The sequence below is a fragment of the Rhizobium sp. CG5 genome, from assembly GCF_023701945.1.
Taxonomy (GTDB): domain Bacteria; phylum Pseudomonadota; class Alphaproteobacteria; order Rhizobiales; family Rhizobiaceae; genus Allorhizobium.
Map to the genome: position 1 here is coordinate 113,845 of NZ_JABAEF010000001.1, position 57,671 is coordinate 171,515.

The following is a 57,671-nucleotide window of genomic DNA, read 5'->3' on the forward strand; positions in this document are numbered from 1 at the left end:
CACGCCGAAGACATTGACGGCGAACTGCTGCATCAGCCTGTCCTTCGGGATCGATTCGAAGATTCCGTACAGGCCGTAGCCGGCATTGTTGATCAGCACGTCGATCTTGCCGAAGCGTTGGATGCCGGTGGCAATGGCGGCTTCGATGCTCGTTTCGTCCTCCAGGTCGAGACGGGTGACATGGACATTTGGCAATTCATTGAGTTCGCCCGCCGCCCGTGGATCGCGCATGGTTGCGATGACGTTGAACCCTTCGGACTGGAAGAGCCTGGCGCTGGCGCGACCTATGCCTGACGAGGCGCCGGTAATGAGAACAGTCTTGGTCATGTCGATCCTCTTTGTCGAATGGGACTGGTCCCTATCTATTGTATCGGATAGCGTGGCATAACCGTTGCTATGGCGTACAAGCTGATGAAGAAAATCGCACAATGAAAAAGGCCGGATTTGCCGAACTGAATGCGGTGGCCATCGTGGCCGAAACGCGCAATTTCCGCGCTGCCGCCCGCGAGCTGGGCATGTCGGCCTCGGCGGTCAGCCATGCGATTTCGGTCCTGGAGACCCGGCTCGGTGTCCGGCTGTTCAATCGCACGACCCGCAGCGTTTCGTTGACAGAGGCCGGCGAGCAGTTCCTCGGCAAGGTCGCCCCGGCGCTCAAGGCGATCGGCGATGCGATGGACAGCGCATCGGAAGCTGCCGATAATCCGCGCGGGCGGCTACGGATCAATACCTCGCCGGAGGGCATGCGCGGCCTGTTGATGCCGATCCTTGCGGAATATCACAGCCGCTGCCCGGATGTGCATATCGATGTCGTCAGCGAAGGGCGCGCCGTGGACATTGTCGCAGAGGGTTTTGACGTGGGCATCAGGTTGCGCGAGTTGATACCCCAGGACATGGTCGCCATTCCGCTGACCCTCCAGGAACGTTTTTTCGTGTTCGGCGCGCCGTCCTATTTCGAGCGGCATGGCGTGCCGGCGGTGCCCGCCGATCTGCTGCGCCATGCCTGCCTACGGTTGCGGCTGCCCAGCGGAACCGTCTACCGCTGGGAATTCGAGCGCCACGGTGAGGCGTTCCGCATCGATGTGAATGGGCCCATGACATTGCAGGACATGGGCATGATGCTGGAGGCGGCGGTGGCCGGCATCGGTCTTGCCTACATGACGGAACGGCAGGCGCAAGCGGATCTCGCCGCCGGGCGGCTGGTGGCCGTGCTCGATGAGTGGACACCGCCATTTGCCGGGCTTTGCCTGTATTTTCCGGGCCGGCGCCATCTGCCGCCGGCCGTGCGGGTCTTTCTCGATGTTGCGCGTGACATGGCCCGCGCGGCGCCCTATCAGGCGTGATCGCGAATCTGAGTCAAGGTTCTGGTCGGGGTGATGGCTTCCGGGTCGAGCTTGATCTCGATGATCGACGGCTTGCCGCTCAAGCGGGCGCGGGCAAAGGCGCCGGCGAAATCCTCGGTTTTTTCCACCGTCTCGCCATGGCCGCCATAGGCTTTTGCAAAAGCCGCAAAATCCGGATTGGTCAGGCCCGTGGCGCTGACGCGGCCGGGATATTCGCGCTCCTGGTGCATGCGGATCGTGCCGTAGATGCCGTTGTTGACGATCACCGTGATGATCGGCAGCTGGTAGCGCACCGCGGTTGCAAATTCCTGGCCATGCATCATGAAACAGCCGTCGCCGGCAAAGCAGATCACTTCGCGGCCCGGAAACAGCTGCTTGGCGGCAACGGCGGCCGGCAGGCCGTAGCCCATCGAGCCGGAGCAGGGGGCGGCCTGGGTATTGTAGGCGCGGAACCTGTGGAAGCGATGCACCCAGGTGGCGTAATTGCCGGCGCCATTGGTGAAGATGGTGTCGTCGGCGGTATTGGCCTCGATCCAGTCCATGATCGGCCCCATCTGAACCGGGCCCGGGCCGGTCTGCGGCGGTGTCGACCATTCGCGGTAGGCGACATGCATGGCGGCGGTCCGGCTGGCCCAGACGGGAACCTCGGGCGCTACCATGCCCTTCAGGGCCTCGACGAAATCGGTCGGTGCGGCACAGATCGCCAGATCCGGCCGGTAGACGCGGCCGATTTCGGACGGGTCCGGATGCACATGCACCAGGGTCTGCGAGGGGTAGGGGATATCCATCAGCGAATAGCCGGAGGACGGCATTTCGGAGAACCGGCCGCCGATCAGCAGCACCAGGTCGGCCTGCTTGATTTCTTGGGCCAGCGCCGGGTTGATGCCGATGCCGACATCGCCGGCATAGCAGGAATGGGTGTGGTCGAACAGCATCTGGCGGCGGAACGAGCAGCCGACCGGCAGCTGAAAACGGGCGGCGAAATTCTGGAAGTCGGCGACCGCTTGCTCGCTCCAGCGGGTGCCGCCGAGAATGGCGATCGGCCGCTTGGCGCCGGTCAGCAGAACGCGCAGGCGCTCGATCTGGCTTGGGCCGGGATGGCTTTCGACCGGCAGATAGGGTTTGGCCTCCGGCGCCTCGACCTCGTCGACCAGCATGTCCTCCGGCAGGGTGAGGACAACCGGGCCGGGACGGCCGGAGGTGGCGATGGCAAAGGCGCGGGTGACGAATTCGGGGATGCGGCGCGCGTCGTCGATCTCGCCGACCCATTTGGCGAATTCGGTAAAGGCGCGGCGATATTCCACTTCCTGGAAGGCTTCGCGCTCGCGCGCCTCGCGCTGCACCTGGCCGATGAACAGGATCATCGGCACGGAATCCTGCCGGGCGATATGCAGGCCGGCCGAGGCATTGGTGGCGCCGGGACCGCGGGTCACCATGCAGATGCCCGGTTCGCCGGTCAGGCGTCCCCAGCAATCGGCCATCATCGCAGCGCCGCCTTCCTGGCGGCAGACGAGGGTTTCGATATCGCTGTCGTGCAGGGCATCGAGCACTGCAAGATAGCTTTCGCCGGGAACGCAGGCGATGCGTTTCACGCCATTGGCCTGCAGCGCCTCGACAATCAGTTGTCCGCCGGTTCTCTTCATTTCGAAGCCTTTCTTTCGATCTCCGCCAGTTCGGCGAGTATGTCTTGCTGGTCCTGTCCAAGCCGCGGGCTCGGGCGTTCGTAACGCAGCGGCGTTTGCGACAGTACGATGGGGCTGCGCACGCCGGGGATTATCGTGCCGTCGATATCGGGCAAATCGATGCGCAGTTCGCGGGCCTTGACCTGCGGATCGTCGAACATTTCGGCAATCGAATTGATCGGTCCGGCCGGCACGGCATTCTGCTCGCAGGCAGTCAGGAGGTCGCGCTTTGGCCACTTTTCCGTCTCCACGGTCACCAGCTGGCGCAGGTCGATGCGGTTGGCGACGCGCGCCTTGTTGGTGGCAAACCGTTGGTCGTCGGCCACAGCCTCGATGCCGAGAATGCGGCAGAGGCGGCGGAACTGGCCGTCATTGCCGATGGCTAGAATCAGGTAGCCGTCGGCGGTGGGTACGACCTCATAGGGCGAGATATTGGGATGGGCATTGCCGAGCCGCGACGGGGCGGTGCCGGAGACCAGATAGTTCATGTTCTGGTTGGCCAGCACGGCCGACTGCACATCGAGCAGCGCCATGTCGATATGCTGGCCCTCACCGGTGCGCAACACATGGATCAGGGCGGCCTGGATGGCGGTGACGGCATAAATGCCGGTGAAGATGTCGGCAATCGCCACGCCGGCCTTCATCGGCTGGCCGTCCGGCTCGCCGGTGATCGACATGAAGCCGGACATGCCCTGGACGATATAGTCGTAGCCGGCAAAATTGGCATAAGGCCCGGTCTGGCCGAAGCCGGTGATCGAGCAATAGATCAGTTTGGGATTGACGGCCTTCAGGCTGTCGTAGTCGAGGCCGTATTTGGTCAGGCCGCCGAGCTTGAAGTTCTCGATGACGATATCGGCGCTGGCGACCAGCCGGCGGACGATGTCCTGGCCGGCCTCGTCCTTCAGGTCGACGGCGATCGACCGCTTGCCGCGGTTGGTGGCGTGGTAATAGGCGGCCGACAGGTTTTCGCCGTTGGCGCCTTCGACGAAGGGCGGCCCCCAGGCGCGGGTGTCGTCGCCGCCATCGGGATTTTCGACCTTGATGACATCGGCGCCCATGTCGGCCAGCATCTGGCCCGCCCAGGGGCCGGCCAAAACGCGCGCCAGTTCGATGACGCGAATGCCGTTAAGAGGGGCCGGTTTCCTGTCTGTCTCTTGCATATCCGTGTTCCTCAAGGCGCAATGGCGGTGCCGGCAGCATCCGAGACCGGCTTGCTGGCAAAGCGGCGCTCGCGCCAGATGATGTAAAGCCCGGAGCCGATGATGATGGCAATGCCGAGCCATTTGATGGGATCGGGGAAGTCGCCGAACACCAGCCAGCCCAGCAGCGTTGCCGTGACGATTTCCAGATATTGCAGCGGCGCCAGCGTCGAGGCCGGGGCGGCGCGATAGGCATAGACGCCGAGGATGCCGGACACGGCGGCGCTGAAGCCGACGCAGAGAAGCCAGAGCAGGGCTTGGGCGTCGGGCAGGACCGGGTCGAAGACAGCCGAGCCGGTGCCGCTGCCGAGCGTCAGCAGCACCACGCAGAAGGCCAGGCCCCAGAGGCCGGTCTCCACCTGCATCGACCAGGGATCCTGGGTGTGGGCCATGACCCGCGTCAGGATGGCCGATATGGCGATGCAGAAGGCGGTGACAACCGGCAGCAGGGCGATGTAGCCGACTTCCTGGAAACTCGGCTGAATGACCAGCATGGCGCCGAGGAAACCGACGGCGCAGGCGGTGTAGCGTCGCCAGCCGATGATTTCTTTGAGAAAGATGCTGCTGAGAATGGTGAGGATGATCGGCTCGACGAAGAAAATGGCGATGGCGTCCGCCACTTCCATGACCTTGAGCGTCATGACGAAGCAGACCATGGACATGGTGATGACGCCGCCGCGCAGGGCATGGAAGCCGCTGCTGCGCAGGGTAAAGCGTGGCCAGGCGCCGCGCCAGACGAAGATCGGCAGCATGAACAGGATCTGCAGCAGGAAACGGGCCGCGGTGATTTCAGCGGCGGGTACGCTCGAGGTGGCAAGCTTGGAAAAAATGTCGATGAGCGGCGCCATCAGCACGGTCAGGACCATGAGGATCATGCCGGTCATCACATCCGGTGCGGCGGCAGTCCTGCTCCGGGCGGGCGGATTGGCTCCGGGGGAAATGCTCATGTCGGCCTGTTCTCGCTTGCGGTGTTCGACAGCCAGCCGCGGGGCCGCGCGGGGTCCTGTGCAACTGTTCTTCCTATAGCGGCCGTCAAGCGCTTGCGCACTTGAATTTCTGTCATGGGTTCATTCCGTTTCGGTCGCCTTTTCGGCCTTGATGCCACCGATTGCCAGGGCTGAAGGGCTTTGGTCATGAAAACGCGGGAGGGCCTACGGCGCGCCCGGCGGCGATCTGCGGGCCGGAAGACAAGCGTCAGGCGGCCAAAAGGCTTTTGTCGCACCAGGCCGAGAAATCCTCGACGGCCTGTTCCCAGCCGATTTCGTTCAGGGTCTCGTGGCGCATCTCGTCGTAGATCCGCGTCGTGACATGGCGAAGGCCGTGGCGCTTCAGACGGTCGGAGAGCCAGAGGATCTCGCGGCCGCCGCGGGTGGCGGGGTCCTGGCCGCCGCCGACCAGATGGATCGGCAAATTTTTCGGCAGGCGCGAAAGCATGCCAGAGGTGGGGGCGCGAAAGGTCAGGTCCAGCACGTCGATCCACATGGACACGCTGGCATCGAAACGGCACAGCGGATCGCTTGCATATTTGTCGACCTCGCCCGGATCGCGCGACAGCCAGTCGAATTCGGTGCGGCGGTTGGCAATCGATTTGCCCCAGGCTTCGAAGGTCGCCTTGGGCATGAGGCTGCTCGGCACATCGGAGCCTTTCAGCATGCGCTCGACGGCGAGCAGGCCGCGTGCCGCATGGCCGGCGAGGCCCGGATTGAAATTGGAATTCCAGATGGCCAGCGCCTGGAAGGCCTGGGGATGGGTGACCGCGGCATTGAGCGCGATCAGGCCGCCCATGGAATGGCCGAACAGGATGACCGGCAGGCCGGGATTTTCTTGCCGCACCATGTCACGCATGGCCTTCACATCGGCAATCACCTTGTCGACCCCGTCCTCGCGGGCAAACCGCCCGAGCGGAGCCTCGTCCGATTCGGTCTCGCCATGGCCGCGATGGTCATGGGCAAAGACCTGGAAACCACGCCCGGCCATGGCAGTTGCAAAGCGCTCATAGCGGGCGGAATGCTCGATCAGGCCATGGCAAATCAGGAGCGTGGCGCGCGGAGGACCAAGGGGCAGAGCACAGTGATAGGCGAGCAAGGCCCCGGTGGGGCTCGAGAACCGCCGAATTTCGGAAAACATGCCATCCTCCAGAATAATGAAAATTAGAAAATGTGATTTTGTTCTATGACGCAATGGCAATAGCGCATTTGCGGGCCCATCAACCCGTTCTGTCCCCAGTTGTACGACCGGCGACCACCTGCGATGGACAAACGCTGACGGTTTCCCCTGTGTTCCCGAGGTGGGGTGGGTTGCGGATTGGCGGTGTTAGCGATCGAGAGTGGCGGATAAATGTACGAATTGCGGCATCTGCGATTGCCCCGGTCGTGGGTTTCGCCTACATAGCGGGCAAATCCCCTTATCCCTTGCGGAGCAGTTTAGCGATGGCACGTCAGTTCATCTATCATATGTCGGGACTGAACAAGTCCTACGGCGCCAAGAAAATTCTCGAAAATGTCAACCTGTCCTTCTATCCCGATGCCAAGATCGGTATTCTGGGCCCGAACGGCGCCGGCAAGTCGACCGTGCTGCGCATCATTGCCGGCCAGGACAAGGAATTCACCGGGGAAGCCTGGCTCGCCGAAGGGGCAACCGTCGGCTACCTGGAGCAGGAACCGCATCTCGATCCGAGCAAGACCGCCTTCGAGAACGTCATGGAAGGCGTGGCCGACAAGACGGCCGTTCTCGAGCGCTACAACGAACTGATGATGAACTATTCCGACGAGACCGCCGACGAAGGCGCCAAGCTCCAGGACATCATCGACAGCCAGAACCTCTGGGACCTGGAACAGCAGGTCGAGATGGCGATGGAAGCGCTGCGCTGCCCGCCGAAGGAATCCGACGTCACCCTGCTGTCGGGTGGTGAACGCCGCCGCATCGCGCTCTGCCGCCTGCTCCTGTCGCAGCCGGACCTGCTGCTGCTCGACGAACCGACCAACCATCTCGACGCCGAAACCATTGCATGGCTGGAAAAGCACCTGCGCGCCTATCCCGGCGCCGTGATGATGATCACCCACGATCGCTACTTCCTCGACAATGTCACCGGCTGGATCCTTGAGCTCGACCGCGGCCGCGGCATTCCTTACGAAGGCAATTATTCGGCCTACCTGACCGCCAAGGCCAAGCGCATGCAGCAGGAAGCCCGCGAAGATGCCGGCCGCCAGAAGGCGATCAGTCGCGAACAGGAATGGATCGCCTCCAGCCCGAAGGCGCGCCAGGCCAAGTCGAAGGCGCGTATCAAGTCCTACGAACAGCTGGTGGATGCGGCCGAGAAGCAGCGTCCCGGCGATGCGCAGATCATCATTCCCGTGTCCGAACGTCTCGGCCAGGTGGTCATCGAGATGGACGGCATCACCAAGGGCTTCGAAGGCCGCACGCTGATCAGCGACCTGTCGATCAAGCTGCCGCCGGGCGGCATCGTCGGCATTATCGGCCCGAACGGCGCCGGCAAGACGACGCTGTTCAAGATGATCACCGGCCAGGAAAAGCCCGATAGCGGGTCCGTGCGGATCGGCGACACCGTGCATCTGGGCTATGTCGACCAGAGCCGCGATGCGCTGGATGGCTCCAAGACCGTCTGGGAAGAAATTTCCGGCGGCGCCGAGATCATCAAGCTCGGCAAGTTCGACATGAACTCCCGTGCCTATTGCGGCGCCTTCAACTTCAAGGGTGGCGACCAGCAGCAGAAGGTCGGCAATCTCTCGGGCGGCCAGCGCAACCGCGTGCATCTGGCCAAGATGCTGAAGGCCGGCGGCAACGTGCTGCTGCTCGACGAACCGACCAACGACCTCGATACCGAAACGCTTGGTGCGCTAGAGACGGCGCTCGAAAACTTCGCCGGCTGCGCGATCATCATCAGCCATGATCGCATGTTCCTCGACCGGTTGGCCACGCATATCCTGGCCTTCGAAGGCGACGGCCATGTGGAATGGTTCGAAGGCAACTTCGAAGACTACGAGCAGGACAAGGTCCGCCGTCTGGGTGCCGATGCGCTCAACCCCGGCAGCCAGGCCTATAAGCGCCTGACCAGATAAACCATCCCGTCATCGAGACTTGGGATGAACAGAGTGAAGTTCGATCGGGCCGTGCATTGGCAAATGCACGGCCCTTTTCTGTTTCGGCGGTGGCTGAAAGCGGAGTATCGGCGCGCGACTACCCTTGCCTAATTCCTTTGTCCTGTTGGTGCGAACCTTGCCTTTCAAGACCTCGTCGCATCAAATTACGGTCAGCTACATTACCGTTTTAATTAATTATCAAATAATAAGAAACATTCTGACCTTTGAAGGACAATGGATCGTTTGACTGCTCGTCTGTAGAGCAGTCCGATCCTTGTTGCGGCTTGGGGGAATACATCATGCGTCTCATCTCTGCTTTATCGTTTAAGACCCTTTTAACCAGCCTGGCCGTGGTGCCGTTGCTGGCGGCCGTTGGGCTCGGGGCGATCATGAGCTCGGATGCTCTTGAAAATTACAGAAAAATGTCGAATGCGGTGACCCTCGATCGACTGGCCCGGGCCGGTGGCAGCCTGCTGCTGACCATGCCTGTCGAAGGAGCGGCGACACTTGCCAATCGAACGGAGAAGCGGCAGGCGACCGACGCTGCCTATCAAGAAGCGATCGATGCCTATGATGCCGTCGTGGCGGCTGGCTATAACGATCCGATCATGAATGGATTCAAGACCCGACTGGTCGATTATTATGGCAAGATCGGGGAATTCCGGGCGGCCGTCGACGCAGACAAGGTCGATCCGATCATGCCGTTGAAATATCTTCAGCCGATTTCGGCCATGGGAATGGAAATGACCGGCCGGGCCGCCGGCTTGGTCGATGACCGGGGGCTGTCCCAGGCCATCCAGGGCTATTTCTCCCTGCTGGAAGTCAACGATTCCTATCTGATCATGAACCGTATTGGCCAGGTCTACAACAAGGTTGGGGCGTTGAACGCGAATGAAGCGGCGCGGTTTCATGCCGGCTATAACCAGTCCCTGATCTATGCAAAGCCAATGCGGGAATTTCTCCCCAAGGCGCTGATGGATCAATATGACGGTTTCTGGCAGACCGGCGAGGGGGCGGCGATTCAGAAAAAGATCGAGGCCATGGCGAACAATCAGACCTATACGCCGGCCGCGGGCGATCTGGACGCCTGGAATGCCGCGATGGTCAAGCGGCGTGATTTCGTCGCCGGATTGGCCAAGGCCACGGCGGAGGATCTTGGCGCGCTTGCGGCCCGCGAGCTTGCCGAAGCGCAAAACTCGCTGGTCCTCATGCTGACGCTGCTGGGCGTGCTGGTCACCGTGACCATGGTGTTCAGCGTGTCGGTGCTGCGGACTCTGTCGGGCGCGATCCACCGCATTTCGGCGCGGATGCACGCGCTGGCCGAAGGCGACAAATCCAGCGTGATCCCCTATCTCGATCGTCGCGACGAGATTGGCGGCATTGCCCAGTCCGTGGAATTCTTCCGGCAGGCCGCGCTGCGCAACGACGAACTGGAACTGGCCGCTGAGGAAAACCGCAAGCTCGCCGAGCGGGATCGTATCGAGACGCAGCGCCGTATCGAGGCGGAGGCCGAAGAACGGCTGACGCGGGCGACCGGGGCGCTGGCGAGCGGCTTGCAGAAGCTGGCCGCCGGCGATCTGCTGTGTGAGATCGCGGAAGAGTTCGCGCCGCAGTTCGAAGCGCTGCGCCACGATTTCAATACGTCCGTCAGCCAGTTGCGCGCCACGCTGGTGGCGGTTGGCGGCTCGGCCTCGGTGGTGTCGGGCGGCAGCAGCGAAATCTCGCATGCCTCGGACAATCTGGCCAAGCGCACCGAGCAGCAGGCCGCTTCGCTGGAAGAGACGGCCGCTGCGCTCGAGCAGATCACCGCCAATGTGACGGCTACCTCGAAGCGGACCGGCGAGGCGCGCGATCTGGTGCGCGATACCCGAAGCCGTGCCGAACACTCCGGCGTCGTGGTCAACAATGCGGTGTCGGCCATGGAGCGCATCGAACACTCGTCGCGCCAGATCGGCCAGATCATCGGGGTGATCGACGAGATCGCCTTCCAGACCAACCTGCTGGCGCTGAATGCCGGTGTTGAGGCCGCGCGAGCCGGCGATGCCGGCAAGGGTTTTGCCGTGGTGGCACAGGAAGTGCGCGAATTGGCACAGCGTTCGGCCAATGCCGCCAAGGAGATCAAGTCGCTGATCTCCAATTCGGAAGTGGCCGTCAGCGAAGGGGTCAAGCTGGTCAACGATACGGGCGAGGGGCTGACGGCGATCGCTGGTCTCGTGCAGTCGATCAATGCGCATATGGATGCGATTGCCACGGCAGCGCAGGAACAGTCGGTCGGGCTTGGCGAAGTCAATACCGCCGTCAACCACATGGACCATGCGACGCAGCAGAATGCGGCGATGGTCGAGGAGATGAACGCGGCCGGCGCCGGTCTGGCGCAGGAAAGCGGCAAGCTGGCAGACCTGCTTGGCCAGTTCCGCACCGGAGACGACCGCCAGCGCCAGACCCAGACCCGCCAGCAAGCCTATGCGCCTGCCGCCCGTGCCCCCGCTGCTCCGGTGAGATCCGCAGCACGGCCGGCCGCATCGTCCCGGCAGACCTATGCCACGCAGGGCAATGCCGCGCTGAAGGGCGAGAGCTGGGAAGAGTTCTGAGTTAGCCTGCGTTCAGGCGTAGACATGATACAAGCGGCCGTCATCGACGGCCGCTTTTGCGTTTAGAGGGTGGCAAAGGTCTCTTGCGGTCAGAAAACGCTTGCGCATCGAGCGCTTACGACATAAAGATATCTTTATGTCTTGATTGGATCGAAAGCTGCAAACTGCATGACCTTTGGTGTGGATGAACTCGTCGAATTGCTGAAGGCTGCCGGAGAGCCGACGCGGTTGCGGCTGCTCGCCCTTCTGGCGGCGGGCGATCTCACCGTGTCCGATCTGACCGAAATTCTCGGCCAATCGCAACCCCGCATTTCGCGGCACCTGAAACTCCTGACCGAGGCCGATCTGATCGACCGCTATCAGGAGGGCGCCTGGGCCTATTTCCGTCTTAAGCAGGACGGGCGGGCCGCCAACCTGGTTCAGATGCTGCTGATGTCGGCCTCCTCCGCAGATCCGGTGCTGTTGCGGGACGGGGAGAGGCTGACCACGGTCAAGAAGGCGCGCGCCGAGCGGGCCCAGGAGTATTTCAGCCGCAACGCTGCCGAATGGGACGAATTGCGCCGCCTGCATGTCGATGATCGCGATGTCGAGGCGGCCTTGATGCGGCTGATCGGCTCGGAGCCGGTCGAGGCCCTGCTCGACCTTGGCACCGGGACCGGCCGGATCCTGCAATTGCTGGAGGGGGTCTATCGTCGCGCCGTTGGCATCGATGCCAGCCGCGACATGCTGGCCGTCGCGCGGGCCAATCTCGACAAAGCCGGGATTCTGAAGGCATCGGTTCGCCAGGGCGACATTCTCAACCTGCCGCTCGACGGCGCGGAATTCGATGTGGTGGTCATTCACCAGGTCCTGCATTTCCTGCTGCAGCCGGAACTGGCCCTGCATGAGGCCTCGCGCATGCTGCGGCCCGGTGGCCGTCTTGTCATCATCGATCTGGCGCCGCATCGGCTGGACTACCTGCGCGACGACCACGCCCATGTCCGTCTCGGCTTTTCCCATCAGACCATGGGGGAGTGGCTGGCCAAGGCCGGTCTCAAGGTCGAACAGGCCGTCGATCTCACGCCGAACAGCAATGGCGCGCAGGCCCTGACCGCGACGATCTGGGTGGCCCGGCAGGGTCGCGCAGCCTCGCTTGCGCCGGCCGATGCCGATGTACTACCAGCCTCAGTGGGGGGGAATTGAATGCTACGCGATCTCAAGAGCCCGGCCAAGGCGCCGCATCTGCGGCTGTCCTTCGAGTTTTTTCCGCCGAAGTCGGAGGACATGGAAGGGCAGCTCTGGGCTACCGTTGGCGACCTGGCCGGCTGGCAGCCTGACTTCGTGTCGGTCACCTATGGCGCCGGCGGCTCGACCAGGGCGCCGACCCTGTCGACAGTGCGGCGGCTGATTGCCGAGACCACCCTGCCGACGGCGGCGCACCTGACCTGCGTGAATGCCACGAAGGAGGATGTGGCCCATGTGGTCGAGGAGTTCCGGGCAGCCGGTGTCCGGCATTTCGTGGCGCTGCGCGGCGATCCCGCGGGTGGCGTGGGAACGGCCTACCAGCCGCATCCCGGCGGTTATGAGAATGCGGCCGCCCTGGTGGGGGGCCTGCGTGACATCGACGATTTCGAAATCTCCGTGTCTGCCTATCCGGAAAAGCACCCGGAAAGCCCGGATGAGGCCGCCGATATCGACATGCTGAAACGCAAGGTCGACAATGGCGCGACGCGGGCGCTGACACAGTTCTTTTTCGACAACGATATTTTCGAGCGTTACCTCAACCGCGTGCGGGCGGCGGGCATCACCATTCCGATCGTGCCCGGCATCATGCCGATCCAGAACTTGACCCAGTTGAAGCGCTTTGCGTCGATGTGCGGCACCACCGTGCCGGCGCGGCTCGATCCGCGCTTTGCCGGACTGGATGACAAGCCGGAAGAGCGAACCAGGGTTGCCGCCGAGGTGGCCGCCGAGCAGATCGAGGATCTGGTGGCGCGCGGCGTTGGCGAATTCCATCTCTACACCATGAACCGGGCGCCGCTGGTCAATGCGACGCTTTCGCAACTGGGATTGGTTCGTGGCGATACGGCGCGCCGTTCGTCGGCCGGCGATTCGGCGGGAGCCGCTGCCTGATCGGCAAGCTGTCCGGAGATCAAACGGGAACGGGCGCATGCAATGCCTGCATGCGCCCGTTTTCTTTACTTAAACTGCTGTGTCAGTTCTGCCCGAGACGGACCACTTTCTATCGGCCTCCCGGCTTTCGTTCATGCGTATGTCTCAGATGAAGAGCATCGTTGCAATGAATACAAACGCCGCACCGACGATCAGGACGTTGAGAGAATGTGTAAGTCCCATCTCTGCCTCCTTGCGTTGACCGTTAAATAATATGTCTGTTTTGTGTCGTTTGAAAAGGAAATTCTGTGCTGCGATGCAGCGCCCGGCAGTGGATAACTCCTGATAACGGCGCCTAACGCAGTGAAATATTTCGAGAAAGACCGAATTTAAAATGCGGGCTTATCCGTTAACAAATTCGGCACCGTGGGGCTGGTCGGGCCGCCGATTGTCCTGATGCGATGCGGTTGTGTGCCGGGCTGGCCTTACGCTCCGGCTGGTCTTGCGCGCCGCAGCAGCCGCCCGTCCAGCACGAGAAGACCGGTGCCGATCAGCAGCATGCCACCGATATCGAGCAGTTGCAGCCGTTCGCCAAGGAACAGTGCACCCAGCAGGATGGCGCTCGGTGGCACCAGCAGCGTCACCAGCGAGGTATTGGTGGCGCCGGCCAGCGCCATGATGCGGAAGAACAGGATATAGGCAAAGGCGGTGGACACCAGGGCCAGCGCCAGGATCGACAGAACGGCCGACAGCGGCGGCATGGCGAGGTGGAAGGGCTGGTCGACGATCAGCGACACCGGCAGCATCATCAGGGCCGATGCCGTCAACTGGCCCGTTGCCGTCACGGGTGCGGGTATGCCTTTGAAACGCTTACCGAAAATTCCGGCGAAGCCGTAACTGATGGCGGCCAGCAGCGGCAGGCTGACGGCCCAGAGCGGTACCGACGAGGCATCGAGTACGCTTGGGCCGATTAGCAGGACCGTTCCCGCCAGACCCAGCAGGCAGCCGGCGATCTTGGCCGGCGTCAGCTTCTCGTCCGTCGTCAGGCTATTGGCGATCAGCACGGTCCAGATCGGCGTGGTGGCGTTGAGAATCGAGGCGAGGCCGGCGCCGATCTGTGTCTGGCCCAGGAAGATCAGGGTATGGGGAATGGCATTGTTGATCAGGCCGAGCAGCAGAAAGGACCGCCAACGGCTCTTCAGGAGGTCGTAGAGGCCGAACCGGCCGCGCAGATAGAGATGCAGGGCGAGCGCTGCCAGCGACAGGCGCAGGAAGACCAGGGTAAACGGCGGCACATGGGCAACCGCAATGCGCGCGAAAAAGAACGAGCCGCCCCATAACAGGCCGAGCAGCATGAGCAGCGCCCATGTCTTGGAATTCAACTGGTTGGCAGCAGCAGCGGGCATGAGACTCTCCTTCGATCACGCCGCAGATTAGGAATAGGCTGACCCATTTGCCACCCGAAACCTGCCGTGCATGATGCTGCGGACAAAAGAATCGCTGAAAGGAACAGGATACTGGACGCAACAGTGACGGAAAGCGTAACGCATGCCGCCGGCCATGGCACGGCCATGCTCGGCATTGCCATCGTGGTGGCGGTTGCGACGCTGCTCGGCTTGGTGTTTCTGTGGCTCCGGCAACCGCCGCTGGTTGGCTTCATCGTGGCCGGCGTGGCGCTCGGACCGACCGGGGCGGGGCTGATCTCCAATTCCGACAATGTGGCGCTGCTCGCCGAAATGGGCGTGGTCGTGCTTTTGTTCTTCATCGGCATGGAACTGTCGGTCAAGGCCTTCGTGCTCAGCCTGCGGCAGGCGCTGCTGGTCACCGGCGGGCAATTGCTGGCGGCCATGGCGCTGGCCGTGGTGATCGGGCAGGTGATCCATGCCTCGGTGTCCGAGACCATCATTCTAGGCTTCGTCATCGGCATTTCATCGACCGTGGTGGCGATGAAAATGCTGGAAGAGATGGGCGTGCTGCGGGCCAATGCCGGACGGGTGGCGGTCGGCGTGCTGATCGCCCAGGACATTGCCGTCGTGCCGATGCTGATCTTCGTCGCCGGCATGGGCCGCGGCGAGGCGGATTATGTCGGTATCGCCATCAAGGTCGCCGTGGCGCTGTCGCTGCTCGGCGGCTTGCTGTGGTGGTTCGGCCGCCATGGCAAGATCCGGGTGCCGTTTGCCGAGCGGGTCGAGGACAAGATCGAGATCCTGGCGCTCGGCTCGCTGGGGCTCTGCTTCAGCGCCGCGTCGCTCTCGGGCGTTGCCGGCCTGTCGCCGGCCTATGGCGCCTTCCTGGCCGGGTTGCTGGTCGGCAATTCGACGCTTCGAAGCCGTGTCATCCCGGTCATCGAGCCGATCCAGAGCGTGTTGCTGGTGGTGTTCTTCCTGTCGATCGGCCTGCTGATCGACCTCAACTTCATCTGGGCCAATCTCTGGCGGGTGCTGCTGGTGTCGCTGCTGGTGATTTCCGCCAAGACCGTGCTCAACATCTTCCTGTTGCGCCGCACTGGGTCGGATGCGCAGACGGCGCTGATCGCCGGCCTGTCGATGGCGCAGGTCGGCGAGTTCTCCTTCGTGCTGCTGGCGGCCGGCTTTTCGGCGCAGGCGATCAACAGCGAGCTGTTCCGCCTGTCGATTGCCGTAACCGCGGTGTCACTGCTGTTCTCGCCGCTCTGGGTCAGCGTCATGCACCGGCTGGAGAATATCGCCAGCGGCGGATTGAAGGACTATCGCCATGCGCTGGCGGTGGCCTATGCCCACGAGCTACACGAGATGAGCCGCGGCCGCGCAGCGCTGGCGGGCGGCCTGCACTGGCTCAACGTGCGCTACCGGGCGATCCGGCTGGCGCTCTATCACCGCCGCGCGGCAGATCGGCGCGACCGCGGCGAGAGATGATCCCGCCGCGGCCGATGTGCAGATGGGATCGGCTCAGAGAGCGCTCAGAAGGGCAGGGGTCGGCCAGCCGTCGGCCGGAATGCCGAGCCGCTGCTGTTCCTTCTGGATGGCGGTGCGGGTGCCGGCACCGAGGATGCCGTCGATCTTGCCGACATCGTAGCCGAGGCCCTGCAGCTTGGTCTGCAGCGCCTTCATCTCCTCGTCGGACAGACCCTGTTCCGGATTGCCCTTGAGATAGGGTTCGGCCCCCATCAGGCGGGTGGCGAAATAGGCCGCCGAGGTGGTGTAGATGAACGACTGGTTCCATTCGAGATAGATGCCGAAGTTCGGATAGGTCAGGAAGGCCGGACCCTTGCGGCCCTGCGGCAGGACGATCGAGGCATGCAGGGCGCCGAACCGGGTATTGCCGTCGCGCGGCGTGACGCCGAGCGCGAACCAGTCGGCCGCCGTCAGGCCGCTGTCGAAGCCGGTCTTTTCCCAGGGCAGGTTGTCGGGAACGGTGATTTCCTGGATCCACGGTTCGCCGCGCGTGAAGCCGAGATGTTCGATGAACTTGGCGGCGGTCAGGATGGCGTCGGGCGAGCTTTTCTTGACGTTGACATGGCCGTCACCATCGCCATCGATACCGAAGGCGACGATGTCCTTTGGCAGCATCTGCACCTGACCGATTTCGCCGGCCCAGGCGCCGGTATTGCTCGCCGGATCGACATCACCATGTTCGACCATGGTGATCAGCGCCATCAGCTGCGGGCGGAAGAGTTCCGGGCGGCGGCAGTCATGGGAAAGCGTGACGAGCGCGTTGCGGGTGTTGAAATCGCCCTGCACGGCGCCGAAATCGGTTTCCATCGCCCAGAAGGCGGCGATGACGCCGGCCGGCACGCCGAATTCGCTCTCGGCCCGGCCGAAGACCTCGGCATATTGCTTCATCTTCTGGCGACCGATGTCGAGCCGCGCCTGGCTGACGGTGCGCTTGGAGAATTCCTGGAAGGTCTGCTTGAAGACGCCCTGGGCGCGGTCGCGGCCCAGCACCTTCTGATCGATCTGCGCTCCGGCAAGGGTGGCGTCGATGGCGGACGCGGACGCGCCGGACGCTGCGGCTTCAGCCTTCACGCCGGCGAAGAAAGTCGCGAGGTCACCGCCGCATTCGGCCGCACTGGCCGCGACTGTCGAGGAGAGAAAGGCTGCAAGAGCAGCGGCGATGGTCAGACGATGGGCGCGGGGCATTCGAACATCCTTGTTTCTGTCGGCATAGCGTTCTTCTTCAAAAGCATTGTGACGGAAGCAAGGAGTTTGGCCAAACAACTGCATGGCGCAGCATTCTATTATGCCGACCGGCGTGTTGGACTGCTGTGATGGATGTTGCGGCCGGCCGATGTCTGCTGCGCTTACTGCTTGGAGACGGCGGCGACCCAGCTCTTCCAGTTCTTCTGGGTGCCGGCAAAGACATTGATGTCCGTGTCGCCCTTGATGCCCGGCACGACGCCGGTCGAGGTATATTGCCAGAACGCCCAGCGCCGATCGGAATAGATCTCCTGGGGATGCTGCGCCACGGCGCGGACCCAGAAATGGTAATCCTTGAACTCGCCGACCAGGTTGTCGCGGTGGAAATCGACCGAGGTGTAGATGATCGGACGCTTGCCGTAATAGGCCTCGATGCGGTCCATGAAGCGCTGCATTTCGGTGCGCACGGTCAGCGGGCTCGGCTGGTACTTGCAGGTCTTGGAGGTGTGGTTCCACTCGACGTCGAGCACCGGCGGCAGATGCATCGAGGCCTTCGGTACATTGCGGATGAACCAGTCGGCCTGCTCGTCGGCGGTCGAACAGAAATAATAGAAATGGTAGGGCGCGTGGGCAAGGCCGGCGGCGGCTGCCTTTTTCCAGTATTCGTCGAACTTCGGATCGACCATGTCCTTGCCTTCGGTCGCCTTGATGAAGACGAAGGAGACGCCGGATTGCTTGACCTTGCCCCAATCGACATCGCCGTTCCATTTCGACACGTCGATGCCGTGTACAGCGTGAAGGTTCGGGGTCTTGGCGCCGAAATCCTGGGGATCCTTGTCGGCGAAGCGCGGCGGGATCGATGCCGTCTCCATGAGATCATAGTTGCCGGACGTGCAGCCACTCAGAGCCAAGGACAGGGGCAAAAGCGCCAGGAGAAGCCACCGCATCGCTGATCCGTTCGTTGCGATTGAAAATATCCCCCGATGCAGCGCGCACACACGCAATGACAAAAGAGGCGCTAGTCCCTTTTTGCCGCTATCATCGTAAAAAATTCGTTATTTTCAACTGCTTTATCGGCTTCAGGTGCGAATTATGGCGTGCCAGGCATAGCCGCGGCCGATTTTCTCGAAGTCCAGGTGCAGGCCGGCCCGATCGGCGCGGCTTTTCAGCGCCTCGTGCAGATCTTTTCGCGGCGTCACATGAAAGCGGGCCAGCCACGCCTTCAGGAAACGTCCGAAACGCGGCGGCAGACCTTCCTGCTGGCCGAAGTCGACGATGTGCAGGGAGCCGCCCGGCGCCAGGGCTGCGAGCCCGGCGTCGACGGCCTTTTCCCAATCGGGGATCATCGACAGGGCATAGGAGATCAGCACCCGATCAAAACCGCTAAGGCCGAATTCGGAGGCCTCAAACGCGGTGGCATCGGCGACCTTCAGCACGGGCTGCCGGGCCTTGCCGCGGAAATTGGCGCGCGCCGAAGACAGCATTTCGGCAGAGATATCCAGGCCGTAAAGTCTGGCGGTCGGGTAGAGCTTATGGGCCAGAAGCAGATTTCGACCTGTGCCGCAGCCGATCTCCAGGACGGTGCCGCCCTCGGGTGCGTCGAGGCGGACGATCGCCCGGTCTCGTCCGAGCAGGTAATATTTGCGCGTCAGGTCGTAGATATGGCGCTGATAGCGGTACATGCGGTCCATGCGTCGCGCATGGCCGGTGCTGGAGGGGTCGGCAATCGTCCCGGCGCCGGTCATGATGCGCGCTTCTCGTAGATGTGGAAACCGCCATAGATGGCCGAACGATCGAGGCGATTGAGCTCTTCGGAGCGTTCCGGCAGATAGGTCCACTGGTCGAGCAGGGCGGGCGACAGCCGGCCGTCAAGCACGCTTTTTTCGGCCGCCGTGCGGAAGATGACGCGGGCCGAAGGGGAAGACGTGCGGGTGATCTCGGTCCACAGGTCGTTCAACTGGCCATCGGTCATCCAGTCCTGCGCATCGAGCAGCACATAGCGGTCGACGCTTTCCGCCGGTTTGCCGGCCAGAAGTTCGGTGAAGCTGGCGTGATGAACCGTGACGCTGTCGGTGTGCTTGCGGATCGCCGCATAATGCTCCGGCCGCAGATAGGTCGGAAGCGTGCCTTCATGGGACTGCGGATAGCGGCGGGCAAAGGCCTGCCAGGCGAAATAGTTGTCGCGAATGGGGAAATGGCAGGCGAGCTTCTCCAGCCGGCCGCGCAGCACCGGAGCAATGGTGCCGCCCTCAGAGAGGCTGGCCAGCTCGTCATACTGCTGGGGCGGGATGCCGAGGCCGAACAGCGAACTCTTGCGGCTTGTCATCCAGCGGATGACCGGACGCTCGAACAGCGGAGCGATGCGGTCTTCGAAGAACTGGCGCTGCTCGCGCAGCGAACGCGCCTTGGTGATGTCCTGCAGCTTGACGCCATGCAGGCGGGCAATGACGTGGCCGGCGCCGATGAAGCGGCCGAGCAGACCGGTGCGGTAGAAGTTGCGGTTGAAGGCGGTGATACGGCGGCGGCCGGTCAGGCCGCGCTTGTTCCAGTAATCACGGGTCGCGCTGTCGAGATGGGGGGCGATGTAGCGGTCGAAGGAGCGGCTGTTGGTGCTGACGCGGTCGGCGCCCAGATGCCGCACGACGGCGCCATGGTCCGGCAGGTGGCGAAACGCCGCCAGTTTCAGCCGGTTGAGGGCGATGTGATGGGGATTGAGGTCGACTACGTCGATGCGGGCCGGCTCGCAGGACAGATAGGCCAGCATGTTGCAGCCGCCGGAGCCGATCGTCACGATGCGGTGGCCGGGACCAAGCTCCATGGCCGCCATGTCGACATCGGGATCTTCCCAGATCTGCGGGTAGACCAGGCCTGAGAACAACAGGCCGAACAGGCGCTCGGAAAAGCCGTCCTTCGAAAGCGCCTTATGTTGGAGCAGCGCGCTCTTCAGTTTGTGGTTCTTGCCAAAGCCAGCGTCCGGAGCAACATCGGTCATGGTGTATTAGCCTTCCCGTTCGAAGTTCACGGCGTTTAACCCGGCAGTGCTACAGTTTGATGACGAGGGATGTGCATGGCCGTTATAGGACGGTTGTGCCTTTGTTATTGTAGCTCGCGAACCGCGTAGTAATAACGAAGCTTTAATCGCTCGTATCGTAAGGTTTCGCTACAGTTTCGGGGGCGATTAACATGATGTTAAATGCGTTTCTGCCGACGTCCCGTATACGATATGTCTTCGTGGGCTCGGCAATAGGTGCGGCGATGCCGCTTTTGATATTTTCGGCCATGGCCTTAATCGACGGGCCGTCTGCGGCTATAGACCTTTTTCGAATAAGTCCGGGCCATATCGCCACGGTGGCGCTGGCCGCTGTGCTTGGCATGGGGTTCGGCCATCATCAGGACCGGCTTCGTCAGCGGATCCAGGACCTGGAGCGAGACGAGCAAAGGCTTCTGTACGAGGCGAGGCACGATCGGCTGACCGGCTTGCCCAATCGGATGGCGCTGGAACAGGAGTTGCAGCGCTTTTTGGAGGCGCGGGATCGTCGATCCGCTACGGCGGTTTTGCTGCTTGATCTGGATCGCTTCAAGTCCGTCAATGACACGATGGGGCACGATGCGGGCGACGAGTTGCTGATTGCGCTCAGCAGGCGTCTGGCCGCGCTGCTCGGCGAGACGGGGCAGTTGTTTCGCCTGGGCGGCGACGAATTCGTGGCGGTGGGCGGCAATGTCGTCGACAGGGCCGATATCGTGACATTGTGCCAGCGCATCGAAACCGATGCCGGCGCGCCGTTCGACCTGTTGCGCGGCCGGGTGGTCAGCGGCGTCAGCATTGGCGTGACCTTTGTCGAGGCTGCGGATTGCGGCATGTCGCAGATCCTCAAGCGGGCCGATCTTGCCCTCTACAAGGCCAAGGAAGCCTTTGGCTCGACCCATTTCTTCTATTCCGTCGAGATGGCCACCGAGGCATTGCTGGATATCGAGACCGAACGGGATCTGGCGCGCGCCCTGCAGGACAATGAACTGTTCCTGGAATATCAGCCGATTATCGGCGTCGAGAGCGGTGCCGTGCGTTCGCTCGAAGCGCTGCTGCGCTGGCAACATCCACAGCGCGGCGTGATCGCGCCCGGCGTCTTCATTCCGCTCGCCGAAAAGACCGGCATGATCCTGGCGATCGGCCGATGGGTGGTGAAAAACGCCTGCCTTGAAGCGGCAGGCTGGCCATCGCCGACCGGTGTCGGCGTCAACGTGTCCGGCGACCAGTTCAAGGACCGCGGCTTCGTCGCCTATGTCAGGGACTGCCTCGAGGAGGCGGGACTGGCGCCCGGCCGGCTGACGATCGAGGTGACGGAGTCCGTGTTTTCGGTCGACATGCAGGTGGTGTGCGAAAGCCTGACGGCGCTGCGCGCCATGGGGGTTCGCATCGCGCTCGATGATTTCGGCACTGGATTCTCGTCGATCAACAATCTGAAGATGTTTCCGCTCGACCAGTTGAAGATCGACCGGTCGTTTGCCAAGGAAATGCTGGAAAGCCAGCGCGACGCCCATCTGGTCGATCTGATGCAGAAACTGTCGACCACCTTTCAGATCCACACGACGATCGAGGGAATCGAAACGGAGCAGCAAATGGCCTTTGTGCGGACGCTCGGGATTTCCGAGGCGCAAGGCTTCCTGATTTCAAAGCCGGTGCCGGCTGCCATGGTCGGCTCCTTGCTGCTCGCTCACCCTCAGCCGGCTGCCCTGGTCGGCTGAGCGGCGTGCCGATCTTTGCGTGAAATGTCCGGCGCGGTCTTTCGCCTGTAGCATTTTCCTGCTTGCATGCCTTTCTCTTCGTGGAAGGAATGGTCATGCGGATTGTTCGTCGGGTGCTGCAGGGCTTTGTGCTGGTTTTCGTCATGCTTCTGACCGGCGTGATCGCCTGGCTGTCGCTGGCGCCGCCGGAACTGCTGCGCGTCGGAACCGGCTATGCGGCCAAGATCGTCTGCTCGAATGTCTTTCTGGCCAAACGCGACGGGGCTCAAGTGCTGGCGCAGGATGTGCAGGCGCCCGGCCATCCGCTGCTGCGCACCGTGCATGTCGACGTCGACCGCGAGCGGGGACGCGTCACAGCCAGGATGTTGCGCGTCTTCGCGCCGGCGACTGCCGTCTACCGGGAGGGGCTCGGCTGCGCCAATGTAGCGGACGGCGGCGATCTGCAGACGGTTCTCGATGCGCCGCCGGTCGCTCTGCCGCCGTTGCCGGCCGCGGCGCACGGCCTGTGGCCGGCTGGCGGTGATCGCATTGTCAACGATCCGCGCCTGGGCGCTCTTCTCAGCGACCCGGATCTCATCGGGCGCGGCATGCGCGCCGTCGTCATCGTCAAGGACGGTCGGCTTGTCGGCGAGGCCTATGGTCCGGCCTTTGACCGCGACACGCCGCTGCTCGGCTGGTCGATGACCAAGACCGTCAATGCCGCCATTCTCGGCCGGGCGGTGGCCGAAGGCCGCCTCGATCTCGAGGCTCAAGGGCTTTTCCCGCAGTGGAGCGACGAACCGCGCGCCGCCATCACGCCCGCCGATCTGATGGCAATGCAGAGCGGCTTGCAGTTCAACGAGGACTACGGCGGCGTCACCGACGTGACGCGCATGCTCTATCTCGAGCCGGATATGGCAGCGTTCTCCGGGGCCATGCCATCGGTTGCCGATCCCGGCACGGTGTTCAACTATTCCTCCGGCACCAGCGTCATGCTGGCGCGCCTGTGGATGAATACGTTCGAGGATCCGGCTGCAGCACTCGCCTATCCGCGATTGGCCCTGTTCGCGCCGCTTAGCATGACCAGTGCGGTGATGGAGACAGACCAGGCGGGAACTTTTGTGGCGAGTTCCTACCTCTACGCAACAGCGCCGGACTGGGCGCGGTTCGGGCAATTCCTGTTGCAGGACGGTGTGTGGAATGGCGCGCGTCTGCTGCCGGCCGGTTTCGTGCAGTCGATGCAGGCGCCAACTCAGGCTTCGGGCCGCAGCTATACGAATGGGCAGGCCTGGCAGGTCGGTCCGGGTAACGAGCCGGACGAGCGGTTCGGGCTGCCGGGCGATGCCTATTGGGCGCTGGGCCATGACGGCCAGTCGATGGCCATCGTGCCGTCGGAAAGACTGGTGGTGGTTCGATTGGGCCTTACGCCATACTCGGTCGGCTATCGGCCGCAGCCTTTCGTCAAGGCGGTGATCGACGCTTTGAAGTGATGGTCAGGGCTGCAGGACGTGCAGCATGCCCTTGCTCTTGGCGTCGTAATAATAGCCACGGGCATAGAGGCGGACCGCATTGTCATTGCTGTTGTCGGCCACCAGCCAGGCGCCACGCAGGTATTTCGCGGCATATTTGATATTGGTCTCGGCATCGAACAGGCCGGCGGCGGGGCCATCGTAACCCATCGACTTGGCGGTCGCATATTTGATCTGCATCAGGCCGTAATGGCCGCCGTTGAAGGCAGCCGGATTGTAGCGGCTTTCACGATGCACGACGCGATGGATCAGCGCTTCCGGCATGTCGTAGATCTTGGCATATTTGCTGATCAGGCCATTCAGCGCAGTCGGTCCGGACAAAGCGGCGGCGCCCGGGGCCGGGGCGATGATCTGCGGGGCGGCCGGGCCAGACAGGTCGTACTGGTTGTCGATCGCGGCCAGCGAGCCACCCTTGCTCGGCGCGGCATAGGCCAGCATGGTGGCGGTAGCCGGCTTGGGGGTCGGTACGATGGACTGGACGGCGGATATCTCGGCTGTCAGTGTCGTGTCGGTCGGGGCGACCATGGCGGTCACCAGGCCATTCTGGGCCGAGGCCACGGCCACAGCTGCGGTCGGTGTTTCGGCGAGGACCGCGGCATTGGCGGTGTCGACGGGGGTTGCGATCGCCGGAGCAAGGGCCAGCGATATCTCGCTGCCGGGCTTGGGAGTCGGCAGAAGGACGGCGACTTGCGTGCCGTCTTCCAAGTCATACATCGCCGGTGCGGTGACGACCGCGGCCATATCGGTCGATGGTGCCGGGGTGGTCGGCGTCGCCTTGAGGTCGGCCTTGTCCGTTTCGTTCATGGCCGTGCAGCCTGAAAGAGCGGTCATCAGCACGACTGCCAAACCCGGAGCGTAGCTGCTTTTCCAATTCACCATCATGCCGATCACCGTCGTTTCACGAATCTTTTGATCGCCGCATAAAGCGTGATCACAAAGCGTTCATAGTCCAAAGGTTAATATTCGGCAAGGTGGACGACTGTCACGCGGCGATCTTGCGATAGCCGGCCGTCACGGCACCGGCCGCGATCAGCATGGTGCCGCCGGTTTTGTTGACCACTCGCTGGGTCGAAGCCTTGCGGATAAAGCGCCGGGCGCGATCGGCGACGAGCGCATAGACCGTGGCATTCAGCATGGCGAGGATCACGAAGGTTGCCTCGAAAATCGCGATCTGCGGCAGGAAGGGCAGCGACGGGCTGATGAATTGCGGAACGAAGGCGACGAAGAACACGATGCTCTTGGGGTTGAGCGCGGTCACGATGAAGGCATGGCCGAAGATCTTCAAAAACCGCTGCTGCGGCAGATTGTCGTTGTCGGCCAGGTGTCCCTCGATGATCGGCGCCCGCCACAGGCGGATGCCGAGAAAGACGAGATAGGCGCCGCCGATCCATTTCAGCACCATGAAGGCCGTGGCCGAGGTGGCCAACAGCGCGCCGACGCCGGCAATGGAGGCGGTCATGGCCACCAAATCGCCCAGGGCGACGCCTGTGACGGTCGCAAAGGCGGTTTTTCGGCCGTGGCCGAGCGCATAAGACGTCACCAGCAGGATCGTCGGGCCTGGAATAGCCAGCATGATCGCCGATGCCGCGGCAAAGGCTAGCCAGTGTTCAATGGACATGATGTTCACTCCCTCGCATCATAAAGAGCAAGCCACCATTTGCCGGAGTCGTCAATTGGCAGGATCGTATTTTTGGCCGATGAAATCCATCACCTCCCCAAACCAGGGGGTTTTGACATCGAAGGCCTTGCCGCCCTGGATGCGCGAAAATTCGATGGCACGCAGCTTGCCGCCCTGGTCCTCGTCATGGCCGGTGACGCCGGATACCTTGTTGAGGCCGCTTTCGACAGCCAGGTCGACCATGCTCTGGATCAGGCGCAGGTCTTCGTAATTGGCCGGTGCCGAGCGGGCATAGTAGCCTGATTTCTGCACCATGGAGCGTTCGGCATCGAGCAGCTTGGCGAAATGCTTCTGGAACCAATTGCCGACATTAATGGTGTCAAGCTTCACATGGCCGAAGGCGTCGCGCTTGATGTCCTCGCCGGCGGCTTCGCGATCGGCGACGATTTCGTTCATGCAGGCGCCCTCCGAGACGAACAGCGTCACGAAGCCGCAGCGGTCCATGATGTCCTTCAGGCGCTCGGCTTCGGCATCGAGGTCGAAATGGGTCTCGGGCAGGTAGATCCCGTCAATGTTCTTCATCTCGGTGTTCATCATGAAGCCGTCGATATATTCATTGTGACGGGTGCGCTGGATATAGGCGCGGGCGGTGGCCGCGGTCAGCCAGCCGCAATGGCGGCCCATGACTTCGTGGATGACCAGCGAGCGCGGTGCGGCACTCTGCTCGTTGGAGACGTGGTCGAAGAAGCGGGCGCCGACTTCGGCAGCCGTCCAGGCGCCGAGCGACTGGCGGATCGGCACGACATCGTTGTCGACTGTCTTCGGCAGGCCGACCACGGTGAGGTTGTAGCCATTGGCGCCGAGATAGGCGGCAAGGTCGGCAGCCGTCGTGTTGGTATCGTCACCGCCGATGGTGTGAAGGATAGTGATGCCGTCCTCGGCCAGCCGTTCGGCGGCAACGCGCAGCGGATTTTCACCTTCCTTGACCAGGCCGCGTTTGACGCAGTCGGCCGTGTTGGTCAGCTTGACGCGGCTGTTGCCGATCGGCGAGCCGCCGTAGCGATGCAGCACATGGGCCTTCTCGCGCATCTCCTTGGTGATCTCGATCTTGTAGTCCATCAGAAGGCCGCGATAGCCTGATTTGTAGGCGACCAGCTCGACGTCGGGGTCGATGTCGGTGTAGCGCTCGATCAGGCCGCCCACTGCGGACGAGAGGCAGGGAGCCAGACCGCCGGCGGTCAGCATTGCGACTTTCTGTTTGGCCATTATTCCTCCTTGGACGCCGGGATGCGCCGCTCAGATGTTTGTTTCGGCGCCATGGATGCGACAAGACGGGCGGGGCTGTAAAGTGAATTGTTCAAGAAATTCGGGCCTTTCGGCCAAGCCAGACGACGACAGCGACGCGGAGCGCGAATCTAATCGTTTCAATGTCGATATGCGCGCCGAGCAGCAGCGCAGAAAAAAACAGGGTGACGAATGTCTGCATCCTTTGCACCTGTGCGACGCGCGAAATTCCGCCGATCGCCAGGCCGGCATTCCAGAAAATGAAACCGCCGAACACGCGCGCCAAGGGCAAGAAGGATGGCCGCTCAAGCGCTTGAACGCGTTATTGTGAACAAAGTTTAACCTGGTTCTCAAGTCTCCGTGGCTTGCTTTTTGCGCGATTATTTGGTCATGCTGCCGGCATGATTTTCGATTTTGCATGCGAACAGATAGCTTCGTTCTGGGATCGGCTGCTCGGCGCTATCGGCGATGCGGCGGGAAATGCGCTGTCCAGCATGGTCGAAGCGGTCAGGACCGTCTTCGAGGGCGATCCGGAAACCCGCCGTCGCGTGTCGTTTTCGGTAGCGATCATCGCCTTGTCCGCCAAGATGGCCAAGGCCGACGGCATTGTCACCAATGCGGAAGTGGATGCGTTCCGGTCGATCTTCGATTTTCCGCCGGAAGAGGCGAAAAACGTGGCGCGGCTCTATAATCTGGCCCGCCAGGACGTGGCCGGCTACGAGGCCTATGCCGAGAAGATCGCCAAGATGTGCGGTTCCGGCACCAAGGGCTGCCCTGTCCTGGAAGACATCGTCGACGGCCTGTTTCATATCGCCAAGGCCGACGGGCTGATCCACGAGAAGGAACTGGCGTTCCTGGCGCGCATCGCCGACATCTTCGGCATCGACGAGGACCGCTTCGAACAGGTGAGCCGCCGCCATCTTTACGCCGAGCGGGATCCTTACGGGGTTCTCGGCGTCTTGCCGTCGGATGATTTTGCAACGATCCGCACGCGCTACCGGGCGCTTGCCTCGGAACATCATCCCGACAAGCTGCATGCCCGCGGCGTTCCGGTCGAATTCCATGCCGCGGCCCATCAGCGCATGGCGACGTTCAACGCGGCCTATGCGGCGATCGAAAAAGAACGCCGCGCCGCATGAAAATCTTCCACGCCGATTACCCCGGCGCTAAGGTTGTGCCGTCCCCCAACCATGGGGAGCGGGCCGGCGGTGGCACCGCCGACATGATCATCCTGCACTATACCGGCATGGACTCGGACGAGGGCGCGCTGGCCTGGCTCTGCAACGAAGAAAGCCAGGTCTCGAGCCATTATTTCGTGCACCAGGATGGCACGGTTGTGCAGATGGTGCCCGAGGCGCTGCGGGCCTGGCATGCGGGCAAGAGCCAATGGGCCGGCGAGAGCGATATCAATTCCCGGTCGATCGGCATCGAGATTGCCAATGGCGGCCATCCGGCGGGCCTGCCGGCTTTTCCGGATGCGCAGGTCGAGGCGGTCGTCAGATTGTGTCGGAATTGCGTCGAGCGGCTTGAAATCCTGCCCGAGCGGGTGCTGGGACACTCGGATATCGCGCCGGGACGCAAGGTCGATCCGGGCGAAATGTTCCCCTGGGGAAAACTCCATCAGGCCGGCATCGGCCACTGGGTGCAGCCGGTTGCGGTCAGCGGTGGACGCTTCTTCCAGCGCGGCGATTGCGGACAGCCGGTGGAAGCCCTGCAGTCGATGCTGTCGCTCTATGGTTACGGAATTGATATCACGGGCGAATTCTCGGATAAAACCGAGGCCGTGGTGAAGGCCTTTCAGCTGCATTTCCGACCGCAGCAGGTCGATGGTATTGCTGACATGTCGACCATCGAAACCCTGCATCGGCTGTTGTCGTCGCTGCCGCGTTTCGGCTGAAAAACAGCGGCTGGCGGTTGCCGGAGCGGAGGTCGCCGCACGGTCTTTCTGCCTAAAAATCCGGCGTGCCACAGGAATTCCTTAAAGAACGGCTCTAAGCACGGTGCTGAATGCGGCGCCTCGATGAGTAGAGTGGCCGCGAATATCAACGATGAGGGCAGGGCGGCGCGCATCCCGTGGTGGAGCGAGCTGCCGAAAGACTAACGCAATACAGCGCAGCGATACCGCCCCTGGTTCGGAGACTGACTTTCAAAATGACAAGACCCTTTGTTGCTGCCGCGGCATGCCTCGCTATTCTTGTGTCCGGATTCGGAACGGCGAGCGCCCGCGATGAGGAACGCACCTACACCAAGCCGCTTTTGACCGTAAAACGCGAGAGCGGCTTTGCCATGCCGAAATTCTCGCAAAGCCCGTATGGAAAGCTGATCTCGACCTATGCGGCCAAGTATGGCGTGCCGGTCTCGCTGGCCCATGCGGTGGTGCGTGTCGAAAGCAATTTCAATCCGAAGGCTCGCGGCAGTGCCGGTGAAATCGGCCTGATGCAGATCAAGCCGGCCACCGCGCGGGCCATGGGCTATCGCGGCAAGACATCGGGTCTCTACGATCCGGAAACCAATATCATGTTCGGCATGAAATATCTGGCGGCAGCCCATGAACTGGGCGGCGGCGAGACCTGTGGCACGATCCTGCGCTACAATGCCGGGCATGGCGCGACGCGCATGAACCCGGTGTCCAAGCGCTATTGCGGCAAGGTGCTGGCCCTGATCGGCTCGTGACGCAATGTCGCGCCGCAGGACGGCTGCGTGGCGCAAACCAATGATGCAGGACATTTGTCCGCATGCTATCTGCGAATGATTGCAGCAGGTCGGATAGTGGATAAGGCATGGCGGACAGGTTTAAATTTATCATTGTCGGGCGTGGCATGATGGGGGCCGCGGCGGCCCGCCATCTGGCGCAGATGACGGAGGGCGTGGCCCTGATCGGCCCGGACGAACCGGTCGACATGGCCAGCCATCAGGGCGTCTTTGCCAGCCATTACGACGAGGCGCGCATTACCCGCACCATCGATCGCGATGCGGACTGGGCCTTGCTCGCCAACCGCTCCATTGCGCGCTATGGCGAAATTGCCGAGCAGAGCGGCATCGACTTCTACCACGAGACGGGGTGCCTGATCGTCGGGCCACAGCGCGGCGGCGCCAATGCCTATGTGGGCGAGGTGGTGGAGGCCGCAGGCCGGCTCGGGGTTTCGACCGATCTGTTGGACAATGCCGGGCTTTCGGACAGGTTTTCCTATTTTGCTTTCGAGCCGCAATGCGAAGGGGTGTTCGAGGCGAAACGGGCCGGCTACATCAATCCGCGTCGGCTGGTGGCGGCGCAGGCGCTGCTGGCGGAACGGGCAGGGGCGGCGATCATTGCCGAGACCGTCGTGTCGGTCGTGCCGGATGGTTCCGGTGCCACGGTGACCACGGCCGAGGGTCGCAGCTACCAAGCCGACAAGGTTCTGGTGGCCGCGGGCGGTTTCTCTATTGCCCAGAATCTCTTGCCGCGTCCGGTTGATCTGAAGGTTTACGCGAGGACCGTCGCCTTCTTCGAAATTTCTGACGCCGATCTGCCGCGCTATGCCGGCATGCCGTCGCTGATCGTCGAATCGCACGAACCCCACGATCACATCTACCTGCTGCCGCCGGTGCGCTATCCCGATGGTCGGACCTATCTGAAGATCGGCGGCGATCCGGACGATCTGCCCTTGGCAAGCGAACCGGAGATCCGTGCCTGGTTCCGGCGCGGCGGCCGCGACAGCACGCGCGACCATTTGAAGCGGATCATCGACCGGCTGGTGCCGGCTCTTTCGCAGGCGCCGGTGACGATGAGTGCCTGCGTGACATCCTTTACACCGACGGGCTATCCGGCCATCGGCCCGGCCGGCAGCGACAAGGTTATGATGTTGACCGGCGGCTGCGGGGCGGCGGCCAAGAGTTCCGACGAAATCGGCCGGCTGGGGGCTGAGATGCTGCTCACAGGCCGAATCAACGACGAGGGCTACAGCACTGATTTTGAGCCGCATTTCCTTGCGTGAACAAAGCGCGGTCCAGGCGGCGATCTTTTCGGTGGCTTTCCCGGTCGGTGTCGGTTATGGACGCCCTGCCAGTTGGCTGGGCAGCCGCGCTTTACCAATGCCGAAAGGCGGTAGGGTGAGGAAAGTCCGGGCTCCACGGAAACACGGTGCCGGATAACGTCCGGCGAGGGCGACCTCAGGGAAAGTGCCACAGAAAGCAAACCGCCCCGTTTACGGGGTAAGGGTGAAAGGGTGGGGTAAGAGCCCACCGCGTCGCTGGTGACAGGGACGGCACGGTAAACCCCACCGGGAGCAAGACCGAATAGGGATGACGCGGGCCTCGCGCAAGCGGGGCTACAGCCTGTTTCCGGGCCAGTCATCCGGGTGGGTTGCGAGAGGCAGTGTGCAAATGCTGTCCCAGATGAATGGCTGCCACGTTCCGGGCGACCGGAGCCATACAGAACCCGGCTTACAGGCCAACTGGCACCCTTTGCCCAAAGGGCATGAATGAGGACTGAGACTTCCCGTAATGCATTGAAATTTCATCATTATATTCATTCATTTCAGCGTGGTGAAGCCGCGCCGGCGACGCTTTGCGCACCTCGCGCCAAATGCGCGTTCCTAACCATTCGTTAAACTTAACGGCTTATAAAGATTTGACTGCCGAACGTGTCGCTACAGACCTCATCCCATTGACGCCCAAATTGTCCCATGGTATCCCATAACTGCACTTTTGAACGACCCATCGAAGCGTTCGTTTCCGCAACCGGAAGCGATGACTTTGATGGTTTTGTTGGTCGCTCAAGCTGCAATCTTGCAGGCGTCACGACGCAGGTGCGGGGGAATTCAAGGGGGCGGGCAATCCGTCTCATTCGAGTAGGAGCGGCTGTAAAGCGTTATGAACCGCTTCCTGTCCAATGCGACAAACAGGATCGATGCGAAGGGGCGGGTTTCCGTTCCGGCGGCGTTCAGATCTGTTCTGGCGCAACGCGATATTCCGGAGCTTTACTGCTTTCAGGACTTCGTGTTTCCAGCGATCAGCGTCGGCGGTCCGGATCTGCTCGAGCGGTACGAGCGGCAGATTGCGGCGGAGGATGCGTTTTCGCCGCAAGCCAACGAAATGTCCTTGCTGGTGCATGGCGGCGGCGTCTTCATGCGCCTCGATGCGGAAGGGCGCCTGATGGTCACGGATTTCATCCGGGACTTCACGGGTATCACGTCCGAGGTCGCCTTTGTCGGGCGCTCGGATCATTTTCAGCTTTGGCAGCCGCAGGCGTTTCACGAGGCGCAGGCGGCGGCAAGAGAGGAGCGCAAGCGACAAGGTTCGCGCTCCCGATAGTACGAGGGAACGGAATGGCGGCGGATCTTGGCGGAGGTTTTACTGAAGCTGATGGCGGACCGATCCGTCACATTCCGGTTCTTCTGAAAGAAGTGCTGACGGCGCTCGCACCTGAGCCGGGCAAGGTTATCCTCGACGGCACGTTCGGTGCCGGCGGCTATACGGCGGCCATCCTCGATGCCGGCGCCGATGTCATTGCGCTCGACCGCGACCCCACGGCGATTGCCGGCGGACAGGCGCTCGTCGCGTCGCGCGGCGGTCATCTCGCCCTGCATCACGCGCAGTTTTCCAATCTCGATCAGTTTGCACCAGACGGCGGGCTCGACGGCATCGTGCTCGATATCGGCGTGTCGTCGATGCAGATCGACGAGGCGGAGCGCGGCTTTTCCTTCCAGCGCAACGGGCCGCTCGATATGCGCATGTCCGGCGCCGGCGTTTCGGCAGCCGACGTGGTCAATCGCGCCAAAGTGTCGGATCTCATACGCATTTTCGGGTTTCTCGGCGAAGAGAAGCAATCCGGTCGCATTGCCCGTGCGATCGAAAAGCGGCGGGCCAATGAGCCATTTCGGACGACCCGCGACCTGGCGGGCATGATCGAGATCGTCACGCCGCGCAAGGCCAAGGACAAGATCCATCCGGCGACGCGGGTCTTCCAGGCGCTGCGCATCTTCGTCAATGACGAACTCGGGGAGCTGGCACAGGCACTGTTTGCGGCGGAACGGTCGCTGAAGCCCGGCGGACGGCTGGTGGTCGTGACCTTCCATTCGCTGGAGGACCGGATCGTCAAGAAATTCCTGTCGGATCGCGACGGCCGGGCCGCCGGTTCGCGGCATATGCCGATGGTGCATGAGCGTCCTGCCACCTTCGAGCCGCTCGGCAAGACCATGGTGTCGGCAAGCGAGGAAGAGGCGGAGGCCAATCCGCGGGCCCGCTCGGCCAAGCTGCGGGCCGCGGTGCGCAGCCAGGCGCCGGCCGAGCGCGACGACCTGTCAATCTTCGACCTGCCGGATCTGGCAGAGATCAACCGGATGGGAGGCTGATCGATGCTGAAGACCTTCGATATCGTCATGATCGGGGCCATGGCGGCTGCGGCCACCGTGACCTATCAGATCAAGCATCTGACCGACAACAAGCGGCAGGACGTTCGCCGAATCGAGGCGGAGATCAAGCTCGAGAAGGATACGATCGAGCTTTTGAAAGCCGACTGGGCGCTGCTCGCCCAGCCCAACCGCCTGGAGCGGCTGATTGCCGTCTATGGGCCGGAGCTGAAGCTGGAACCGACCATGCCGACGCAACTGGCGCGGCCCTTCGAACTGCCGATGCTGCGCTCGCAACTGCCGCCGGCCGAGCCCAAGGACGAGATCGCCAAGGACACTGGTCCTGCTTCGGACATGGCCACGGATGATATTGCAACAGGATCGGTGAACCGCTGATGTCCTTCCTTTCCCGTATCATGCTCTTGAAGAGCCAGGCGCATTTCTCCTCGGACGGCAAGGGCGGCGTGTCCCATTCCGTCAAGAAGCCGGCCTTCGAAGGCTCCGGCAAGCGCAAGGGGGAACTGGCCAGGAAGCGCGTCGGCCTGATGATCGCCGGCTTTGCGGTGGCCTATGGGGTGATCGGCGGACGGCTGGTGCAGTACGGCTATGCGCAGCCCGAGACGGTGTCGAGCATCATGCCGGCCGACCGGCTGATGGCATCGCGGCCGGACATTCTCGACCGCAATGGCGAGCTGCTGGCGACCGATATCCGCACCGTGTCGCTGTTTGCCGAGCCGCACAAGGTGGTCGATCCCGACGAGGCGATCGAAAAGCTCTCGACGGTGCTCACCGATCTCGACATGAAGGACACCTACAAGAAGCTGTCCTCCAAATCGCATTTCCAATGGCTGCGCCGCCAGCTGACCCCGAAGCAGCAGAGCCAGATCCTGGCGCTCGGCATTCCTGGCATCGGCTTCCGTCCGGAAAAGCGGCGCTTCTATCCCGGCGGCTCGACCGCCTCGCATATCGTCGGTTACGTCAATATCGACAACCGCGGCATGGCGGGCATGGAAAAGTTCATCGACAACCAGGGCCTGGCCGATCTCGCAGCGCTCGGCATGACCAGCGACACGCCGCTCGAGCCCGTCAAGCTGTCTATCGATCTTCGCGTCCAGAACATCGTTCGCGACGTGCTGGTGGGGGCGATCAGCAAATTCGAAGCGCTCGGCGCCGGTGCCGTGGTCATCGACGTGCATACCGGCGAAGTGCTGGCGATGGGCTCGCTTCCCGATTTCGACCCGAACAATCCGGCGGCCAGCGCCAAGGAAGGCTGGCTCAACCGCATGTCGAACGGCACGTTCGAGATGGGCTCGACCTTCAAGTCCTTCACCATCGCGATGGGGCTTGATTCCGGCAAGGTGAAGCTCACCGACAGTTTCGATGCCCGCGCTCCGATCCGCATCGGCGGGTTCACCATCAAGGATTTTCACGGCAAGAATCGCGTGCTGACAGTGCCGGAAATCTTCCAGTACTCGTCGAATATCGGAACGGCAAAGGTCGCCGACATGGTCGGCATCGAGGGGCACAAGGAATTCCTGACCCGGATCGGCCTGCTCAGCAAGATGCAAACGGAATTGCCTGAAGTGGCGATGCCAAGCCAGCCGCGCCAGTGGAAGAAGATCAACTCCATCACCATTTCGTTTGGCCACGGTGTCTCGACCACCCCCTTGCAGACGGCGGTGGCCGGCGTGGCGCTGGTCAATGGCGGCAAGCTGATCGAGCCGACCTTCCTGCCGCGGACCCGAGAGCAGGCCGACCTGGTGGCCACGCAGGTTCTGCAGCCCTCGACCAGCAAGGACATGCGGTTCCTCTTCGAGTGGAACGGCGTCAACGGTTCGGGTCGCAATGCCCGCGTCGACGGCTTCAACGTCGGCGGCAAGACCGGCACGGCCGACAAGGTGGTCAACGGCCGCTATGTCGGCGACAAGAACTTCAACGCCTTCCTGGCGGCGTTTCCGATCGACGATCCGAAATATGTGGTTTTGACCGTGATCGACGAGCCGAGGACCGACAAGGGCAATGGTGCGGCGCTGGCCGGCAATTCAGCCGCTCCGATGGTTGCCGACATTATTCGCAGAAGCGCCGCAATTCTCGGTGTAGAACCAAATTTCGGTGAGGTGGGCAGCGAATTGCTCGTGTCCTATTGAGAGATGTTTAATTACGCGACCGATTCGGTCGCGCCACTGGAAAAGTCGACATCATGAAACTGCGAGATCTGGCTGACGGGACCTTCGATGAACAGGGAGACCGTCCCGACGATGCAACGGGCGATATCGAGATCTCCGGTCTGACGGCCGATAGCCGCAAGGTGACGCCCGGCATGCTGTTCGTGGCGCTTTCCGGCACCAAGGCTGACGGTGCGACGTTTATCGACGATGCCGTCGCGCGCGGTGCAGCCGCCGTCGTCGCTTCGCACGCCCATTCCACATCGGTTCCGGTCCTGGTCTCCGAGACGCCGCGCCGCTTTCTGGCGCTGGCGGCAGCACGGTTCTACGGCGCGCAGCCGCAGACCATGGTGGCCGTCACCGGGACCGCCGGCAAGACCTCGGTTGCCTCGTTCACGCGGCAGATCTGGGCGCATCATGGTCTTGCCGCCGCACAGATCGGCACAACAGGCGTCATTTCACCCAGCCGCAACGATTATGGCTCGCTGACCACGCCCGACCCGATCGCCCTGCACAAGCTGCTGGCGGAGCTTGCCGCCGAGGGCGTCACCCATGCGGCGATGGAGGCTTCCAGCCATGGACTCGACCAGAGCCGGCTCGATGGCGTCAAGCTTACGGCGGCCGGCTTCACCAATCTCGGCCGCGACCACATGGATTATCACCCCACGGTCGAGGCCTATATGGCCGCCAAGATGCGGCTGTTCGATACGCTTTTGCCAAAGGGGTCACCGGCGGTGATCTTTGCCGATGATCCCTGGTCGGATGAGGCGATCCGGGTTGCGACAGCGGCCGGGCACGATGTCCGCACGGTCGGCCGGCACGGGGACTTCCTGGCGCTTAAGCGCGTCGAGCATTTCCGCCACAAGCAGGTCGCCGAGGTTCATGCCGAGGGCCAGATCTTCGAGGTGCATATCCCGCTGGCCGGCGATTTTCAGGTGGCCAATGCGCTTGTCGCGGCCGGCCTGGCGATCTCGACCGGTGTGCCGGTTGCGGTCGCGTTGAAGGCACTCGAAAAGCTGGTCGGTGCCGCCGGCCGCCTGGAACTGGTCGGTCACACCAAGGCCGGGGCGCTGGCCTATGTCGATTATGCCCACAAGCCCGATGCGCTGGAAAACGTGCTGGCTTCGGTGCGGCCGTTTACCACCGGCCGGGTGATCGTCGTGTTCGGCTGCGGCGGCGACCGGGATCGCGGCAAGCGGCCGATCATGGGCGAAATTGCTTGCCGGCTGGCCGATGTGGCAATCGTCACCGATGACAATCCACGCTCCGAAGTGCCGGCGGAGATCCGCGCCTCCATCCTGAAGGCAGCGCCCGGTGCCGTCGAGATCGGCGATAGGGCGCAGGCGATCCGGCAGGCCGTCTCTATGCTTGCCGCCGGCGACACCCTGATCGTTGCCGGCAAGGGGCATGAAGAGGGCCAGACGGTCGGCGATGTGACGCTGCCGTTCTCCGACCATGCAGAATTGCGCAAGGCGCTGGAAGGGATGGAGATTTGACTTTTCTCTGGACGACCGAAGACCTGATAGCCCATCTCTCCGGACGGCCGTTCGGCACCTTGCCGGCGGGCATCACCGGCATCTCGATCGACAGCCGCAGCATCGCTGCGGGCGAGGCGTTCTTTGCGATCAAGGGCGATCGGGTCGACGGCCACGACTACGCGAGCATTGCGGTTGCCAATGGTGCGGCGCTGCTCATCGTCAGCGAGGCCAAGCTGCCGGCGCTCGGCCGCATCACCGTTCCGATGATCGTCGTCGAGGACGTGCTGGCCGCCCTGCAGAAACTGGGCATTGCGGCGCGCGACCGCAGCCATGCCAGGATCATCGCCGTCACGGGATCGGTCGGCAAGACGACGACCAAGGAAATGCTGCGGCGCGTGCTTGAGCCGTCGGGCCAGGTGCATGCCGCCGTCGCCTCGTTCAACAACCATTGGGGTGTGCCGGTGACGCTTGCCCGCATGCCGGCCGATACCGACTACGGCGTCTTTGAAATCGGCATGAACCATGCCGACGAAATCCGGCCCCTGGTCAAGATGGTGCGTCCGCATGTGGCGGTGATCACCACGATCGCGCCGGCCCATCTCGGTAATTTCGCCGACCTGGAGGAGATCGCCGCCGCCAAGGCCGAGATCTTCGAAGGCATCGAGCCGGGCGGCCATGCCCTGCTCAACCGCGACAACAGCCAGTTCGAGTATCTGGAGCGGGCCGCACAGGCGGCCGGCGTCGAGCATATCCACAGCTTTGGCCAGCATGCCAAGGCCGAGTTCCGGCTTGCCGAATTCGACGGTTCTGCCGAAAGCTCGGTGGTCTGGGCGGTGATCGGCGGCGAGACGCGGGAGATCGCCATCAGCGCGCCCGGCCGGCATCTGGCCGAGAATGCCATGGCGGCGCTCGGGGCTGCGAGCCTCTGCGGTGCCGATCTCGACAGCGCGATCGAGGCCCTCGGACACCTCTCCGCCGTCAAGGGGCGCGGCCAGCGTCACCGGCTGGCGCTCGATACGGGCAGCTATGTGTTGATCGACGAAAGCTATAATGCCAACCCGGCTTCCATGCGCGCGGCGATCGCGGTGCTTGCCTCGTCGGTTCCGACCGGCGAGGGGCGGCGGATTGCCGTGCTCGGCGACATGCTGGAAATGGGCGCCTTTTCAAAAGAGGTTCACAGCGAGCTTGCCGGGCCGCTGCTGGCGGCCGGCATCGAGCATGTCTGGCTGGCCGGTCCGGAAATGGCGGCGCTGCGGGACGCGCTGCCGGACAGCGTTCACGTGGAATACCTGGAAAAGACCGAGGATCTGGCGGCTTTCGCCGTTCGCGCCGTGCGGCCGGGCGATGTCGTGATGGTCAAGTCGTCGCTTGGCATCGGCTTCGGCAAGATTGTCGCGGCACTGCTTGACAAGCATGCACCATTCACCGACACCGAGCGCCAAATTTAAACTTGGGCTTTTGGAAAGGGTTCTTATGCTGATCTGGCTTGTGGAACTGGCGGACAATCTTCAATTTTTCAACCTGTTCCGGTACATTACCTTCCGCACGGGCGCAGCCCTTTTCACCTCGGCGCTGATCGTCTTCCTGTTCGGACCGCGGATGATCTCGTCGCTGCGGGTGCGCCAGGGCAAGGGACAGCCGATCCGGGCCGACGGGCCGCAGACCCATTTCAAGAAGGCTGGCACGCCGACCATGGGCGGGTTGATGATCCTGGCCGGTATCGTCGGCTCGTCGCTGCTGTGGGCCGACCTCTCCAACGTCTATGTGGTGGCGACGCTGCTGGTGACGCTCGGCTTCGGTGCCATCGGCTTCTACGACGACTATCTGAAGGTCACCAAGCAGACCGACAAGGGCTTTTCCGGCAAGGCACGGCTGGCCATCGAATTCGTGATTGCCGGCATTGCCGTCTATTGCATGATGAACACGGCGCTGGCCTCGGGGCAGCATGGCTCGACCTTCGGCTCTTCGGTCGCCTTTCCGTTCTTCAAGGATTTCCTGATCGACCTCGGCATCTTCTTCGTGCTGTTCGGCGGCTTCGTCATCGTTGCGGCCGGCAATGCGGTGAACCTCACCGACGGTCTCGACGGTCTGGCCATCGTGCCGGTGATGATCGCGGCGGCCTCGTTCGGCATCATCGCCTACCTGACCGGCAACGCGGTATTCTCCAACTACCTGCAGATCAATTTCGTGCCGGGGACGGGCGAACTTGCCGTCATCCTGGGCGCGGTGATCGGGGCAGGCCTCGGCTTCCTGTGGTTCAATGCGCCACCGGCCGCCATCTTCATGGGCGATACCGGATCGCTGGCGCTCGGCGGCCTGATCGGTTCGGTGGCGGTTGCCACCAAGCATGAGATCGTCATGGCGATCATCGGCGGACTGTTCGTCATCGAAACCATGTCGGTGATCATCCAGGTCGGCTATTTCAAGATGACCGGCCGGCGCGTCTTCCTGATGGCGCCGATCCATCACCATTTCGAAAAGCTCGGCTGGACCGAAAGCCAGGTGGTGATCCGCTTCTGGATTATCGCCGTCGGGCTTGCCATGCTCGGTCTCTCGACGCTGAAACTGCGGTGAGGCAATCATGATACCGGTCACCACTCTCAAAGATCAGCGGGTTGCGCTTTTCGGGCTCGGTGGCTCGGGGCTCGCCACGGCGCGGGCGCTTGTGGCCGGTGGTGCCGATGTGACCGTCTGGGACGACAATCCCGACAGCGTGGCCAAGGCTGAGGCCGAGGGCCTGCGGGCTGAGGACCTGCGCGGTATCGACTGGAGCGGCCTGTCGGCCCTGGTGCTGTCGCCCGGCGTGCCGCTGACCCATCCCAAGCCCCATTGGTCTGCGGATCTGGCGCGGGCGGCGGGTGTCGAGATCATCGGCGATATCGAACTGTTCGTGCGCGAACGGCGGGCACATGCGCCGGATTGCCCGTTGATCGCCATTACCGGCACCAACGGAAAATCGACGACCACGGCGCTGATCGCCCATATTCTGACCGCCAGCGGACGGGATACGCAACTGGGCGGCAATATCGGCACGGCCGTGCTTACGCTCGATCCGCCGAAACAACAGCGCTTCTATGTGGTGGAGTGCTCGTCCTACCAGATCGACCTGGCACCGACGCTCGATCCATCTGCCGGCATCCTGCTCAACCTGACACCCGATCATCTCGACCGGCATGGCACGATGCAACACTATGCGGATATCAAGGAGCGGCTGGTCGCCGGCAGCGATGTGGCTGTTATCGGCATGGACGACAGCTTTTGCGAGCGCATCGCCGACCGTGTCGAGCGCTCCGGCACCAAGGTCATCCGCATCTCCAAACGCCTTGCATTGGCCGATGGTTATTATGCCGAGGCGCATTTTATTGTCGCAGCGCATGGCGGGGCGAATTTGGTGGTCGCCGATCTCGACGGGATCCAGACGCTGCGCGGCAGCCACAATGCCCAGAATGCCATCGCGGCGGTGGCCGCCTGCCTCTCGGTCGGATTGTCGATCGAGGAAGTGCAGGCCGGGCTGTCGTCGTTTGCTGGGCTCAAGCATCGCATGCAGCCGGTCGGACGGCGGGGCAACGTCGTCTTCGTCAATGACAGCAAGGCCACCAATGCCGATGCTGCCGCACCGGCTCTTTCGAGCTACGAGCGGATCTACTGGATCGCCGGCGGCCTGCCGAAGGAAGGCGGGATCACCAGTCTCGCGCCGCTGTTTCCGCGCATTGCCAAGGCCTATCTGATCGGCGAGGCGGCGTCCGGCTTTGCCGCCACGCTGGGCAATGCCGTTCCCTTCGAGATCTCCGGCACCCTCGACAAGGCTCTGGCCCATGCGGCTGCCGATGCGACCGCGGACGGGGCCGATGTGGCCGTGATGTTATCACCGGCTTGCGCAAGCTTCGACCAATATAGGAATTTTGAAGTCAGGGGCGACGCCTTCGTTAGCCAGGTGGCGAGCCTTGACGGCGTGACCATGCTGATCGACACAGCCACAGGAGACAGATGAGATGGTAAGCCGTGCGGAGCGAGGGCCGGTCGCCGACTGGTTTTGGACGATCGACCGTCTGTTCTTGGTGCTGTTTGTCCTGCTGATGGGCATCGGCTTCATGCTGTCCTTTGCGGCATCGCCGGCGGTGGCCGAGCGGCTCGGTCTCGACAGCTTCCATTTCGTCAAGCGCCATGCTGCCTTCATGCTGCCGGCACTCGGCGTGATGATCGGCCTGTCCTTCCTGTCGCCCCGGCAGATCCGCCGCACCGCCATGCTGATCCTAATCGTCTCTCTCGGCATGATGCTGCTGGCGCTGTTCTTCGGCATCGAGGTCAAGGGCGCGCGGCGCTGGATCACCATTGCCGGCCTGTCGATCCAGCCGTCCGAATTCATGAAGCCGGCCTTTGTGGTGGTCTGCGCCTGGCTGTTTGCCGAGCATTCCCGCCAGCCGGAAATTCCCGGCAATTTTTTCGCCATGATCCTGTTCGGCATCGTGGCGGTGCTGTTGATCGCCCAGCCTGACTTCGGCCAGACCATCCTGACATCGGTCGTCTGGGGCGGCATGTTCTTCATGGCCGGCGTGCCGTGGTTCTGGATCTCGGTCCTGGCCGGGCTCGGGGCCGCCGGTCTGGTCGGCGCCTATTACACCCTGCCGCACGTGACGGGCCGAATAGACCGCTTCCTGACCGGCGAGGGCGACACGTTCCAGACCGACACGGCGCGCGACGCCATCGTGCGCGGCGACTGGTTCGGCGCAGGACCTGGCGAGGGCGTCGTCAAGCGCATCATTCCCGACAGCCATACCGACTTCATCTTCTCGGTGGCGGCCGAAGAGTTCGGCATCATCTTCTGCATGGTTCTCGTGGCAATCTTCGCCTTCCTGGTGCTGCGTGGCCTCAGCCACGCCTTCAAGGAGCGCAACGACTTCAACCGCTTTGCGGTGGCGGGCCTCGTGCTGCAGATCGGCGTGCAGTCGATGATCAATATCGGCGTCAATCTGGAACTGCTGCCGGCCAAGGGCATGACCCTGCCGTTGATATCCTATGGTGGTTCGTCGATGATCGCGGTCTGCGTCACCGCTGGCTTCATCCTGGCCCTGACACGGCGCCGTCCGGAAAAGCGCGCCCAGGAGCGCAGCCTGTTCCGGACCATTCATCACGGCGTCCCGGCGGAGTAGATGTCGATGAACAAAGGGATCATTCTCCTGGCAGCCGGCGGCACCGGCGGCCATCTCTTTCCGGCCGAGGCGCTGTCGCACGAGCTGATCGCGCGGGGCTATGCGGTCCATCTGGTGACCGACAGCCGGGCTGAGCGATTTGCCGGCATGTTTCCCGCCGACACCATTCATACGGTTCCCTCGGCGACGATCGGCTCGAAAAATCCGGTGGCCGTGCTGCGTTCGCTGTGGACCCTGTGGCGGGGTTTGCGGGCGGCGCGCCGGCTGATCGCCGAGCTGAAGCCTAGAGCCGTCGTTGGTTTTGGCGGCTATCCGACCGTGCCGCCGCTTTTGGCGGCGACCGGGCTTGGCGTGCCGAGCGTGATCCACGAACAGAATGCGGTGATGGGACGGGCCAACAAGGCGCTCGCCAAGCGTGTCAGGGCGATTGCCGGCGGCTTTTTGCCGGAGGGCGGCATCTATGCCGAAAAGACCGTGGTGACCGGCAATCCGGTGCGGCCGGCGGTTCTGGAGGCGGCGCACCGCGCCTATGTGCCGTCTGCAGCGGGTGAACCGTTCCACCTTGTCGTGTTCGGCGGCAGCCAGGGCGCGCAGTTCTTTTCCTCGGCCCTGCCGACCGCCATCAGCCTGCTCGACGAGGCGCTGCGCGACCGCCTGACCGTCACCCAGCAGGCACGGCCGGAAGATGGCGAGCGGGTGACGTCCTGCTACGGCAAACTCGGCATGGCCGCCGCGGTCTCGCCGTTCTTCAAGGACATGGCGGACCGCATCGCATCGGCCCATCTGGTGATCTGCCGGTCGGGGGCATCGACCGTCTCTGAACTTGCGGTGATCGGCCGGCCGTCGATCCTGGTGCCTTACCCCTATGCGCTCGATCACGATCAGGCGGCCAATGCAGCGGCGCTGGCCGCTCTTGGCGGGGCCAAGGTCATTGCGCAGTCGGAGCTTTCGCCGGAAAAACTGGCCGAACTGCTGAAGAATGCGATGAACGATCCCATCCGGCTGCAGACCATGGCGGATGCGGCGCGACAAACTGGCAAACCGCAGGCGACGCGCTTGCTTGCCGATCTGGTTGAGGCTATTGCCGCTGGAAAGAGTGTCGCCGAGGTCAAGGGAGCCCATTCATGAAAATGCCGACAACCATAGGACTGGTCCATTTCATCGGGATCGGCGGCATCGGCATGAGCGGCATTGCCGAAGTGCTTCACAATCTCGGCCATAAGGTCCAGGGCTCCGACCAGTCGGACAGCGCCAATGTGCAGCGCCTGCGCGACAAGGGCATCGAAGTGTTCGTCGGCCACAAGCCGGAAAATTTGGGCGAGGCGGAAGTGGTCGTCGTGTCGACGGCGATCAAGAAGAGCAATCCGGAACTGATCGCGGCGCGCGAAAAGCTGCTGCCGATCGTGCGACGCGCCGAAATGCTGGCCGAACTGATGCGCTTTCGCAATGCGATTGCCATCGGCGGCACCCATGGCAAGACCACCACGACCTCGATGGTGGCGGCCCTGCTCGATGCCGGCGGCCTCGACCCGACCGTCATCAACGGCGGCATCATTAATGCCTATGGCACCAATGCCCGCATGGGTGAGGGCGAATGGATGGTGGTGGAGGCCGACGAATCGGACGGCACCTTCCTGAAATTGCCGGCCGAAGTGGCTGTTGTCACCAATATCGACCCTGAACATCTCGATCATTACGGCACATTCGATGCCGTGCGCGCCGCCTTCCGCCAGTTCGTCGAAAACGTGCCGTTCTACGGGTTCGGGGTGTTGTGCCTCGACCATCCGGAAGTGCAGGCGCTGGTCGGCAAGATCGAGGACCGCAAGGTCATCACCTATGGCGAGAATCCGCAGGCCGACGTGCGCTTTTCCAATGTCCGGCAGGACGGCATCCGGTCGATTTTCGACGTGGAGATCCGTCGCCGGCGCACCGGCCGCATCTTCAACCTCAACGATCTGGTGCTGCCGATGCCCGGCCGGCACAATATTTCCAATGCCTGCGCGGCAATTGCGGTTGCCAACCGGCTGGGTATCTCGGAAGAGGCGATCAAGAAGGGCCTGTCGTCGTTCGGCGGCGTCAAGCGGCGCTTCACCTTGACCGGCACCTGGAACGGCGTGCAGGTCTTCGACGACTACGGCCACCATCCGGTCGAGATCAAGGCGGTGCTCAGGGCCGCGCGCGAGGCCTGCAAGGGCCGAATCATCGCCGTGCACCAGCCGCATCGCTTCAGCCGGCTCTCCAGCCTGTTTGAGGATTTCGCCAATTGCTTCAACGATGCCGACAGTATTTTCCTGGCGCCGGTCTATGCGGCCGGAGAGGACCCGATTGAAGGTTTCAACTCGGAAACGCTGGTTTCGCGCATCAAATCCGGCGGTCACCGCGACGCCCGCTATCTTCCTTCGCCCGATGGACTGGCTTTGGCCGTTTCAGCCATTGCGCAACCGGGTGATTTCGTGATTCTCTTGGGGGCTGGGAATATCACGCAATGGGCGGCTTCGCTGCCCAGGGAACTGGAAGCTCTTTCGGGAAAGTCTTGAATGAAACAGGTGGATGGGGAAAAGCTGCTGGCCTCGTTGGGCAAGGGGGTCAATGATCTACGCGGGCGGTTGACGCCTGACGCGCCGATGGACCGGGTCACATGGTTCCAGGCCGGCGGACTTGCCGAGCTGATGTTCCAGCCGCACGACATGGATGATCTCGTCACCTTCCTGAAGCTGCTGCCGGAAGAGGTGCCCCTGACGGTGGTCGGCGTCGGCTCCAATCTGCTGGTGCGCGATGGCGGCATTCCGGGCGTGGTGCTGCGGCTGTCGGCCAAGGGTTTCGGCCAGGTCGACCTGGCGGGGGAAAACCGCATCCGTGCCGGCGCGATCTGCCCCGACAAGCACATTGCCGCGATGGCCATGGACAACAATATCGGCGGCTTCCATTTCTACTACGGAATTCCCGGCTCGATCGGTGGCGCATTGCGGATGAATGCCGGTGCCAATGGCGGCGAGACCGCCGATCGGCTGGTCGAGGTCGAGGCCGTCGACCGAAAGGGCAATGTCCATATCCTGTCGAAATCCGACATGGGTTACGCGTACCGGCATTCGGCAGCGCCCGAAGGCCTGATCTTCACCAGCGCCGTGTTCGAGGGTTACCCGGAAGAGAAGGCGAAGATCCGCGCCGACATGGATGCGGTGCGCCATCACCGCGAGACCGTGCAGCCGATCAAGGAAAAGACCGGGGGCTCGACTTTCAAGAACCCGCCGGGCCATTCCGCCTGGGAATTGATCGACGAAGCCGGCGGTCGCGGGCTGATGATCGGCGGCGCGCAGATGTCGTCGCTGCACTGCAATTTCATGATCAATATCGGTCACGCCACCGCCTATGATCTGGAATATCTGGGCGAGACGGTCCGCCAGCGCGTCTTCGAGCATGCCGGCATCAAGCTGTCCTGGGAAATCAAGCGTCTGGGCCTGTTCATGCCGGGACGTGAAATCGTTCCCTTCATGGGCGTCACCACCGAATAGGTTTCATACCTGCGGCGACCGACTGTGCGCCGCAGCATTTTCTCCGGAGTTACCATTTCGCGCCGACGGTCGGCACGAAATGTTAAGAGCGCGGCCCTAAACTTCTGCGGATTGTTTGGAGTTGCACTATGGTACTCGCTACCCGGAACTGGATCATTCGTCAGCTGTCGCTTGGTGAATTTGCATCCCGTGGCGATGTCGTGCGGCATGCCTTCTGGATGTCCCTGAAGATCGCGGCCCTTGCCTATGGTCTCAACCTGGTCGCTCATTTCAACCTATACGCCTTCGACCTCCTGCCTTACGATCTGTTTCCCTCGCTGATCATTGCGACGGTGTTGACGCCGCCGGTCTCGTTTGTCGTGGCCATGGCCGCCTACAGCGTCGTCGGTTTCGCCGTCTACGATCTGGCCTTGTCGTCCCAGGAACTGTCGCGGCTGAGCCGCACCGATCCCCTTTCGGGACTGCTGAACCGCCGCGCCTTTCTCGACGCCTTCGAGACCCGCAGCAAGGATGTGGTCCTGGTGCTTTTCGACATCGACCGGTTCAAGACGATCAACGACACCTATGGCCATCTGGCAGGGGACGATGCGATCATCGCCGTCGGCAGAGCCATCAAAACCTCCTTCGGTCCGGAAGCGGTTTCGGCGCGAATCGGTGGTGAGGAGTTTGCCGTGCTGTGCGCCGACGACAGCCACGAGGCGCTTTTGCAGCGGGTAGAGGCGGCCCGTCATGCCGTCAGCGAGTGCCGTATCGTGTCCGGCACGCAGCAGTTCCGGGTCACCGTATCCGCCGGCATGGCCAATCCGGCCGGATTGCGCGGCTTTGCCGAGGTTTTCACCGAGGCTGACCGGGCCCTTTATCGGGCCAAGGCGGATGGCCGCGATCGTGTCGCCAGCTTCCTTGACCTTGATATGACCCTGGTCAGCGAGCCGCCGCAGCAGGCAGGCCAGATAACGGAAACGACTCCGTTTAGAAAATACGCCTGAGCTGGCTGCGCAGAAATAGATTGGCTTCTGCGAAGCGATTTCAACGGCTTAACAGCACATTTTCGCTTTTTGATTCCGGATCGCCCGCGCGGGGCTGTCAGCCGGTTAACCAAAGTAAACGCTTCGTTAACTATAATGTCGTCATATAGCGGCTAGCGAATGCCCCAGAGATTCTCCTCCGGTCAGTTTCGCGCAAGCGTTTCGTGGTTCTCTGCAGGTTATTTTTTTCCGAGGTCGTAAATGGGTAGCAAGCATGTCGCCGTCCTGATGGGCGGATTTTCCTCGGAACGGCCGGTCAGTCTGTCGTCGGGAACGGCATGCGCCGCGGCACTCGAAGGCGAGGGCTACCAGGTCAGCCGAATCGATGTCGGTCGCGATGTGGCTGAGGTGCTGGCCGCGTTAAAGCCGGATGTCGCCTTCAATGCGCTGCATGGCCCATTCGGCGAGGATGGCACCATCCAGGGCGTGCTGGAATATCTTGAAATTCCCTATACCCATTCGGGCGTGCTGGCCTCGGCTCTGGCCATGGACAAGGCGCAGGCCAAGATCGTTGCCAAGGATGCCGGTATCGCGGTGGCCCAAGCGCGGGTCATGCAGCGATTCGATATCGGCTCGGAGCATCCGCTTGCGCCTCCTTACGTCGTCAAGCCGGTCCGCGAAGGATCGAGCTTCGGCGTGGTGATCGTGCAGGAGGGGCAGTCCCATCCGCCACAGGTCATCGGTTCGTCCGATTGGCGCTATGGCGACCGGGTCATGGTGGAAAAATACGTGGCTGGCCGGGAGCTTACCTGCGGGGTCATGGGCGACACGGTTCTCGGCGTGACCGAGGTCGTGCCGCAGAGCGGCGCCTTCTATGACTATGACGCGAAATATGCCGCCGGCGGATCAAAGCATGTCCTTCCGGCGGAAATTTCACCAAATATTTACCAAAAAATACAAAGAATGGCACTAAGGGCGCATCAGGTGATCGGGTGCCGCGGCGTCAGTCGATCCGACTTCCGCTACGACGATCGCTTCTCCGAGGATGGCGAGCTTATCTGGCTGGAAATCAACACGCAGCCCGGCATGACTCCCACTTCGCTGGTGCCTGAAATGGCGGCGCATGCCGGCTATTCCTTTGGTGATTTTGTTCGTTGGATGGTGGAGGACGCGTCGTGTTTGCGTTGAGCGGCCGAAAAGCTCTGGGAAGTGGTCGTCGCGCCGTTATGGCTGCGGACGAAGACAGCTTCATTCTGCCGAGGCCGCTGCGTCGCGTCGTGCGATTCGTGATTGCGCTTTGCTCCGGCAAGGTCGCCGTGCCGGCTTATGCCGGCCGTATTTCCTTTGCGATTTATTGTTCCGCGGTCGGTGCCTACGGCGTCGTGGCCGGTGGTCATGGGCCGGCCTTCACCCAGGCGATGACATCGGCCGCCGGCTTTGCCATCGAGGATGTTCGGGTGTCCGGCAATGAGCACACCTCGGAAATCGATATCCTGCAGCTGCTCGGCCTGGATGGCGCGACATCGCTGGTGGCGCTCGACATCGACGAGGCGCGGCAGAAGCTGTCGAGCCTGGTCTGGGTCGAGGCTGCCGAAGTCCGCAAGATCTATCCGCGCACCATCGAGGTCGTTTTGAAAGAGCGTCAGGCCTATGGTATCTGGCAGCACGGAACCGAACTGTCGCTGATCGAGCGCAACGGCAGCGTCATTGCGCCGCTGCGCGACAACAAGTTTGCCGATCTGCCGCTGTTCGTCGGCCGCGATGCGGAAATTGCCGCTGCGGCCACCGAAGCGGAATTTGCCGGCTGGCCGGATATCGCCGCGCGCGTCAAGGCCTATGTGCGGGTCGCCGGTCGCCGCTGGGATCTGCATCTCGACAATGGCATCGTCGTCAAGCTGCCGGAAGAAAACGTCGAGTCGGCGCTGACGCTGCTGTCGAAGCTCGAAGCCGATCAGCAGGTTCTGTCGCGCGATATCGCCGCGATCGACCTCAGGCTCAGTGACCGTACCGCCATCCAGCTGACGCCGGAGGCAGCCCTTCGTCATCAGGCGGCGCTGGCCGAGCGCGGCAAACTCATCAAGAAGGCGGGTCAGCGCACATGAGCCTTTTTGGATCGTCCCATTTCGGTCTGCCCCGCCTGAAGCCGCTATCGTCGAAGCGGTCTCATGTCGTTTCCGTGCTGGATATCGGCTCGACCAAGGTCGTCTGCATGATCGGCCGGCTGACGCCTCGCAAGGAAAGCTCCGTTCTGCCGGGCCGCACCCACAATGTCGAGGTGATCGGCATCGGCCACCAGCGCTCGCGCGGCATGAAATCCGGCGTGATCGGCGACCTGGAAGCGGTCGAAAGCGTCGTCCGCCTGGCCGTCGATGCCGCCGAGCGCATGGCGGGCCTGACCGTCGAGAGCCTGATCGTCAATATTTCGGCCGGCCGGATCGGCAGCGACGTCTACACGGCGACCATCGATCTGGGTGGCCAGGAGGTCGAGACCGGTGACCTGAAGCGCGTGCTGACGGCTGCCAGTCAGCAGTCGCTGAGCCAGGACCGGGCCCTGCTGCATTCGCTGGCAACGGGCTTCTCGCTCGACGGCGAGCGCGGCATCCGCGATCCGCTCGGCATGTTCGGCGACGTGCTCGGCGTCGACATGCATGTGGTGACCGCCGAGCGGGCGGCGCTGAAGAATCTCGAACTGTGCATCAACCGTGCCCATCTGTCGGTCGAGGGCGTGGTGGCCACCCCTTACGCCAGCGGTCTCGCGGCGCTGGTCGACGACGAGGTCGAGCTTGGCTGTGCGGCCATCGATATGGGCGGCGGCACGACGACGATCTCGGTCTTTGCCGAGGGCAAGCTGATCCACACCGACGCGATCGGCATTGGCGGCCATCACGTCACCACCGACCTGGCGCGCGGCCTGTCGACCCGCATCGAGGATGCGGAGCGGCTGAAGGTCGTGCACGGTTCGGCCTTTTCCAACAGCGCCGACGAGCGTGATGTGATTTCGATCCCGCCGATCGGCGAGGACGACCGCGATCTGCCGACGCAGGTTCCCCGCGCCCTGGTGACGCGGATCATCCGCGCCCGCATCGAGGAAACGCTGGAAATGATTCGCGACCGCATCCACGCCTCGGGTTTCAGCCCGGTGGTCGGCAAGCGCGTCGTGCTGACGGGTGGCGCCAGCCAGTTGACCGGCCTGCCGGAAGCGGCCCGCCGCATTCTGGCCCGCAATGTTCGCATAGGTCGTCCGATGGGCGTCTCCGGACTGCCGGCGGCAGCCAAGGGACCGGCCTTTTCGACGGCGGTCGGGTTGATGATCTATCCGCAGGTGGCGGACCAGGAAATCAGCATCGGGCAGGGGGGCTTGTTCTCCCCGTTCGGAATGGCCAACAGCCGCGTCGCGCGGGTCGGCCAATGGCTGAAAGAGAGTTTTTGAGCATTCGCCAGTCCGCCCCCAAAAAGGCGGATCGGCGGGAGACACGAATTGAAGTGATATGGCCGGCGTGGCGATGCGGCCAGAGAAAGAAGGAACGGGTACAATGACGATCAAGCTGCAAAAGCCAGATATCACCGAGCTGAAGCCTCGGATCACGGTGTTCGGGGTTGGTGGTGGTGGCGGCAACGCCGTCAACAACATGATCACGGCCGGCCTCCAGGGCGTCGACTTCGTCGTCGCCAATACCGATGCCCAGGCCCTGACCATGACCAAGGCCGAACGGATCATCCAGCTCGGCGTCAACGTCACCGAAGGCCTCGGCGCCGGCTCGCAGCCGGAAGTCGGCCGGGCGGCGGCCGAAGAGTGCATCGATGAGATCATCGATCATCTCAACGGCACCCACATGTGCTTCGTCACCGCCGGCATGGGCGGCGGCACCGGCACGGGTGCTGCCCCCGTCGTTGCCCAGGCGGCCCGCAACAAGGGCATCCTGACCGTCGGCGTCGTCACCAAGCCGTTCCATTTCGAAGGCGCGCGCCGCATGCGCCTGGCGGAAGCCGGCATCGAGGAACTGCAGAAGTCCGTCGATACGCTGATCGTCATCCCGAACCAGAATCTCTTCCGCATTGCCAATGACAAGACGACTTTCGCCGACGCCTTTGCCATGGCCGACCAGGTGCTCTATTCGGGCGTTGCCTGCATCACCGACCTGATGGTCAAGGAAGGCCTGATCAACCTCGACTTCGCGGACGTTCGCTCCGTGATGCGCGAGATGGGTCGCGCCATGATGGGCACCGGTGAGGCATCCGGCCCAGGCCGTGCCATGCAGGCGGCAGAAGCAGCGATCGCCAACCCGCTGCTTGACGAAACCTCGATGAAGGGCGCGCAAGGCCTGCTGATCTCCATCACCGGCGGTCGCGACCTCACCCTGTTCGAAGTGGACGAAGCGGCAACCCGCATTCGCGAAGAAGTCGACCCGGATGCCAACATCATCCTCGGTGCCACCTTCGACGAAGCGCTGGAAGGCCTCATCCGCGTGTCGGTCGTCGCCACCGGCATCGACCGTGCGATGAATGCCCAAGCCAACAAGGCATTCGACGCCCGTCCGATCGCAAAGCCGATTGTCCGTCCCTCTGCGGCCGTTGCTCCGGCACCGGCCGCGATGCAGCCTGTCCAGCCGCAGGCACCCAAGGCCATCGACCCGATCGCCGACACCATCCGCTCGGCAGAAGCTGAAATGGAACGCGAACTGGAAATCGCCATTGCTCGCCAGGCCATGCAGTCGCAGCCGGTTCAGCCGGCTCCGGTCGAAGACTTCCGTCCGCAGAGCAAGCTGTTTGCCGGCGCGACCCCGATGGAAGCCCAGCCGGCTCCGCGCATGGCGGCCGCTCCGGCTCCCCAACCGCAGCCAGCGCCTGTGCCTGCGCCTGCGCCGGTCATGACCCGTCCGGCCGCTCCGGTCCAGCCGGCGCCGCAGCGTCAGGAGCCCGTGGCTCCGGTCGTGCGTCCGACGGTCGACAATGTCCGCATGCCGAAGGTGGAAGATTTCCCGCCGGTCGTGCAGGCCGAGATGGATCACCGGACCCATGGCACTGTGGCCGCCTCGAGCGAAGAACGCGGCCCGATGGGACTGCTGCGGCGAATCACCAATTCGCTTGGCCGTCATCAGGACGAAGAGGGCGTTGCCTCCGACATGACCGCTCCGCCGCCGGCTGCCGCCTCGCAGCAGCGCCGGGCACTGTCGCCGGAAGCCAGCCTCTACGCACCGCGTCGCGGCCAGCTCGACGACCAGGGCCGCCAGGTTCCGCAGTCGCGCACCAGCCACGAAGACGATCAGCTTGAAATCCCGGCATTCTTGCGCCGCCAGTCGAACTGATCACGCTCTCCAGAGGTTCTCTCGGCGCCCGGGCATCAGCTCGGGCGCCGCTGTTTTCAGGGCTTTGGTCGCGTCGTCAGATGCCGAGCCTTTTCAATCACCTGACGTCGTCACGGCCGGCACCTGACTTCGTAACAATCGGAAAGAAACATTGATTTGGATTGTTCCGCGACGATCCGTATATCCCAGACAGGGCAAGGGAAACCGGCTGCCGACTCTATGGCGCACAACGGCCGGGTTGACATCTTGATGAATACTCAGCGAGAGCGCAGCCGCTCCATCTCGGGCGGCTCCGGTTTTTGCTGACACTGCGGAAGGCGACACATTCATGGCAATCGGATTGCTCAGTTTTCAGACGACCATCGCGAACCCCGTGACGTTGACGGGGATCGGCGTGCATTCCGGCGTGCCTGTGACGATGAGCTTCCTGCCGGCCGAAGCCGGTACGGGCGTCGTCTTCAACCGTCTGCATCCCGATGGCAATGTCACCGAACTGAAGGCCGTGTCCTCGCAGGTCGGCAATACCGATCTCTGCACCGTGCTGGGCTTTTCGCCGGCCCATTCGATCGCCACCATCGAGCATGTCATGGCGGCGGTCTATTCGCTCGGCCTCGACAATCTGATCATTGAGGTCGACGGTGCCGAAGTGCCGATCATGGACGGCAGCTCGGGCTATTTCATTGATGCGATCGAGCAGGCCGGTATCCAGATCCTCGGCGTGAAGCGCCGCTACATCCGGGTGACCAAGCCGGTCCGGATCGAATCGGGTGCATCCTGGGCCGAGTTCCGCCCCTATGACGGCACGCGCTTCGAAGTGGAGATCGATTTCGATTGCCCGCTGATCGGCCGCCAGGCCTGGAACGGCGACCTGACGGCTGCAAGCTTCAAGCAGGAACTGTCGCGGGCCCGCACCTTCGGCTTCATGCGCGATGTCGAGCGGCTTTGGGCTGCCGGCTTTGCGCTCGGCTCGTCGCTGGAAAATTCCGTCGTCATTTCCGACGACAACAAGGTCATCAACATGGAAGGCCTGCGTTACGAGCAGGAATTCGCGCGCCACAAGACGCTGGACGCCATCGGCGACCTGGCGCTGGCCGGCGCGCAGTTCATCGGCTGCTACCGCTCCTATCGCGGCGGTCACAAGCTGAATGCCAATGCCCTGAAGGCGCTGCTCAGCGACAACGGCGCCTACGAAGTCGTCGAGGCGCCGGCTGCACGAGGCCCGCAGGCACGGGTCCGCGAATTCGTCGCCGTCAACGCACCGGGCTTTGCTCCCTGGTCGGCCTGATCGGCACGCGGCCGACGCGGTTTGCGACGACCTAGATCAAGGGCCGTGATCCTTTCCCGTCAAGGGTGGGGATCACGGCCTTATTTTTTTGCACGCACTGGCAGCTGCGGTTCGTCAACGGCTTTGCGCCGAGCGGCGCAAATAACTGAATTTACTTTCCGACGCGCCATAAAAATGCGTTAAATCGCCATCATTGCGTTGCTCTCAAGTGGCTTTTATGGCTAGAAACGCCAGTCGGAAGCGATGGCTTTTCTAGCGACGCTGCAATCGGGATCTGTCGAATGAGTGAAGTAGGGTCTGCAATGGTAAAGAATGCGGCGCGGATTTTGACCGTGTGTTTGTCGATCGCCGGCGCCGGTGCCCTGCTATCGTCCTGCCAGACCGACCCGGATATCGACATCACCAAGCTTGCCGCCGAAACCGATCCGCCGGAAGTGCTCTACAATCAGGGTCTTGCCAATATCAAGGCGGGCAAGATGGCAGAAGCCGGCCGCAAGTTCGATGCCGTCGATGCGCAGCATCCGTTCTCGGAATGGTCGCGCAAGGCACTGGTGATGAGCACCTTCGTCAAGTATCGGCTCGGCCGCTACGCGGAAGCCAATTCGACCGGCGCGCGCTATCTCAATCTCTATCCGAAGTCCGATGATGCGGCCTATGTGCAATATCTGGTCGGCCTGTCCAACTGGCGGCAGATCGCTTCGGTCACCCAGGACCAGAAGCAGTCGCAGCGCACCATCGAAGCGATGCAGAAGGTCGTCGACGAGTATCCCGACTCGCAATATGTCGAGGACGCTCAGGCGAAGATCCGCTTTGCCCGCGACCAGCTGGCCGGCAAGGAAATGCAGATCGGCCGCTACTACCTGGAGCGCAAGGAATATCTGGCCAGCATCTCGCGCTTCCGCGTCGTGGTCGAGCAATATCCCAATACGAACCAGGTCGAAGAGGCGCTGGCGCGTCTGGTCGAAGCCTATTTCGCCATGGGCATCGTTACCGAAGCCCAGACCGCTGCGGCGGTTCTCGGTCACAACTATCCTGACAGCCAGTGGTATGCCGACAGCTACAAGCTCCTGAAGAGCGGCGGCGTCGAGCCACGGGAGAATTCCGGCTCCTGGATTGCCAGAGCCGGCAAGAAGCTTCTTGTGGGTTCCTGATCCTCCTTCCTCTGCGCGAGATTTGAACGCCCATGCTGGTCCAGCTTTCGATCCGCGATATCGTCTTGATCGAGCGGCTGGACCTTGCCTTCGAGGCGGGGCTGTCTGTGCTGACCGGTGAAACCGGCGCCGGTAAATCCATTCTCCTCGACAGCCTGTCGCTGGCCCTTGGCGGGCGAGGCGATGGCTCGCTGGTGCGCCACGGCGAGGACAAGGGCCAGGTGACGGCCGTCTTCGACGTTCGGGCCGATCATGCGGCGCGATTGCTGCTTCGCGAAAACAGCATCGATGACGATGGCGACCTGATCTTCCGCCGTATGCAATCGGCCGATGGCCGGACCAAGGCCTATGTCAACGACCAGCCGGTCAGCGTGCAGTTGATGCGCCAGGCCGGCCAGATGCTGGTTGAGATCCACGGCCAGCACGACGACCGGGCGCTGGTCGATATCAATGCACACCGGATCCTGCTGGACGCCTTTGGCGGGCTGACGGACGAGGCGGCGACCGTCTCGCAGGCCTATCGGGCCTGGCGGGATGCCGAGCGGGTGCTGAAGGTGCACCGCGCCAAGGTCGAGGCAGCAGCCCGCGAGGCGGATTATCTCCGGGCCTCTGTCGAAGAGCTCGAGGCTCTGGCGCCGCGCGACGGCGAGGAGGACGAGCTTGCCGACCGTCGCGGGCAGATGCAGAAGTCGGAGCGCATTGCCGGCGATATTTCCGAGGCCTCGGAATTCCTCAACGGCAATTCGTCGCCGGTGCCGCTGATCGCCTCGCTGATGCGCCGGCTGGAGCGCAAGAGCCACGAGGCGCCGGGTCTGCTCGAAGAAACCGTGCAGCTGCTCGGCACGGCGCTCGACAGCCTGTCCAATGCCCAGATGGAAGTGGAAACGGCGCTGCGGCGCACCGAATTCGATCCGCGCGAGCTGGAGCGGGTCGAGGAACGGCTGTTTGCGCTGAGGGCTGCCGGCCGGAAATATTCCGTTCCGGTCACCCAGCTGCCGGCGCTGGCCGAAAAGATGGTGGTGGATCTGGCCGATCTCGATGCCGGCGAGGAGCGGCTTGGCCATCTGGACAAAGCCGTATCGGAGACCAAGCTGGTTTTCGATCGGCTGGCGCGGGCGCTGTCCGACAAGCGCCAGCATACGGCCACGGCCCTTGCCGATGCGGTGATGGAAGAATTGCCGGCGCTGAAGCTGGAGCGGGCCCGGTTCATGGTCGAGGTTGGTACCGATGCCGAGCAACCGACGGCCGACGGCATCGACACGATCGAATTCCATGTCCAGACCAATCCAGGCACGCGGCCGGGGCCGATCATGAAGGTGGCCTCGGGTGGCGAGCTGTCGCGTTTCCTGCTGGCGCTGAAAGTGGCGCTGGCGGATCGCGGCTCGGCGCCGACCCTGGTGTTCGACGAAATCGACACGGGCGTCGGCGGCGCCGTTGCCGACGCGATCGGCCAGCGGTTGAAGAAACTTTCGCGCCGCGTCCAGGTGCTGTCGGTGACCCATGCGCCGCAGGTTGCGGCCCGCGCCGAGACCCATCTGCTGATTTCCAAGGGTCCGGCGGGTGATGGGGACAAAATCGCCACCCGCGTCGCCACCATGCAGCCGGAGCATCGCACCGAAGAGATCGCCCGCATGCTGGCCGGTGCTTCGGTGACCGACGAGGCGCGGGCGGCGGCGGCCAAGCTGCTGGCTGGAGACCACTGAGCGACCGGGCCGGCATCACGATCCGCAGGACGGCCATGCTGGATCTTTTCGGGGGCTGATCGATGGAACAATGTCTAGGGCTGGCGCGTCCTACCGAGGGTCGAACACTGCCACGCCGCCACGGCTGGCGCAGGTTTGCCGCCGCCCATGCCGATCCTCTTTCCCCGGTGCGCAATGCTTGAGGTCTTCACGACATATTGGCCGCATATCCTTGCGGTCATTTCCACCGTCATGGGCACGGTCGCGGCGGTGCATGCGGCGATGACCAAGCGCGATGTGCGCTCCGCGGTCGGCTGGGTCGGCGTGATCATTCTCTCGCCGATCCTAGGCGCGCTGATCTATGCCATGGTGGGCATCAACCGCATCCGCCGTGCCTCGATCATGGCGCGCCGGGCACTGCGTCTCGGTCCGCTGCAGGACGTTCTCTCGCAATATGCCGTGGAGCCGGGCGATGTCGGGCGACGGTTCGGCGGGCGGATGGAGTCCCTGCGCACGCTGGGCGATTGGGTGGCCAAACACACGCTGACATCGGGAAATGTCGTGGTGCCGCTGGCGACCGGCGACGAGGCCTATGATGCGATGTGCCGGGCGATCGAGGCGGCCGAGCGCAGCATCATCCTGGAGACCTATATCTTCGACCGCGATGCGGTCGGCCTGCGGGTGGCCGATTGCCTGATTGCCGCAAGAGCCCGGGGCGTCGAGGTGCGCGTGCTGGTCGACGCAGTCGGGGCGCGCTACAGCGTGCCCAGTATCCTCGGCTATCTCGAGGATGGCGGCGTGGCGGTCAATGCCTTCAACGGCAAGGTCATCATGGGCCTGCGGCTGCCCTATGCCAATCTGCGCACCCATCGCAAGATCATTGTGGTGGACGGCCGGACGGCGTTCATCGGCGGCATGAACATCCGCGCTGCCTTTGCCGGCACGGATGCGGCGCGCGATACGCATTTCCGCCTGACAGGTCCTGTCGTGTCGGATCTGTTTTCGGTGGCGGCCGACGACTGGCATTTCGAAACCGGCGAGGTCCTGAAGGGCGAGGCCTGGCATATTTCAGTGGAGGATGCGGTTCCCGGCGAGCCGCCGTTGGTGCGCACGGTGGTGTCCGGCCCCGATACCAATCTGGAAACCAACCACAAGATGCTGCTGGGAGCCTTTTCCGTGGCCGAGCGGTCGATCCGCATCATGTCGCCCTATTTCCTGCCGGACAACGTCTTCCTCAGTGCCCTGTCGACGGCGGCGCGCCGTGGCGTGGCGGTCGATATCGTGGTGCCGGAGAAAAATAACCAGGCGATCGTCAACCATGCCATGAACGTGCAGTTCGAGCAGATCGTCAAGGACGGTTGCCGGATCTGGCGGGCGCCCGGCACCTTTGACCATTCCAAGCTTTTGGCGGTGGACGGGCAATGGGCCTTTGTCGGTTCGTCCAATCTCGATTCGCGCTCGCTGCGGCTCAATTTCGAGGTGGATATCGAGGTGTTCGACACGGCGTTGGCCGAGTTCATCGATAACCGGGTCGCGGTGGGAATTGAAAACGGCGAGCCGGTGACGCTGGAGCGCCTGCAGGCGCGGCCGTTCGTGCTGCGTCTGTTCGAACGGTTCCTGTGGCTCGCTTCGCCCTATCTATAGGCGATGCGCCTCAACGCGGCTTTCGCATAACGACAAGATGGAACGGTTGGCCTGCATGAAGAAGTCCCATCCCACCCTCGCCACCCAGATGATGGCCTCGCTTCGCAGCCGCGGGGAACGGCCGCTGCTGTCGGTGCGGGATGACAGTGACGGCGGGCTGCTGGTCGCGTCCTACAATGTGCACAAATGCGTCGGCACGGACGGTAAGTTCGATCCAGACCGCATCATCCAGGTCATTCGGGAGATTGGCCCTGATGTGATCGCGCTGCAGGAGGCCGACAAGCGGTTCGGCGAGCGCATGGGCCTGCTCGACCTGCCGCGCCTGCATCTGGAAACCGGACTGACGCGGGTGCCGGTGCTGAGCCAGCCGAAATCCCATGGATGGCGCGGCAATGTGCTTTTGTTCAAGGAGGGCGTGGTGCGCGATGTGCATCAGGTCGTGCTGCCGGGGCTTGAGCCGCGCGGCGCGCTGGTGGCGGAGATCGAGATGAAGGGCGGGGCGGAGTTGCGCGTCATTGCCGCCCATCTCGGCCTCTTGCGCTGGGCGCGGCGCCAGCAGGCCGACATGATCCTCGACCTGATGCGGGCACGATCGCAATGCCCGACCATCCTGATGGGCGATTTCAACGAATGGCGGCTGGGGCAGGGCTCGTCGCTGAGCCGGCTGGAGCCTGTCTTCGGACCCTTGCCGCCGGCGCTGCCCAGTTTTCCGGCCCGCCTGCCGGTGCTGTCG

48 protein-coding genes and 1 other RNA gene (2 of these 49 only partly in view) are annotated in these 57,671 nt (G+C 62.9%); 36 read left to right on the forward strand and 13 right to left on the reverse strand.

Going from position 1 to position 57,671, the window contains the following annotated elements; translation table 11 throughout:
• On the reverse strand, positions 1 to 327 hold the 5' portion of the coding sequence (locus HGO38_RS00515) for an SDR family oxidoreductase (RefSeq protein WP_250953965.1). The gene continues 498 nt to the left of window position 1, outside the view; 327 of the gene's 825 nt are visible here — the first part of the coding sequence; the start codon lies at positions 325 to 327; the stop codon falls past the left edge of the window.
• A gap of 101 nt (positions 328 to 428) precedes the next feature.
• Here HGO38_RS00515 and HGO38_RS00520 point away from each other — a divergent pair, with 101 nt between their 5' ends.
• Positions 429 to 1,340: a LysR family transcriptional regulator gene (locus HGO38_RS00520; protein ID WP_250953966.1), complete on the forward strand. Its 912-nt coding sequence runs from the start codon at positions 429 to 431 to the stop codon at positions 1,338 to 1,340.
• On the opposite strand, the gene HGO38_RS00525 is transcribed toward HGO38_RS00520, so the two are convergent.
• From HGO38_RS00525 to HGO38_RS00540, 4 genes are all read right to left on the reverse strand, one after another.
• A complete protein-coding gene (locus HGO38_RS00525; protein ID WP_250953967.1) occupies positions 1,331 to 2,983 on the reverse strand; it encodes a thiamine pyrophosphate-binding protein in 1,653 nt (550 codons plus the stop codon). The genes HGO38_RS00520 and HGO38_RS00525 overlap by 10 nt on opposite strands.
• Complete coding sequence (gene caiB / locus HGO38_RS00530; RefSeq protein ID WP_250953968.1) at positions 2,980 to 4,182, reverse strand: succinate--glutarate CoA-transferase; 1,203 nt, start codon at positions 4,180 to 4,182, stop codon at positions 2,980 to 2,982. The genes HGO38_RS00525 and caiB overlap by 4 nt, the downstream gene beginning before the upstream one ends.
• Before the next feature lie 11 nt (positions 4,183 to 4,193).
• Positions 4,194 to 5,168, reverse strand: a complete 975-nt coding sequence (locus HGO38_RS00535; protein ID WP_250953969.1) for a DMT family transporter — start codon at positions 5,166 to 5,168, stop codon at positions 4,194 to 4,196.
• A gap of 247 nt (positions 5,169 to 5,415) precedes the next feature.
• Positions 5,416 to 6,348, reverse strand: a complete 933-nt coding sequence (locus tag HGO38_RS00540; protein WP_250953970.1) for an alpha/beta hydrolase — start codon at positions 6,346 to 6,348, stop codon at positions 5,416 to 5,418.
• Positions 6,349 to 6,650: 302 nt separating this feature from the next.
• On the opposite strand from HGO38_RS00540, the gene ettA reads away from it, so the two are divergent.
• From ettA to metF, 4 genes are all read left to right on the forward strand, one after another.
• Positions 6,651 to 8,300 (forward strand): energy-dependent translational throttle protein EttA, encoded by a 1,650-nt coding sequence (gene ettA / locus HGO38_RS00545; protein WP_250953971.1) that lies wholly within the window; start codon positions 6,651 to 6,653, stop codon positions 8,298 to 8,300.
• A 320-nt stretch (positions 8,301 to 8,620) separates the two neighbouring features.
• Entirely contained in the window at positions 8,621 to 10,912 is a 2,292-nt protein-coding gene (locus HGO38_RS00550) for a methyl-accepting chemotaxis protein (RefSeq protein WP_250953972.1), read from the forward strand.
• A 168-nt stretch (positions 10,913 to 11,080) separates the two neighbouring features.
• Complete coding sequence (locus HGO38_RS00555) at positions 11,081 to 12,094, forward strand: ArsR/SmtB family transcription factor (protein WP_250953973.1); 1,014 nt, start codon at positions 11,081 to 11,083, stop codon at positions 12,092 to 12,094.
• Positions 12,095 to 13,024: a methylenetetrahydrofolate reductase [NAD(P)H] gene (gene metF, locus HGO38_RS00560; protein ID WP_250953974.1), complete on the forward strand. Its 930-nt coding sequence runs from the start codon at positions 12,095 to 12,097 to the stop codon at positions 13,022 to 13,024.
• Between the two features lie 464 nt (positions 13,025 to 13,488).
• Here the strand turns inward: metF and HGO38_RS00565 are convergent, their stop codons facing one another.
• A complete protein-coding gene (locus HGO38_RS00565; RefSeq protein ID WP_250953975.1) occupies positions 13,489 to 14,409 on the reverse strand; it encodes a DMT family transporter in 921 nt (306 codons plus the stop codon).
• Positions 14,410 to 14,532: 123 nt separating this feature from the next.
• Here HGO38_RS00565 and HGO38_RS00570 point away from each other — a divergent pair, with 123 nt between their 5' ends.
• Entirely contained in the window at positions 14,533 to 15,897 is a 1,365-nt protein-coding gene (locus HGO38_RS00570; protein WP_250953976.1) for a cation:proton antiporter domain-containing protein, read from the forward strand.
• A gap of 33 nt (positions 15,898 to 15,930) precedes the next feature.
• Here HGO38_RS00570 and HGO38_RS00575 read toward each other — a convergent pair whose 3' ends face one another.
• The 4 genes from HGO38_RS00575 to HGO38_RS00590 form a co-directional block, all read right to left on the reverse strand.
• Positions 15,931 to 17,121 (reverse strand): lytic murein transglycosylase, encoded by a 1,191-nt coding sequence (locus HGO38_RS00575; protein ID WP_250953977.1) that lies wholly within the window; start codon positions 17,119 to 17,121, stop codon positions 15,931 to 15,933.
• A 161-nt stretch (positions 17,122 to 17,282) separates the two neighbouring features.
• The gene (locus tag HGO38_RS00580) at positions 17,283 to 18,065 is read right to left on the reverse strand and encodes a glycoside hydrolase family 25 protein (protein ID WP_250953978.1); all 783 of its coding nucleotides are present in this window, start codon (positions 18,063 to 18,065) and stop codon (positions 17,283 to 17,285) included.
• A 132-nt stretch (positions 18,066 to 18,197) separates the two neighbouring features.
• Entirely contained in the window at positions 18,198 to 18,863 is a 666-nt protein-coding gene (locus HGO38_RS00585) for a class I SAM-dependent methyltransferase (protein ID WP_250953979.1), read from the reverse strand.
• The gene (locus tag HGO38_RS00590) at positions 18,860 to 20,110 is read right to left on the reverse strand and encodes a BtaA family protein (protein ID WP_250953980.1); all 1,251 of its coding nucleotides are present in this window, start codon (positions 20,108 to 20,110) and stop codon (positions 18,860 to 18,862) included. Before HGO38_RS00590 ends, HGO38_RS00585 begins: the two co-directional genes overlap by 4 nt.
• A gap of 263 nt (positions 20,111 to 20,373) precedes the next feature.
• Between HGO38_RS00590 and HGO38_RS00595 the strand changes: the two genes are divergently transcribed.
• Both HGO38_RS00595 and HGO38_RS00600 read left to right on the forward strand, forming a co-directional pair.
• On the forward strand, positions 20,374 to 21,861 hold the full coding sequence (locus tag HGO38_RS00595; protein WP_250953981.1) for a putative bifunctional diguanylate cyclase/phosphodiesterase: 1,488 nt from the start codon (positions 20,374 to 20,376) through the stop codon (positions 21,859 to 21,861).
• Between the two features lie 95 nt (positions 21,862 to 21,956).
• Positions 21,957 to 23,330 (forward strand): serine hydrolase domain-containing protein, encoded by a 1,374-nt coding sequence (locus HGO38_RS00600; protein WP_250953982.1) that lies wholly within the window; start codon positions 21,957 to 21,959, stop codon positions 23,328 to 23,330.
• Between the two features lie 3 nt (positions 23,331 to 23,333).
• On the opposite strand, the gene HGO38_RS00605 is transcribed toward HGO38_RS00600, so the two are convergent.
• From HGO38_RS00605 to HGO38_RS00615, 3 genes are all read right to left on the reverse strand, one after another.
• Positions 23,334 to 24,200, reverse strand: coding sequence for a lytic transglycosylase domain-containing protein (locus tag HGO38_RS00605; RefSeq protein ID WP_250953983.1), 867 nt, complete (start codon positions 24,198 to 24,200; stop codon positions 23,334 to 23,336).
• A 151-nt stretch (positions 24,201 to 24,351) separates the two neighbouring features.
• Complete coding sequence (locus HGO38_RS00610; protein ID WP_250953984.1) at positions 24,352 to 24,987, reverse strand: LysE family translocator; 636 nt, start codon at positions 24,985 to 24,987, stop codon at positions 24,352 to 24,354.
• Between the two features lie 51 nt (positions 24,988 to 25,038).
• Positions 25,039 to 26,253, reverse strand: a complete 1,215-nt coding sequence (locus HGO38_RS00615; protein WP_250953985.1) for a pyrophosphate--fructose-6-phosphate 1-phosphotransferase — start codon at positions 26,251 to 26,253, stop codon at positions 25,039 to 25,041.
• 34 nt (positions 26,254 to 26,287) lie between these two features.
• Here HGO38_RS00615 and HGO38_RS00620 point away from each other — a divergent pair, with 34 nt between their 5' ends.
• The 28 genes from HGO38_RS00620 to HGO38_RS00755 form a co-directional block, all read left to right on the forward strand.
• Complete coding sequence (locus tag HGO38_RS00620) at positions 26,288 to 26,602, forward strand: hypothetical protein (RefSeq protein ID WP_250953986.1); 315 nt, start codon at positions 26,288 to 26,290, stop codon at positions 26,600 to 26,602.
• 70 nt (positions 26,603 to 26,672) lie between these two features.
• Positions 26,673 to 27,410, forward strand: a complete 738-nt coding sequence (locus tag HGO38_RS00625; protein ID WP_250953987.1) for a J domain-containing protein — start codon at positions 26,673 to 26,675, stop codon at positions 27,408 to 27,410.
• Positions 27,407 to 28,168, forward strand: a complete 762-nt coding sequence (locus HGO38_RS00630; RefSeq protein WP_250953988.1) for an N-acetylmuramoyl-L-alanine amidase — start codon at positions 27,407 to 27,409, stop codon at positions 28,166 to 28,168. The genes HGO38_RS00625 and HGO38_RS00630 overlap by 4 nt, the downstream gene beginning before the upstream one ends.
• A 254-nt stretch (positions 28,169 to 28,422) precedes the next feature.
• Positions 28,423 to 28,944, forward strand: coding sequence for a lytic transglycosylase domain-containing protein (locus HGO38_RS00635; RefSeq protein WP_250953989.1), 522 nt, complete (start codon positions 28,423 to 28,425; stop codon positions 28,942 to 28,944).
• Positions 28,945 to 29,051: 107 nt separating this feature from the next.
• A complete protein-coding gene (locus tag HGO38_RS00640; RefSeq protein WP_250953990.1) occupies positions 29,052 to 30,245 on the forward strand; it encodes an NAD(P)/FAD-dependent oxidoreductase in 1,194 nt (397 codons plus the stop codon).
• Positions 30,246 to 30,313: 68 nt separating this feature from the next.
• Positions 30,314 to 30,712: RNase P RNA component class A (gene rnpB / locus HGO38_RS00645), an RNA gene on the forward strand.
• Between the two features lie 410 nt (positions 30,713 to 31,122).
• Entirely contained in the window at positions 31,123 to 31,563 is a 441-nt protein-coding gene (mraZ, locus tag HGO38_RS00650) for a division/cell wall cluster transcriptional repressor MraZ (RefSeq protein WP_250953991.1), read from the forward strand.
• Between the two features lie 14 nt (positions 31,564 to 31,577).
• Positions 31,578 to 32,603 (forward strand): 16S rRNA (cytosine(1402)-N(4))-methyltransferase RsmH, encoded by a 1,026-nt coding sequence (rsmH, locus tag HGO38_RS00655; protein WP_250953992.1) that lies wholly within the window; start codon positions 31,578 to 31,580, stop codon positions 32,601 to 32,603.
• 3 nt (positions 32,604 to 32,606) lie between these two features.
• Positions 32,607 to 32,996, forward strand: a complete 390-nt coding sequence (gene ftsL / locus HGO38_RS00660) for a cell division protein FtsL (protein ID WP_250953993.1) — start codon at positions 32,607 to 32,609, stop codon at positions 32,994 to 32,996.
• Entirely contained in the window at positions 32,996 to 34,747 is a 1,752-nt protein-coding gene (locus tag HGO38_RS00665) for a peptidoglycan D,D-transpeptidase FtsI family protein (RefSeq protein ID WP_250953994.1), read from the forward strand. The genes ftsL and HGO38_RS00665 overlap by 1 nt, the downstream gene beginning before the upstream one ends.
• 53 nt (positions 34,748 to 34,800) lie before the next feature.
• Positions 34,801 to 36,261 (forward strand): UDP-N-acetylmuramoyl-L-alanyl-D-glutamate--2,6-diaminopimelate ligase, encoded by a 1,461-nt coding sequence (locus HGO38_RS00670; protein ID WP_250953995.1) that lies wholly within the window; start codon positions 34,801 to 34,803, stop codon positions 36,259 to 36,261.
• Positions 36,258 to 37,691, forward strand: a complete 1,434-nt coding sequence (locus HGO38_RS00675; RefSeq protein ID WP_250953996.1) for a UDP-N-acetylmuramoylalanyl-D-glutamyl-2,6-diaminopimelate--D-alanyl-D-alanine ligase — start codon at positions 36,258 to 36,260, stop codon at positions 37,689 to 37,691. Before HGO38_RS00670 ends, HGO38_RS00675 begins: the two co-directional genes overlap by 4 nt.
• A 25-nt stretch (positions 37,692 to 37,716) precedes the next feature.
• Complete coding sequence (gene mraY, locus HGO38_RS00680) at positions 37,717 to 38,817, forward strand: phospho-N-acetylmuramoyl-pentapeptide-transferase (protein WP_250953997.1); 1,101 nt, start codon at positions 37,717 to 37,719, stop codon at positions 38,815 to 38,817.
• A 7-nt stretch (positions 38,818 to 38,824) separates the two neighbouring features.
• A complete protein-coding gene (gene murD / locus HGO38_RS00685; protein WP_250953998.1) occupies positions 38,825 to 40,234 on the forward strand; it encodes a UDP-N-acetylmuramoyl-L-alanine--D-glutamate ligase in 1,410 nt (469 codons plus the stop codon).
• Position 40,235: 1 nt separating this feature from the next.
• Positions 40,236 to 41,393, forward strand: a complete 1,158-nt coding sequence (ftsW, locus tag HGO38_RS00690; RefSeq protein WP_250953999.1) for a putative lipid II flippase FtsW — start codon at positions 40,236 to 40,238, stop codon at positions 41,391 to 41,393.
• A gap of 6 nt (positions 41,394 to 41,399) precedes the next feature.
• On the forward strand, positions 41,400 to 42,521 hold the full coding sequence (murG, locus tag HGO38_RS00695) for an undecaprenyldiphospho-muramoylpentapeptide beta-N-acetylglucosaminyltransferase (RefSeq protein WP_250954000.1): 1,122 nt from the start codon (positions 41,400 to 41,402) through the stop codon (positions 42,519 to 42,521).
• Complete coding sequence (murC, locus tag HGO38_RS00700) at positions 42,518 to 43,930, forward strand: UDP-N-acetylmuramate--L-alanine ligase (protein WP_250954001.1); 1,413 nt, start codon at positions 42,518 to 42,520, stop codon at positions 43,928 to 43,930. The genes murG and murC overlap by 4 nt, the downstream gene beginning before the upstream one ends.
• Positions 43,931 to 44,905, forward strand: coding sequence for a UDP-N-acetylmuramate dehydrogenase (gene murB, locus HGO38_RS00705; RefSeq protein ID WP_250954002.1), 975 nt, complete (start codon positions 43,931 to 43,933; stop codon positions 44,903 to 44,905).
• Between the two features lie 128 nt (positions 44,906 to 45,033).
• Positions 45,034 to 45,891, forward strand: a complete 858-nt coding sequence (locus HGO38_RS00710; RefSeq protein WP_250954003.1) for a GGDEF domain-containing protein — start codon at positions 45,034 to 45,036, stop codon at positions 45,889 to 45,891.
• Between the two features lie 240 nt (positions 45,892 to 46,131).
• Positions 46,132 to 47,058, forward strand: a complete 927-nt coding sequence (locus tag HGO38_RS00715; protein ID WP_250954004.1) for a D-alanine--D-alanine ligase — start codon at positions 46,132 to 46,134, stop codon at positions 47,056 to 47,058.
• Positions 47,046 to 47,972, forward strand: coding sequence for a cell division protein FtsQ/DivIB (locus tag HGO38_RS00720; protein WP_502941477.1), 927 nt, complete (start codon positions 47,046 to 47,048; stop codon positions 47,970 to 47,972). Before HGO38_RS00715 ends, HGO38_RS00720 begins: the two co-directional genes overlap by 13 nt.
• Positions 47,969 to 49,300, forward strand: a complete 1,332-nt coding sequence (gene ftsA / locus HGO38_RS00725; protein ID WP_250954006.1) for a cell division protein FtsA — start codon at positions 47,969 to 47,971, stop codon at positions 49,298 to 49,300. Before HGO38_RS00720 ends, ftsA begins: the two co-directional genes overlap by 4 nt.
• Positions 49,301 to 49,403: 103 nt before the next feature.
• Positions 49,404 to 51,176 (forward strand): cell division protein FtsZ, encoded by a 1,773-nt coding sequence (gene ftsZ, locus HGO38_RS00730; protein ID WP_250954007.1) that lies wholly within the window; start codon positions 49,404 to 49,406, stop codon positions 51,174 to 51,176.
• A gap of 328 nt (positions 51,177 to 51,504) precedes the next feature.
• The gene (lpxC, locus tag HGO38_RS00735; RefSeq protein ID WP_250954008.1) at positions 51,505 to 52,461 is read left to right on the forward strand and encodes a UDP-3-O-acyl-N-acetylglucosamine deacetylase; all 957 of its coding nucleotides are present in this window, start codon (positions 51,505 to 51,507) and stop codon (positions 52,459 to 52,461) included.
• 281 nt (positions 52,462 to 52,742) lie between these two features.
• Positions 52,743 to 53,612: an outer membrane protein assembly factor BamD gene (locus HGO38_RS00740; RefSeq protein WP_502941478.1), complete on the forward strand. Its 870-nt coding sequence runs from the start codon at positions 52,743 to 52,745 to the stop codon at positions 53,610 to 53,612.
• A gap of 32 nt (positions 53,613 to 53,644) precedes the next feature.
• Positions 53,645 to 55,315 carry a DNA repair protein RecN gene (recN, locus tag HGO38_RS00745; RefSeq protein ID WP_250954010.1) on the forward strand — a complete coding sequence of 557 codons (1,671 nt, stop codon included), beginning with the start codon at positions 53,645 to 53,647 and terminating at the stop codon, positions 55,313 to 55,315.
• A 174-nt stretch (positions 55,316 to 55,489) separates the two neighbouring features.
• Complete coding sequence (locus HGO38_RS00750; RefSeq protein ID WP_250954011.1) at positions 55,490 to 56,938, forward strand: phospholipase D-like domain-containing protein; 1,449 nt, start codon at positions 55,490 to 55,492, stop codon at positions 56,936 to 56,938.
• A 55-nt stretch (positions 56,939 to 56,993) separates the two neighbouring features.
• Positions 56,994 to 57,671: the 5' portion of an endonuclease/exonuclease/phosphatase family protein gene (locus HGO38_RS00755; RefSeq protein WP_250954012.1), read on the forward strand. 135 nt of this gene lie beyond the right edge of the window; only the first 678 of its 813 coding nucleotides appear in the window; the start codon lies at positions 56,994 to 56,996; its stop codon lies off the right edge, out of view.

What these genes read in the sequence shown, in the direction of transcription:
- HGO38_RS00520 (WP_250953966.1), top strand. Translation starts at nt 429, where the DNA reads ATGAAAAAGGCCGGATTTGCCGAACTGAATGCGGTGGCCATCGTGGCC.
- HGO38_RS00525 (WP_250953967.1), bottom strand. Translation starts at nt 2,983, where the DNA reads ATGAAGAGAACCGGCGGACAACTGATTGTCGAGGCGCTGCAGGCCAAT.
- caiB (WP_250953968.1), bottom strand. Translation starts at nt 4,182, where the DNA reads ATGCAAGAGACAGACAGGAAACCGGCCCCTCTTAACGGCATTCGCGTC.
- HGO38_RS00535 (WP_250953969.1), bottom strand. Translation starts at nt 5,168, where the DNA reads ATGAGCATTTCCCCCGGAGCCAATCCGCCCGCCCGGAGCAGGACTGCC.
- HGO38_RS00540 (WP_250953970.1), bottom strand. Translation starts at nt 6,348, where the DNA reads ATGTTTTCCGAAATTCGGCGGTTCTCGAGCCCCACCGGGGCCTTGCTC.
- ettA (WP_250953971.1), top strand. Translation starts at nt 6,651, where the DNA reads ATGGCACGTCAGTTCATCTATCATATGTCGGGACTGAACAAGTCCTAC.
- HGO38_RS00550 (WP_250953972.1), top strand. Translation starts at nt 8,621, where the DNA reads ATGCGTCTCATCTCTGCTTTATCGTTTAAGACCCTTTTAACCAGCCTG.
- HGO38_RS00555 (WP_250953973.1), top strand. Translation starts at nt 11,081, where the DNA reads ATGACCTTTGGTGTGGATGAACTCGTCGAATTGCTGAAGGCTGCCGGA.
- metF (WP_250953974.1), top strand. Translation starts at nt 12,095, where the DNA reads ATGCTACGCGATCTCAAGAGCCCGGCCAAGGCGCCGCATCTGCGGCTG.
- HGO38_RS00565 (WP_250953975.1), bottom strand. Translation starts at nt 14,409, where the DNA reads ATGCCCGCTGCTGCTGCCAACCAGTTGAATTCCAAGACATGGGCGCTG.
- HGO38_RS00575 (WP_250953977.1), bottom strand. Translation starts at nt 17,121, where the DNA reads ATGCCCCGCGCCCATCGTCTGACCATCGCCGCTGCTCTTGCAGCCTTT.
- HGO38_RS00580 (WP_250953978.1), bottom strand. Translation starts at nt 18,065, where the DNA reads ATGCGGTGGCTTCTCCTGGCGCTTTTGCCCCTGTCCTTGGCTCTGAGT.
- HGO38_RS00585 (WP_250953979.1), bottom strand. Translation starts at nt 18,863, where the DNA reads ATGACCGGCGCCGGGACGATTGCCGACCCCTCCAGCACCGGCCATGCG.
- HGO38_RS00590 (WP_250953980.1), bottom strand. Translation starts at nt 20,110, where the DNA reads ATGACCGATGTTGCTCCGGACGCTGGCTTTGGCAAGAACCACAAACTG.
- HGO38_RS00595 (WP_250953981.1), top strand. Translation starts at nt 20,374, where the DNA reads ATGCCGCTTTTGATATTTTCGGCCATGGCCTTAATCGACGGGCCGTCT.
- HGO38_RS00600 (WP_250953982.1), top strand. Translation starts at nt 21,957, where the DNA reads ATGCGGATTGTTCGTCGGGTGCTGCAGGGCTTTGTGCTGGTTTTCGTC.
- HGO38_RS00605 (WP_250953983.1), bottom strand. Translation starts at nt 24,200, where the DNA reads ATGACCGCTCTTTCAGGCTGCACGGCCATGAACGAAACGGACAAGGCC.
- HGO38_RS00610 (WP_250953984.1), bottom strand. Translation starts at nt 24,987, where the DNA reads ATGTCCATTGAACACTGGCTAGCCTTTGCCGCGGCATCGGCGATCATG.
- HGO38_RS00615 (WP_250953985.1), bottom strand. Translation starts at nt 26,253, where the DNA reads ATGGCCAAACAGAAAGTCGCAATGCTGACCGCCGGCGGTCTGGCTCCC.
- HGO38_RS00620 (WP_250953986.1), top strand. Translation starts at nt 26,288, where the DNA reads ATGTTTGTTTCGGCGCCATGGATGCGACAAGACGGGCGGGGCTGTAAA.
- HGO38_RS00625 (WP_250953987.1), top strand. Translation starts at nt 26,673, where the DNA reads ATGATTTTCGATTTTGCATGCGAACAGATAGCTTCGTTCTGGGATCGG.
- HGO38_RS00630 (WP_250953988.1), top strand. Translation starts at nt 27,407, where the DNA reads ATGAAAATCTTCCACGCCGATTACCCCGGCGCTAAGGTTGTGCCGTCC.
- HGO38_RS00635 (WP_250953989.1), top strand. Translation starts at nt 28,423, where the DNA reads ATGACAAGACCCTTTGTTGCTGCCGCGGCATGCCTCGCTATTCTTGTG.
- HGO38_RS00640 (WP_250953990.1), top strand. Translation starts at nt 29,052, where the DNA reads ATGGCGGACAGGTTTAAATTTATCATTGTCGGGCGTGGCATGATGGGG.
- mraZ (WP_250953991.1), top strand. Translation starts at nt 31,123, where the DNA reads ATGAACCGCTTCCTGTCCAATGCGACAAACAGGATCGATGCGAAGGGG.
- rsmH (WP_250953992.1), top strand. Translation starts at nt 31,578, where the DNA reads ATGGCGGCGGATCTTGGCGGAGGTTTTACTGAAGCTGATGGCGGACCG.
- ftsL (WP_250953993.1), top strand. Translation starts at nt 32,607, where the DNA reads ATGCTGAAGACCTTCGATATCGTCATGATCGGGGCCATGGCGGCTGCG.
- HGO38_RS00665 (WP_250953994.1), top strand. Translation starts at nt 32,996, where the DNA reads ATGTCCTTCCTTTCCCGTATCATGCTCTTGAAGAGCCAGGCGCATTTC.
- HGO38_RS00670 (WP_250953995.1), top strand. Translation starts at nt 34,801, where the DNA reads ATGAAACTGCGAGATCTGGCTGACGGGACCTTCGATGAACAGGGAGAC.
- mraY (WP_250953997.1), top strand. Translation starts at nt 37,717, where the DNA reads ATGCTGATCTGGCTTGTGGAACTGGCGGACAATCTTCAATTTTTCAAC.
- murD (WP_250953998.1), top strand. Translation starts at nt 38,825, where the DNA reads ATGATACCGGTCACCACTCTCAAAGATCAGCGGGTTGCGCTTTTCGGG.
- ftsW (WP_250953999.1), top strand. Translation starts at nt 40,236, where the DNA reads ATGGTAAGCCGTGCGGAGCGAGGGCCGGTCGCCGACTGGTTTTGGACG.
- murG (WP_250954000.1), top strand. Translation starts at nt 41,400, where the DNA reads ATGAACAAAGGGATCATTCTCCTGGCAGCCGGCGGCACCGGCGGCCAT.
- murC (WP_250954001.1), top strand. Translation starts at nt 42,518, where the DNA reads ATGAAAATGCCGACAACCATAGGACTGGTCCATTTCATCGGGATCGGC.
- murB (WP_250954002.1), top strand. Translation starts at nt 43,931, where the DNA reads ATGAAACAGGTGGATGGGGAAAAGCTGCTGGCCTCGTTGGGCAAGGGG.
- HGO38_RS00710 (WP_250954003.1), top strand. Translation starts at nt 45,034, where the DNA reads ATGGTACTCGCTACCCGGAACTGGATCATTCGTCAGCTGTCGCTTGGT.
- HGO38_RS00715 (WP_250954004.1), top strand. Translation starts at nt 46,132, where the DNA reads ATGGGTAGCAAGCATGTCGCCGTCCTGATGGGCGGATTTTCCTCGGAA.
- ftsA (WP_250954006.1), top strand. Translation starts at nt 47,969, where the DNA reads ATGAGCCTTTTTGGATCGTCCCATTTCGGTCTGCCCCGCCTGAAGCCG.
- ftsZ (WP_250954007.1), top strand. Translation starts at nt 49,404, where the DNA reads ATGACGATCAAGCTGCAAAAGCCAGATATCACCGAGCTGAAGCCTCGG.
- lpxC (WP_250954008.1), top strand. Translation starts at nt 51,505, where the DNA reads ATGGCAATCGGATTGCTCAGTTTTCAGACGACCATCGCGAACCCCGTG.
- HGO38_RS00740 (WP_502941478.1), top strand. Translation starts at nt 52,743, where the DNA reads ATGAGTGAAGTAGGGTCTGCAATGGTAAAGAATGCGGCGCGGATTTTG.
- recN (WP_250954010.1), top strand. Translation starts at nt 53,645, where the DNA reads ATGCTGGTCCAGCTTTCGATCCGCGATATCGTCTTGATCGAGCGGCTG.
- HGO38_RS00750 (WP_250954011.1), top strand. Translation starts at nt 55,490, where the DNA reads ATGCTTGAGGTCTTCACGACATATTGGCCGCATATCCTTGCGGTCATT.